Raw genomic sequence first — 57,547 nt, 5'->3', positions numbered from 1 at the left:
CTCCCTAGACAATAGGTGTCTCTGGAATTGCACACACTTTACATGGTAAGAATGGAAGCAGAAGATGATACAAATATGAGGGATTCACCTTTGGACCCCGACTACAAAGATTATCACTTACTGATGCCAAATACTGGCTGAACTAGAGACCGAAGATTTGGAAGATGCCCCACCATCCGAAGCGCAGAAAACAGGTTTTGCAGCGCTCATCCAAGAGTTGGACAAACAAAGCCAATCGATCGGATATGTGACGCTGGGTGAGACGATCGACCGGGCGAGCACACGCATGCATGGGGTTGCTATCTTTTTGATGGCGTTGCCTGAATGCATTCCCCTACCCATACCCAGCTTTGGCGCGATTTTGGGCGTACCTCTCATCGCTGTATCCGCGCATTTAGCGATTTACGGTGAACGGGGCGACCTGCCAGCGAGTGCCCGCAATATCAAAATTCCGCATGAGGTGATCGCAGTGATGTCGCGCTATATGATCCGGCCGCTTCGCTCGGTCGAACGCGTGAGCCGAAACCGCCTGTCAGTACTGGGACGCCGTGAAAGGATCATCGGGGCCTTGTGCCTGTTCATGTCGCTTGTGTTGCTACTGCCGATCCCTTTAATTAATGTTCCGCCCGCTGTTGCTCTCGCCTGCCTGTCATGGGGGCTTGTGCAGCGCGACGGGCTTTTCATCAGTCTGGGGATCGTCTTTTCAGCGGGCGTCGTGCTGATTCTATTTTCCATAGCGGATTTATTCGCATCGCTTTTCACATGACCCTTAAAAACGACTACTTGATAGTCTTTGCGAGGCTGCATGCCTGTCCTTGGCAGGCTCCTTCGGGCGCCGTCATTGAGGCGTAATAGGTTAATGCCTGCCATATGTAATAAAGGTCAAAGGCGGATGGTTTCTTGGTTAGTTTTTAAGTAGCAAAACGAGAGCGTTTTGTCATTATCAAACGCTAATTGGATGCCCTGCCCCGCTCAGGTCGGTTTCCTCTGACAATACCGTTTCATGTTCTTAATTCTTTCAATAAGTTGCACGACCACCGCTCAAGTCGAAGACAGCACCTGTTGTAAATGAATTTTCGGGAGTACAAAGCCATGCAATCATGCTCGCGGCTTCTTCCAAGCGCAGGAACCGACCCCGCGGGATTTTGGAAAGCATAAAATCGATATGCTCTTGGCTCATTTGGTCGAAGATCCGTGTTTTAGCCGCTGCAGGCGTCACGCAATTCACTGAGATATCAAGATCTGCATGTTCCTTTCCAAGTGATTTAGTTAGTGCAATGACACCAGCTTTTGACGAAGAATATGCTGCAGCATTGGGATTGCCTTCTTTGCCAGCGATAGAAGCGATATTGACAATGCGACCGAATTGCCGCGCTTGAAACCCAGCGAGCGCAGCCTTGCAACAATTAAACGTTCCATTGAGATTTATGTCTATAATCGAGCGCCATTCTGCAGGGTCGTAGTCGATGACTTTTGCATTTGAACCCGCGACGCCCGCGGAATTGACAAGGATGGAAACGGGGCCGACTTGTTGCTCGACTTCGGCAAAAACCGATGCAACGCGGTCAGGATCCGTCACATCCACACCAAAGGCGACACAGCCATTGCCAAGGCTATCAGCCGCCTGTTTTGCCAATGCCTGATCTTGATCCCATATCGCAACGGTAGCACCTGACGCTACCAGTCGTTCGGCGACCGCATAGCCGATCCCCTGCGCGCCTCCGGTCACTATGGCGATCTGATTGTTCAAGTCATAGACATTCATCTATTTGATCCTTTTTGACATTATGTGTTTTATCATCGTTATCTCATCTCTCCGTTGATATGATTGTATCCGCGAATTTATCTGCGGTCATATTCGTTGGATTATTTGTACAGGCTCCCCTGAACGTTTACCAATTTTAACTAAGTTCCCTCAGAGTAATAATACTGACCGAATTGATGTCTGACCTTATTTAGCTTCGGATCGATGCATGTGGTACAAAAAGGCCCATCAGTGTTTGATTTATAATAGTCCTGTGTACGCCACCGGTAGGTGGAAAATTATGTGCAGATACAGTAACTGGGCCAAATTTACCCGTACAGTGGCACGCGATGTGGGAGATCACCACATGCAGGTGAATACGATGGGACCCGGCTGGATGATGACATAACGCCAAATCAAATCTGGGCGACGCCGGAAACGCTGGAAATGCATTGTGCACGTTAATGCCTGCCCGGCTTGATCGAATCAGTCCACGTGGCCCGGTAGTAAATTCAATTTCGATTGTAAAAGGTAGCGGTAAACAAAGCCTTCAAGCTCTGATAGTTAAAGAGGTGATAGTCGGAGACTAATAGTTCGGATACCTTTAGCACTATCTCGCAATACCGTAGGAGTTTGCTATGCAACCTGAAGAAAAAATCAACATATTAGGTGGCCCTTTGCAGCTTTGCAGCTCTAAACCAGTGACCGGTTTTTTTAGAGATGGACATTGCAACACGTGCACAGAAGATAGAGGTTCTCACACTGTTTGTGCGGTTATGACGGCAGAGTTTCTCGCATTCTCAAAATATGTCGGCAATGACCTAAGCACATCTCGGCCTGAGTTCGGGTTTGTTGGCCTCAAAGCCGGTGACAGTTGGTGTCTTTGCGCTTCACGTTTTCTTCAAGCTCATGAAGAAGGCTGCGCACCAAAAGTGAACCTAGCTGCGACCCATAGAAACGCGCTTATTATAGTGGCTTTAGACATTTTGAAGCAACATGAACGCACAACACAATAACCCTGCCGGTAATTTCAGGCGAATTTGAACTCGTCTCTACTAGACCTATGAGGCCGCAAATATATTCCGCGTAGATATCGTCGCCACAGTCAAACAGCCAGCTTTTCGCTGTCCGTAGCGAATTCTTTGGACCTAAGTTTCTGGTGAGATAGTCGAGGGTCGCAACGAGTTATTCTTTATGCTTATTGTGGGGTCCAAATTCTGGACTGCTCACTGGGGCCTTTTCTATGACATCGACGATTTAACATATAGTCATTAAACGAAAAAAAGCGGCGCGCGGGCATAATCCATCCGGCACGTCGCCCAGTTGCGAAGAATTTTCACATTTGCCAGATAATTAGTCCTGGCGTGATGGGCCCAGAACGGGTTCGCCGCCATCCCCACCGCCGCAATTGATCCGCCTCACCGTGCGGTGTCTCCTGCGGTCCCCGCGCTTTTGTGGGTCCGGGTCCCCTACCGTGACCTCACCCTATTTGGCGAAACCATTGTGATCAGGAAGTCAGGGCGTCCGACTCCGTTATCTTTCTAAGCTCAGGTAAAAATTCAGCGTGGTGCATTTTCATGTATCGTATGACCCTTGTATTGCTGATAAGTTTTGAAACATAACCGCGCGCCAGAACCAGATCGAGATGGTCAGTACCATAGGAGTCTTCAACAAGTCGAAACTCTCGTTCCAGATTGGTTGACTCCCGCTCCATCAGTTCCAGTTGCTGTTGGGAAATACCCTTTGCAGCTTTAGGTTTTTCCGGATTAACAAGTTGGCTTGCTGGCGTCGCGGCCAAAAGCGAACGTGCATAATTGACTGTATACTTGTTCATGGCCACCATGATTTCTGCAGCTTCAATCTGGCGCAACTGCTTCATCTTTTTGAGAACACGATGACTGACGTCAGCGCCTATGGGACCAAATGGGGTAATTTGATAAGAGAGTGTTCTTGGCTCATCGTAACCACTGAGGAGTGGAAGATGAGACAGACAACTGGAACACGCAAAAGCCCCGGCGAGAAGCTGGTCAAAAATATCAAGCGCGCTACCCGCAAGCATTACTCATCCGAGGAGAAGGTCAGGATCGTCCTGGATGGCCTGCGTGGCGAAGACAGCATTGCTGAGCTGTGTCGTCGTGAGGGCATTTCCCAAGGCATCTATTACAAATGGTCGAAGGGCTTCATGGAAGCTGGCAAGAAGCGGCTGGCTGGCGATACAGCCCGGGCCGCGAACACTGACGAGGTGAAGGATCTGCGCCGTGAAGCGCGCGATCTGAAGGAGGTCGTGGCAGAACAACCCCTCGAACTCCGTTTGCTCAAAAAAACATGCTTGGCCCCTCTCGGTGATGCTTGCATCACCTGCCAGGCAATGGATGGGGGCGACCACGAATGAGGTATCCCCCATCCGAGAAGTTATAGATCATCCGGCTGGTCGAAGGATCGCATCTATCGGCCCGCCTGACATTGGCTAAGCTGGGCATCCCTCGCACCACATTCTATCGCTGGTACGACCGATACCTCCAGCGCGGAGAAGCTGGATTGCAGGACCAATCTCCCAAGCCCAAACACGTCTGGAACCGCATTCCTGATGAGGTGCGGCGCAAGGTCATCAAGCTGGCGTTGAAAGAAACAGAGTTGTCACCCCGCGAGCTTGCGGTGACCTTCACAGACAAGGAAAGTTACTTTGTATCAGAGGCTTCAACATATCGAATCCTGAAAGCACATGATTTAATCACAAGCCCTACCTTTATCGTGATCAAGGCCGCGAGCGAGTTCAAAGACAAAACCACGGCGATCAACCAGCTGTGGCAGACCGACTTCACATATCTCAAGATCATCGGCTGGGGCTGGTTCTATCTCAGCACGATCCTTGACGATTACAGCCGCTATATCATCGCGTGGAAGCTCTGCACCAACATGCGGACACAAGACGTGACTGACACGCTGGACCTCGCTTTAGAAGCGTCGGGTTGCGATCAGGTACATGTCGTTCACAAGCCACGTTTACTCCCTACTCAGCGACAACGTCTCCAGCTACGTGTCCGGCGACTTGGCTGACTGGCTCAAAGGCAAAGGGATGAAGCATTCTCGTGGCGCGCCGTATCATCCACAAACACCAGGCAAGATCCACTCTCATCGATACTTCGTATCGACTGCCGTGCAATGGAACGATGGCACCAAACCCTGAAGAACCGCATTCTGCTGGAACATTAATTCCTGCCGGGTGATCTCGTCGCGCAGATCGAAGCCTTCGTCGATCACTACAACCATCAGCGCTACCCTTTGACCGGCAGGTGATGCGTGCATCACCGAGAAGGGCGAGAGCCTGAACAACGTCACGCCATCTGACGTCTACTTCGGACGAGACAAGGCCATTCTACAGCAACGTGAAAGGATCAAACGAAAGACACTCGAAGCGCGGCGCTTGCATCACAGACAACGCGCCGCATAATGCAATCAACCAGATGAGCCGAACTCTCTCTTAGTTTAAGCCGCAATTGGTTCCAAAAACCCTGACGACGGACAGCAGAACGTAGCGATTGAAGACCGTTCACGCATCCGTTTTCAACTTCTTCAATCAGGATCGCAGCCTAAGGACCAAAGGCAGCACTCTTTTCTTTCTTGCACATATGTTTTCCATTAACTGCCCCAATTCGAGTCGTCGCCATATTCTATCAAAGCTAGTTAATTCACATAGAGATGTGAACTATTGCCAAATTGAGCCTCGCCCATTTTCGCACACCTCCCTCACCTTCAGAAAAATTAGCATTCGTCTCTAATAGGCTCGTGAGGTTTCCAAAACGGTATTTTCAGGATTCCACGTTGCCATCGACTTGATCTTCCTGTTGCACATACTTTCTTGCGATAGTGTTGAAGGCTCCACGCAGTCCTCGCCCGGCGCGTCCCGCTTCTTTTACCCCCCCTGTGGTCTTCGCTTCAATGCGTAGGCGGTTCCTCTGCGTGTGCAGCGCTTGCCCGATGAGGCTCACAATACGGGCGCGCAACCGGTCAACGTTCCAGTCTGGTTCGGTGAGCACAACAGGTATTATGTTGGCTGTAACACTGGGGTCATCAATGTCATGCTTCACAGCCGCCACGACCTCAGTCACACCTTCCATGGCTTCTTCGCTGAGGAAACCTTCGGGCAAGAAACAAGACTTCGGCAATTCATCGACACAAGAGACAACAATAATGAACGGAGGCATTCTCCGAAGCGGATTACTTAAAATGGATTCACGAAGAGCGGCGATTGTCGATCGATCGATTTCACGCCCGGGCCTGTCGGCGCGGACAACCCAGACAATGAGGTCCGCTTGCGATAGTTCCTCGACAATTATTTTGGTTGGCTTGAGCGATCCATCGAGTCCCGGCATATCGAGTAGCATAGAATCCACCCCGTCGAAATCTGTGGGGTAAGTCTTTGCATCAGCAGTGGTTGCAATCACGTCAACTTCGGCGAGGTCATTGCCGACAAGCGCATTTATCAGGCTCGACTTGCCCACGCTGACTTGTCCAGCAACCGCGATGCGGACAGGCATGTTGCTTGCCGCCAGGCGCGCCCGATCGAGATCACTCGCAGCAAGCCCTAAATCGAGCAGTTCAGCGTCGGAGAACCTCAATCTCCCTGAGTATAGTTCCACTGAGGCCGCGGCCACTTCTTCAAGGAGAAGAGCCTGAAGAATGGCCGTCCCTTCGCTTGTTATGAACGACGAGTGACCTTCCGCGATGACGCCCTCGATCTCGCGCAGGAAGGCAGTGGGGGGTGACTTTATAGCACGGAGCACTCGCCATGCGTTCCACCCCAGCTTTTTGGCCTTCCAAGCAACTTCGCGCTGCTCCCACAGCCACAGAAGAGTGCCAACAGAGATGCTGTCCGAGAACGGGACCTTGTCCCGAATGTCAGATCGCAAGCGGACTGTGACGCGATCGATGAGAAGCAACGCCTCGGGCAACGTAAAATTGAGAATTCCCTTGCCGCCCTTGCCAGAGGCCATCGCGATCATTTGAACCACCTCTAAGGCAATCGGCTGAAGGTCTTCCCAGGGCAAAGTGTTAGTCGTTTTTTCTACGATGAAAGTCTGTGCAGCCTTGAATGCTTCAGTTTCGCGGGCACTCCAAGCAGGATCGGTCCGGGCATGCAGTTGATTGGGACGGGGTGTATGCTCGGAATCTTTGGCACGCACCCAAACTCTTGCGAACCGGATGAGAGCGGCCAATCCGCCAAGCGAGATTGAAGCTACGATGAACTCCACAACCCAGCCATGTTCGATCATCCATGCGAAACCCGCGACCATAGCGGCCACGAACGGTAGTAGAAGTACTGCGAATGCGAGAAGCCTGTCCCAGCGCAACAAGGCAGGCCGAAGGCGCTCAATTAGCTTCATCTGAAGACCTATTGAATGCTCGCTGGTAGACTTTACGTAGTTCGTCTTCGCTGGGAAGGCTTCCGTTCGCGTTTCGGAACAGGAAGTAGGACGCGGCGCGACCGAGAGCGTAAGTGGAAGCGAAGCTAATGGCACCGGCGGTCGCTGCTCCTACCGTCTGACCGTAGACCGGTACCAGCTTCGTGATCTCGCGTAGCGCGAAATTGGTTGCGTACCTAGCTCCGATGCCGAGCCCCATGGTGCTTAGGAATGCTACGCCAATCCTACGGTCCCACTTAACACCGTAGCGGCGCCCAAGTTCATGCAGCATCTTCAATTGGGTGGCCGGCACCGCAGCAATGCCAACGACCGGCGCAACACCGGTTGTGAGGGCAACGCTGGCGTAGGACAGAACACATCGTTTATGGTTCTGAAACTCAATCTGTTCAGCATCGCTGGCGCGGTTTTTCTCAAGAAGGAGGCCCGCAGCAGGCAACACGCCTAACAAGTGCCGACTGAGTTCATCGAGCCCCTCGACATCTTTTGCCTCACTCGGTGCCAGTGTCAGGGTGACTACGGGAAGTTCCTGCCTTGCAGCCCGGTTCATCTGTGCGGTGATTGCGCGCCTAGCTCGTTCTTGGGCATCCAAATCGGTGATTAGGTCTTTGCCAGTTAGGACGAGAATGGCACGCATGCTCTTGTCCTGGCGTACGATGTCAGCAAGGGCGTCTGCAACCATGCCTTGCACTGGGTCATTTAGACGGCATACGACGAGCAGGGCATGACTTCTATCGCGGCAAGCTTCAAGGTCTTGGGCTGGGTCATAGCCAGCCTCTCCCAAGCCGCGTGTATCCAGAAAACGAACGAGAGGCAACTCAGGGGGGAAGTCGTAGCTATTTGCATAGCGCGTGCATGACTTGAACCCATTGCCGACCTCTACATCGGATTGATCGGTAAGAGCGCAGACAAGGGATGACTTTCCCGCCCCGGTTTTGCCGAGAAGCCAGACGATAGGAAGGACGACTTCGTCAGTTTGGTCGAATGGTTGGCTCTTGGAGCGCCCTAGTATCTTGTTTAGCATCTAGTGTCCGATCCGCGGTCTAACGCTCCGCATCAGCTTTCTTCTGCGCCCATCGTTTGTCCTGCCGAAATATTGCCTCAAATTTTGAAGCTGGCCAACGGTTATCTGCTAACAAATCATTAAGAAGTTCGGGTGAATCGTATGCATTGAGACCGCTCGCACGTTTCCTACAAGCTCATTGCGAAGGCTGCGCAGCAAACGTTAACCTGGCGGCGACCCGTTAAAACGCGCGTATTTTCTGAGCGTTAGACATTTTGAAGCAACATGAACTCCCTAGACAATAGGTGTACACCGTCGATGGTGGACACTTACAGTGCGGTGCCTCTGGATTTGCAAACACTTTACATGGAAAGAATGGAAGCAGAGGATGATACAAATGTGAGGGTGTCATCTTTGGACTCCGACTACAGCGATGATCACTTCCTGATGCCAAATACTGACCGAACCAGAGACCGAAGATTTGGAAAATGACCCACCATCCGACGCGCAAGAAACAGGTTTTGCAGCGCTTATCCAAGAGTTGGAGAACAAAGCCAATCGATCGGATATGTGACGCTGGGCGAGGCGATCGACCGGGCGAGCACACGCATGCATGGGGTTGCAATCTTTTTGATGGCGCTGCCTGAATGCATTCCTTTGCCCATACCCAGTTTCGGGGCGATTTTGGGCGTACCTCTCATCGCTGTATCCGCGCATTTAGCTATTTACGGTGAACGGGGCGACCTGCCAGCGAGTGCCCGCAATATCAAAATTCCGCATGAGGTGATCGCAGTGATGTCGCGCTATATGATCCGGCCGCTTCGCTCGGTCGAACGCGTGAGCCGAAACCGCCTGTCAGTACTGGGACGCCGTGAAAGGATCATCGGGGCCTTGTGCCTGTGGTGTCAGACTAATTCGAACTCGTCTCAGCTAGGCCAGACCCCCTGCCCTTTTATGCCACACAAAGGCCGCGCCACTCAGTCAGTGCGGCGGTTCGGTTGGCCTTGAAGTGATCGCGTTGGGAGAGGCTTCGGTCTTGATTGAAATGGTTGTGAATGGAAGCGTGGACAGCAACAAATTTCTGCAAAGTTCGCATCCGCCTAAAGCGGATCATTGCCCGTTCCCGTCGTCGAAACGGCAAGTGCGAGTTCTCGGCGCGATTGTTTTTCCAACGACCCATATCCTGTTTCGCCGCGTTGCCAATTACCTTCATCGCGGCGCCGTATGAGCGAAGTTTGTCGGTAACTAGCACTTCGGCTCTGCCATGACATTTCATGGCTTTCTTGAGAAATTTCAACGCGGCCTTACGATCCCCGCGCTTGGTGACATAGCTTTCCAACACTTCTCCTTCATGGTCAACAGCCCGCCATAGATAGTGCAGTTCGCCGTTTATCTTCACAAAAACCTCGTCCAGATGCCATTGCCATTGAGGCCAGGATCGCAATCGTTCCACTCGTTTCTTGCGTATCTCATATGCGAACATCGGACCGAACCTGTTCCACCAAAACCGAACTGTTTCATGGCTGACGTCAATCCCTCGTTCGTGGAGTAAATCCTCTACGTTTCGAAGTGAGAGCGGAAATCGGACGTAGAGCATTACCGCTAAGCGAATAATCTCAAGGCTCGTTTTAAAGTAACTGAAAGGGGAGCATTTTGTCATGGCCAAACGCTAGTTGCTTGCCCTGCCCGCCCCAAGCGAATTTCCTCTGACAGTGCCCAACCCGCAAATGCCTCGGCTGGAAGACACCAGCTGAAGTCTTTCGCGAAAAGATGTTGGAGGAAATGCAATGAGACCCCTACCCTACAGCCTAACAAGAGTCGCACTTCAAACATCGCTCATAGTCAGATTTACTGGGCTACTTCAGTGCGTTTAGTCAAGACACTGTAGCGCAGGGTGATGAAATAGATGGTGCAAACACCCTTTCGCGACAGAATCCAATTAAAACCAGACCAGGAGTTATGTTTGCAGACTAACAAGTTGATATTAAATCAATAACTCGACCAAAGGAATGTCCGCATGAAATTAGCTCGTATTCGTACTCCACTTGGAATTCGCCCCGCGATCATTGACCAAAATGGCACGCCGCGGGATTTGAGTAGGCACACCAATGACATTTCCCCCGCAACAACAAGTGCATCGGCTTTGGCCGCGCTTGCGGGGGTCGAAATTGATAGCCTGCCCAAACTAGAGGGCGACTACGCGCCTTTTTTATCCGATGTGCGCCGCGTGTTTTGCATCGGCCTGAATTATTCAGATCACGCCAAGGAGTCAAACCTTCCGATCCCAGAATTTCCAATCCTCTTTATGAAATCTTGCCCTGTTAGCGGTGCAAATGATCCTATCACGATCCCAAAAGGGTCGGTCAAAACGGACTGGGAGGTCGAGTTGGGCGTAGTGATTGGCGCACAGGCACAGCACGTCAGCGAAGCCGACGCGTTAGATTATGTTGCGGGCTATTTTGTGGCCAACGACGTGTCCGAACGGGCGTTTCAAACGGAATTTGGGGGCCAATGGACGAAGGGGAAATCCTGCGATTCATTTGGCCCAATTGGCCCGTGGTTTGTCACAAAAGACGAAGTGCCTGATCCACAAAACCTCGATATGTATTTGGATGTAAACGGCCTGCGCTGTCAGACCGGCCACACCAGCACCATGATTTTTCCAGTGAAGAAAATCGTATCTTTCCTCTCAGGGTTTATGACATTGCGCGCTGGGGATGTGATCATCACGGGCACACCTCCAGGAGTTGGCATGGGTATGAAACCGCCAAAATACTTGCGCCCTGGGGATGTCGTGACATTGGGAATTTCCGGCTTAGGCGAACAACGCCAAGAAGTGGTGGCGTTTCCCGGTTGATGGACCCCAAATAAGCTTATTTGGTGCGACTTAGGAACCAAAGGGTTCGGCAACTTCAACATGAAATGAAAATGGCCCAACGGCCTGAAGGAGAAAAGTAGAATGACAAAATTTACCGGCGGCTGTCTTTGTGGCAGCGTAAAATACACGTGCGAGGCCGAGCCTGCTCTGGTCATGAATTGCCACTGTAGCGACTGTCAAAAGGCAATGGGCAGCGTATTCGCCACAACCATGTTCGTGCCCGAAAACAAGGTCACCATCAGTGGTTACCCGCGTTCCTTTAATCACGGGGCGGACAGCGGCTCTGGCATGACAAAATTATTCTGTGAGAACTGTGGCACGCAACTCTTTAGCAAAAACACCAACCGTCCGGGCACATTGGGCATTCGTGCTGGCACTGCAGATGATCATAGCATCGTCAAACCGTCGGCCAATATCTACACGGATAGCGCCATACCGACGACAGCGATGGACCCTTCTCTGCCCAAGCACCGTGGTATGCCAGGCTAAGCGTTCAAAAACCAAAAGCCGCCTGCTTCAATTGGGCAGGCGGCTTCCATTTCATTCCCAACTCGGCCCTAATTAAACGCCGCAATCACCCCATTCGCGCGAGTTACGGTCGCGACATCGGACAGGCCGTAATTCACAGAAGCGCGGTGCCAATCGTGGTTTTGCGTCGAACAGCAATCCTCAGGCACAATCATATGAAAGCCCTTATCGGCCCCGGTGCGGGCAGTATGTTCTACGCTCATATTCGTCCAACTACCGGTATTGATGATCGTGTCACGTTGTCCATGATGAAGATACGCTTCAAGGCGCGAGGTCTCCCAAGCTGACATCGACATTTTTTCAACGATCAAATCACCGGGTTGTGGTTCTAGCCCCGCGACCGGTTGCACGCCCCAGGTGCCCCGCACCAGTGCATTGTGTTCTTTCAATCCGCGTTGCAAACCTGCGTGTTGGCATAGGTACGGCGCACCGGGTTCTAAAACCATCCAAACATGCACGATCATCCCGCCACGCGAGCGCACATGATCGGCCAATCGGCGTATGTTGCTGACGACATTTTGCGCGCGTGCGTGATCGGGCGATCCTGTGTGGGCGAAAGCGCCACCGTCCATCATCACGTCGTTTTGCATGTCTTGGATGATCATCGCAGTGCGAGATCCATCAATCCGAAAATCCAGATTTTCTTGCAGGACTAGGTCAGAGTTCACCTTAGAGTCTCCTTGGGTATTTAGGGCGGGCGTCGGTATTGAGGTTACAGCCATGAAGGGTTCCTCCCGTCCCATTGTGCGTGTTTTAAGCGCATAAAGGGAGGTGGTCGCACAAACGTACAGCGTCGACCAATCCGACCCGCCCCAATGCATATTGGCGACAAGTTCGGGGCAGGTAATTTTGCCGATCAGTTCCCCGTGAAAGGAATACACCCAAATTCCACCGGGTGCCGTGACATAGAGGTTGCCGTCTCGGTCAACTTTCATCCCATCGGGCACACCTGCAAGATCATCGTCAATGATGCCCCCTGCGAAGACTCGTCCGTTGGTTAAACTCCCGTCACTCGCGACGTCAAACATACGGATATTCGCCTGTTCAGTGTCATTGACCCACATCCATTTTTCACAGGGCGAAAAGCACAGACCGTTGGGTTGGCCGAACATATTGCGCGGTACAACCAGTTGTGGCTCATCTCCCGGAACGTGATTGGGCGGCAAACGGTAAACCCCTCGGAACGGCAGTTGCAACTCGCGCAGCACGCCAAAACCTTCCATCCGGCCATAGGTTGGATCGGTGAAATAGATGCTACCGTCTCGCGCAACGATAATGTCGTTAGGGCTGTTCAGCTCGCGACCTTCGAAGTGTGTACACAGCGTTTCGCGCGTGCCGTCAGGACGCTGGCGCACAACCGACGATGTCGAATGCTCGCAAATCAAAAGGTTTAGGTCGGCATCGTAGGTCATGCCGTTACCCTTGTTTGAGGGCCGCGCAATTTCCGTAACACCTGCACTCGGGCTATACTTTCGGCGGACATCTCCGGGCATGTCCGAGAAAATAAGCGACTGCTCGCCGGGGTGCCAAAGCGGCCCTTCCGTAAAGATAAAACCTGTGCCCAACCTCTCCATGGCCTCGCTCACATCAACAAGTTTCCGGAAACTATCTGCAATCGCTTGATGAGTCATCTGTTGTCCTTCTCCCTGCCTTAAACCGCGAACCAAGGCCGATTTGGGAGCGTTTCTGTCAGAGGACCGGGCACTTGCATACCAAGGCGGCCCACAACTTTCTGACGCTCAATTTTGGCTGGCTTGTCGTGGATGGGGAGCAGAAAAGTGTACTTGTTCAGCAACTTCTTGATTGCGCCCTTTTCTTCGCGTTTGGACTGGGAATGGTTGCCCGTCACCCGCGGTTCCATCCAGTTATTGGTGTTCACATGGTTCACGATCTGGTCGTTGAAATCGTAGATCACGTCGCCGCAAATACAGGCAAGCCCCTCAAGAGTCTCAACAATTACATTCATTGATCCCTCGGTGTGCGCGCCCGCGTGTTCGCACCAAACGCCCGGCATTATTTCCTCGGCACCCGTGATATCCAGATCAAGGAACCGGATCGCTTCAGGCTCATAAATTCGGTCCACAAGATGCTTGATATCCGGTTTTGGATATTGCGGATACATGATGCCCGACACACTAAATTCCATCTCGCGACGGTTCAATACAACCGTCGTATTCATGGGGAATTTGTCGTCTTGCCCCGCATGATCGATATGCAAATGTGTGTGCAAAATATAGCGAATATCCCCCAACCGCAGGCCATGTCGCGCGAGTTGCTGCTCCATCATATTGTCGTGAAATTGTAGCCCCCGCATCCCAAGGCTCTCCATAATCGCGTTGTCACGATAGCCAGTATCAACCAATACAGGATACTCTCCCCCCGTGATCAAAAAGCCATAAACGGGCACGCGCCGGATGCGGCCACATTCATGCCCAAGCACCAGAAAGCTGGTTTCAAGTTCGATGTCGCCGTAGTCAAGTATATGAATTTCTAACGCCATTATCTATCCTCCTAGATCACAACCGGTAAACGCGTGCTGCCGTATCGTGAAAGATTGCTTGTTGTTTTTCCGAGGTCATGTCCTTGGTTGCGTCCTGAAACGCATGGAATAGGGCGGTGTAGCTGGTCCAAAGCTTTTCGATCGGATAGTTTGACCCAAACAGACACCGATCCGCCCCAAAAAACGCTTCTGTATCCGTGACCATTCGTTTGATAAATGCGGGGTCGTTTCGGTGAATAAACGTGCCAAAACCCGACAATTTGCTGACAACATTAGGACAGTCCGCCAAGCGCTTCATTCCATCCGACCATTTGGCCTGCCCCGCGTCGGATGCGTCCTCATTCATACCGGCGTGTTGCAGGATAAACGTCACTTCAGGACAGGCGCGAGCAAGCTGGGCCGCGCCCTCCATCTGTCCTGCAAAAACTTGTAAATCGAACGACCAACCGTAATCCGCGAGCATCGCCACATTGCGCTGAACATTTGCGTTTTCACACAAGTCAGGGGTTTGCGCGAATTTGTACATCGGGTTTTCATGCCAATGAAATTGCTGACGAATCCCGCGCATCAATGGGTACTTTTTGAGCCGATCAAGCTGTGCACGCGTATCGTCGCCGATGAAGTCGGCATAGCCTACAATGCCTGAAATCGTGCCATGTTCGTCGGCTTGATCTTGAACCCACGCAACTTCATCCTCAAACCGCTCGGTTGCCCAGTTGACCTGAATATAAACCGTCTTTGTGATGCCAGTTCCGGCAATATCCGCCAAAAATTCACGGGTGCCATAGTCGCGCATGATCGAAGCATAGGGGCCAAAAATACGCGGCTGTTCGGGGCCCATCAACCAAGGAAGGTCTTTTTGCAGCCAGATGTGGTGGTGTGCGTCGATCATATGCGCCTCGCCATTGTTAAGATGTGATCTGTAACGGCCGCCGCCGAATTGCCGTCGCCCAAATGGTCTAGAACGGGCAAAATTGCCGCAAGGCCTTGGGTCGCAGGAATATAATCGGGATCGTGGGCCAGTGGCGTCAGCCAATCCAGCCGCCAAGCGCTTCGAGAGAGGCGCCGCACCGAGTCGATCATCACGTCCGGCGTGCCCGTCTCTAAACCATCGGACAAAACCACCACCGCCGCTCCACGGGCAAACCCCGCATAACGCGGGACAGAAAGAAACGCCGCCAAAGCGTCGCCGATACGTGTGCCACCATCAAAGTCGGAAATGCTTTGCGCGACGCGCGCCAATGCCTGCCCTCGGTCGGTGGGGCGCAACGCGGTGGTAATTCGGGTTAAACGGGTGCCCAATGTGAACACTTCGGCATGATCGGCAGTTTGCACAACCGCATGCGCCAAACGCAGCAACTCTTCGGAGCGTTCCTTCATCGAACCTGACACGTCAATCAAAAGCAGCACGCGCCGTTGCCGCGTTTTGCGTTTGCTCTGAAAAAGTTTGAACACTTCGCCTTCGCGTTTTGCTGCATCCCGCAGCGTACGGCGCATATCAATCCGATCCCCAGATTTGGATTGTTGCCGTCGATAGGATGTTCGACGCGGCAAAGCGCCACTCGCTTCTCGGATCAAGCGCTGGACGGCTTCCTCTGAACCACGGCCAAGATAGCGATGCCCTAAACGTTCTACCGTCGTCGCCTCTGCACCCACTTCGCTTTCGTCCTCGGCGGTCTCAATTTCGGTGCTTTGGCTGGTGGGCTCATAGGCCTCTAGATCATCCTCTTCGTCGCCATCGGCCGGTGCTTGGATCACCTGATCTAGAAAAACTGCGCGAAAAATGGCGTCATATTCATTGACGCGTTCAGGCGGAATAGAAAACAGCGCCCTGCCCGACCGATAAATATCCGTCATATCGCGCGGGCCAAGAATTCCGACGCTTGTGATGAAATCTACGGTTTGGTCCGGCGAAATCGCAAACCGTGCACCGCGCAAGGCCTGTGCAAATCCTACAAACGGATCAAGGGCGCGCGGCAGAGTCATGCGGCCTCTCCCGGTAAAATCGTCGCCAATCTATTGGCAAGGTAGGTTAGATCGTCGTGATCCTTAAGGGCAACACCGATTGAGCGTTTAAAGGCTTCCGGCCAACGCGCACCTTGACTGTTAAGGAGGGTCGCAGCCTCGGCCCACTCGACGGTTTCGGCCACACCGGGGGGCTTGGACAGGGGCTCTTGGCGCAGCATGCCGACACTGGCCACAACCGCCTGTGCTGTCGCTTGGGCGACGGTGCTCGCGCGGGCCATAACGATCTGCGCCTCCAGCGCGGCATCAGGATAATCAATCCAGTGATACACGCAGCGCCGGCGCAAAGCTTCATTCAAATCGCGCGTCCGGTTCGATGTGAGAACCACCACTGGCGGTTGTGTCGCCCGCACAGTGCCCGTTTCAGGGATCGATATCGTAAAATCCGATAAAAACTCCAGCAGAAACGCTTCAAACTCATGATCTGCTCGGTCGATTTCATCAATAAGAAGTAACGTTTGCAAAGGGTTACGTAAAACTTCAAGCAAAGGACGTTCCAGTAGAAAATCCTCGCCATACAGGTTCACAAAGTCGTCGCCTGCCTGTCGGATCGCCAACATTTGGCGTGGATAATTCCATTCATAGAGCGCCGCTGCTGCGTCAATGCCCTCGTAGCACTGCAACCGCACAACTTTGCGCCCCAATACACCACCCAGCGCCTTTGCTGCCTCGGTTTTTCCCACGCCAGGAGCACCTTCAAGCAACATCGGTTTACCCAGCGCGAGCGCAAGATAACAGGACGTCGCCAGTGCATCATCCGCTAGATATTGCGCATCCGTCAGCGCTCGTTGAAGCGCGGCAGGATCATTGATACCCGATATGTTCGGTGTGACGACCATTATGCAGGCGCGCCTTTGGGTCGCGCACCACCGTTGGCGCGAATACCTTTCAACACCTTCTCGGGCGTGATCGGCAGAAAGTCACAACGCACCCCCACGGCATTGAAAATCGCGTTTGCAATGCCGGGCAGAACGGGATTGGCGCACATCTCACCGGGGCCTTTGCCGCCATAGGGTGCATCCTCGGCTGGGCGTTCCAAAATAGCCACGTGATGCGGTACAATTTGCCCCGGCCCAGGTTGCAGGTATGTATTAAAATCCTTCGGTCCGTGATCACGGCGCGGGTAATAGGGTTCGGTCGTTTCATAGAGCGCGTGCGACACGCCCATCCACGCCCCACCGATCAACTGCTGCTCGACCAATTTGGGGTTTAAAGCGCGGCCAACTTCATAGGCCGAATTGATCTCTTTGACCTCTACTTCGCCAGTCTCATCGTCAACTTCAACGTCGATCACAAGGGCGGCGTGGGCGAAACACGTTACAGGGGTCATGTCGCCCGTTTCCGGATTTGCCTCACTTGGAGGGATCAAAAAGATACCCCGCCCCGAGAGGGTTCGACCCTGTTTGAACTGGGCTGCAATTGCGGTTTCGGCCACAGTGATGGAGCGGCTTGGAGCACCCTTTACGTGAATGTTGCCCGCACCATCGGTATCCAAATCAGAAGCGTTGACTTCCAACTCCTCGGCGGCGGCTTCCATCATCTGTTTGCGCGCTTCTGCGGCGGCACGGATGACCGCGTTTCCCACACGGTGCGTGCCGCGAGAGGCGAAGGATCCCATGCAATGGGGACCAGTGTCGCTATCAGCTGTATCCACGTAAACATCCTCAACCGGCACGCCCAGCGTTTCTGCGGCGATCTGGCGGGTGACAGATTTCATCCCTTGCCCAAGATCGATAGAGGACAAGGCAACCATGAACTTCCCGTCCGGTGTGGAATGCACCAAAGCTTGGCTAGGGTCGCCGCCAAGGTTCATACCGATGGGATAATTAATGCAGGCAAAACCGCGGCCTTTGTGAATGGTCATGTCAACGTCTCCGATAGCCAGAAGTGAACGTGGAACTGCCCGGCCTTGGGCTGCTAGAATAGGGTTTTGGTTCGTAGGGTTTTTGCTGTCCCGCGGGGGCGGGAGCGGCTGGAGGCGCGGACGGCGGCACATAGGTCGGCGCAATCACGGGCTGGGCTGCGGCAGCTGGCGGTGCAATGGGGAGAGGTGCCCTAGTAGGGGCCGTTGGGGTCGCGGCGATTGGCGGATTTGGAACGGCAACCTCCGTTGCACCCATTTTATGGCCAATCCGCTCTGCATCAATTTGCATGTCGGAATTTTGAACCGGAGCACCGACTTTTGTCTCTCCATGAACACCTGCAGCAACTCGCGACGTTGGATTTTTGCTTGGACTGGTACTTGCCACCCGCCCTTGACGTCGCTCGCCAATTCGGCCTTCTTCGTCGATCAAAGTCTCGGGAATGAGGGCGCGATCCCCGCCACCGCCAACAAGCGACGATTGCGCGGCGGCCTCTGGCGAGATCGCCCAACCTGCTTTTCCCGCTGCAACCTGACAGCACTCAATTAGCGCCGTGTTTTTGGCCTTGCGTCGATGGGCCTTCATGTCGCCGTCCCGATAAGCATTCTTGATCCGCAACTCGATCGGGTTCATGCCTACGGCCTCAGCCACACGATCCATATGGCACTCAATTGAGAAGTCTACCGCCGTAATTCCGAACCCGCGCATCGCCGTCGCGGGCGTACGGTTGGTGATGCAGCAGTACACATTCGACGATACATTTGGGATCGAATACGGACCAGGAATATGCCCTGAACATTTGATGATCGCATAGGGCGACAACCGCATGTAGGCACCACAATCAAAGAAGCCGGTTAGTTCGCGTGCGATGATCGTACCATCGTTCATGACACCATCTTTGATCCGCCAGCGCTCGCCTCCCCTCGGGGCGCCAACCTGCATTTCCTCTTCGCGATCCCATGCGAATTTCACGGGCTTACCGGTGAGCATTGCGCCTAAAACAGCCGTGGGTTCCACAATGGAATCCACCTTACCCCCAAAGCCGCCCCCTGCTGTTCCGCCGATGAAATGCAGCCGTGAAGACGCAATATCAAGTAGCTTCGCCGTTGTACCGAGAGAGAAAAACAGCGCCTGTGTGTTGGTGTAACATACGAAACGATCATTGGTTTCGGGGGCTGCAATCGCGCCACAAGTCTCAATCGGGGCCTGCTCGATCGGTGACATCTGGTACTCGGCCTCAATGACGTGATCCGCCTTGGCAAATGCCGCGTTCACATCGCCAAAGCGAATTTTCTGGTGATCGTATTTTGCGTGATAGTCGAAGGAATTGTTGGGGTAGATATCGTTGACCACCGGCGCTCCGGGGGCAATGGCCTCCTCAACATCCAAAACATGAGGGAGCACATTATAGGTAACTCGGACCTTCGCCACCGCGTCGCGCGCCTGACGTTCGGTGTCGGCAATAACCCACGCCACCGCTTCCCCAACATAGCGCACAAAGTCATGTGCACAGAGGGGTTCGTCATCACGTCCAAAGTTGATCAGCGACAACAAGGTATTCAGATTGCGGGGCACGTCTTTGGCTGTTGCGACCTTGCGCACACCCGGCATTTTTTCCGCCGCCGAAATATCAAGTGAAACGATCTGAGCGTTATGATGTGGGCTGCGGACGGCGCGCATATGCAACAAGCCGTCAAACAAATGATCGTCGTAGTAAGGCGTGCGACCAGTCACATGGCCCAGAATATCTTGCCGAATTGTCGGCTTACCGATCTCTTTCAAATTGTCGTCACGTTCGTCCGCGAACAGATCTTTGCGAAACTCAATAGAAGACATCAGACAACCCTCCGCTGGAGTTGGGTCGAAGCTGTAAGGATCGCGTCGACAATGGGTTCATACCCCGTGCAGCGGCAAAGATTGCCAGAGATCGCCTCAATAACTTCGTCGCGCGATGGATTGGGATTATGATCCAAAAGCGATTTTGCAGACATCAACATTCCCGGCGTGCAATAGCCGCACTGGGCGGCAAAACCTTCCATGAAGGCCTTTTGTAACGGGTGCAATTCTGGACCGTTCGCCAGACTTGCCGTTGTATTAACGCGCTTACCCTCAACGGTTTCCGCCAGCGTAAGGCAGGATAAATGCGGTTCGCCGTCGATCAAAACCGTGCACGCCCCGCAATTCCCCTGAGCACAGCCCTGTTTTGGCGTCAGATCACCTGCCCCGCGGCGCAGCACCTCGATCAACGCGGCACCACCATCCACAAAAAGGGCTGTTTCGGCATCATTCAGAGTAAAAGTAACCGGTGTTTTGGCCATTAGCGCAGCCCTCCGTTTGTCAACAAGCGCCGCAAATGAACTGGGGCGACCTCGGTTCGATACCACGCACTCGCGAGCGCATCTTCAGCGGGCGAAAGCCCTTGGGTGCAGACAGCACAGGCCGCTTCAATTGCGGAGGGGTTTACACCACCCGCGAGCGCCCGTTCTGCAGGTTTTGCGCGCAGGGGCGTTGGGCCCATATTGCCAAATACCACCCGAGGATCGCTTCCGCCCAACAGAACCGAGATTGTCATGATGGCGACGCCTCGGGGCTTCACTCTGCTAATTTTAACATACTTGAAAGCGCCATGCGAAACGCGCGGCACGATCAGTGAGGCCACCAAACCGCGCGCATGTCCACGGTCCAACAAGAATGTCTCGATCGGACTAGCGTGACCATCGGCCATCACCACCTGTGCATTCAAAGCCAGAAGCGCGGCCGCCATATCGCCGTTGGGATTTCTTGCAAAAAGATTGCCACCAATGGTCGCCATGTTGCGGATCGCAGGCCCCCCAATCTGTCTGGCGACAGGATGCAAAAAATCCAGATCGCGATGAGCCAAAATCTCGGCCATGGTCGTACCCGCACCAATCTTGATCCCTTGCGCATCGACTGTGATTCCACGTTCAGGTTGCTGAACACGAACGATGTTATGAAAGCTTTGGTCGCCAAAATTGACCCTGCGCATGACAATCGTGCCACCGGCCATATACATGCTTCCTTCGGCCAGCTTTCCTGCGGCCTCACTCATTGTTTGATATGTGCTGACGGTGACCATTCAGCCCTCCAATTTCATGGCGGAACGGATCGCATTGAACCCCGCCTCATAAATATCATGGCCGACTAAATCGATCATCGCGTCGCGTTTTTCTGGGAGGGTGTCAAAACTGCCTTCCCAATGCCAAAACGTGTGATCCGCGTCCGTGACTGGGATCAAACGCACGTGGCTGACGTAGTTGAACAGGGGAACGGGTGTGTCCAACAGACAATAGGAATAGGCCAAATCTGCATCCGACAACGCCAACAGCTGCTCGCGCAATTCAGACCCGTCTTCCAATTTAAACTTGCGAATACAGCCAACTTTATCACTGGGCAGACCCCGCTCAATCTGGCTGCTTGTAACAATCGGATGCCACGCGCTATGCCCATTGAAATCGCGCAATACGTCCCAAACGGCCTCGACCGGTGCAGGTAGGATTGTGCTGCGGATGACCTTGACCATGCTAGCCCCCGAAATGTCGTTTAAGCGCGTCAAAACCGCCCTGAAAAACATTGGTCGCAATGCCATTCTGAAGATCGGACGCGTTGGACGGGTCGCAATCAAACTCTGCTGACCATTCCGCAAAACAACGGTTGCCGTCCGTAATCGGCGTCAGGCGCAACGTGGCCATATAGTCCCACAGAGGCATCGGCCCCTCAAGCATGGCATAGCTATAAAACAGGTCGTAGTCCGACATCCCAACCAACTGTTCGCGGATCATATCCCCGCTTTGCAAATGGAAGTTGCGGATTGCACCGATCTTATCCGCGGGAAGCGCGTCTTCGATGCGGCTGTCCCGAATCCGAGGGTGCCATTTTGGCATTCCGTTAAAGTCGCGGATCCGGTCCCAAACAGCGGAAGCTTCAGCATTAATGACGGTTGAAACAAAGACGCGGGCCATTATTCGGACTCCTTCTTCTTCGGCGTTTTCGCCGCTTCGGCACGCGATATTTCTGAACTTGCGCGGGTCATATCGGACACATTGCGGAAAATATCGGATTTGGCGATATTGCTTCCGTCGATCCCGATGTCGGCCAAGAGGCTATCAACCATCGGCGCCTGAACGCGGTACCGAAGTGCTGAGTTCATCACTTCATCGGTGGGGCTTGAGCCACCACCACCACCTGAACCGCCCCCAGCGCCACTCCAATCGAGCCCCTGAGTGTTTGACCCACCAAGTTGCATAATTCTGATGTCGTTGATCTTCTCAAGCGGTTTCGCAGAGGCGCTGACAATGCCCTCAACATGCTCAAGCATTTTGCGCTTGAACAGGCTCTGGCGGGCATCATTGGTCAATACATTCTCAGCTTCGTTGATGAGTTTCTGCGCTTCAGCCTCGACTGCCGCACGGATTTTCTCACCTTCTGCATGGATGCGTTGACGTTCGGATTCAAGTTCGGCCGCAGTTATACCGATTGCTTTTGCACGGTTTGCCACTTCGGCATGACCCGCCGTAGTAGCCTTCTCGGCGGCTTCTAGTGCGCGCCCACGGGCATTTTCCGCTTCAATAGCGGCTGCACTTTCATCAAGCGACTTTTGGTAAAGGGCAATAGCCTTTTCCATACTGGCTTCTTCGACCGCTTTTTCGCGCCCTATTTCCAGTTTGCGACGATCGGTTTGATGGCCAATGCGTGCGTCATCAAGACCACGTTCGGAGGCAATCTGTGCGCGTTCTATATCTTCGCGGCTTGCAATTTCTGCTTCTCGCAGCACTTGCACACGCGCGATTTCGAGCTGCTCAAGCGATTTCCTACGTTCAAGTTGTCTGGCTTCCAGCACCTGATCACGGGCAATTTCTGCAGCACGCGTGCGGCCATCTTCCCCGATTTTCGCGGCTTTCACGCTTTCTTGTGCTTCAACATTCGCCACATCAACGGCCTTGTTGCGGGCAATTTCGCGTTCACGCATGTCTTGCTCATAGGCAATCCGATCCGCCGCCAAATGCTTCTCTTTAGCGATGCGTTTGGCTTCAACGGCCTCTGCACGCGCCTCATTGGCAATGGCAATCGCTTGTTCGCGCGCCAAATCCCGTTCCGCCGTACGCTCTTCATTCTCGATGCGTTCAACCGCGATGCGCGCCTGAGTTAAAATACGAGACTTATCAATGGCTTCTTGGCTTGCAATTTGCGCCTGATCGAGGGCTTCGTTGCGCGCAATCTCAAGACTACGGACACGCTCCTCTTGGGCAATCAACTCTTTCGATGTCTCCTCAGAGGACGCGATTTCCAACGTACGCGTCTCTTTTTCGGATTTGATCCGCTCGGCGGCAATTGTTTTATGCCGCGCTATATCCGCCACTTCTATGGCCTTTTCGCGTGTGATCTCACGTTCTCGCGTGACGCGGTCCAAATCAATGCGCGCATGGGTGATTTCGTCCTCTTGTGCAATACGTGCTTTTTCGATGGTTTCACGAGTAGCGATCTCAGCGATATCAATCACTTCCTGACGCTCAATTTCTTGCTTGCGAATGGTCTTCTCAGAGGCAATCCGCGCTTGGGCGATATGCTCGTCATTTGCGATGCGGGCAGTCTCAATGGCTTCGCGATTCAAGAAAGTTGCCTGCTCGCCTTCCCTTTCGCGCTCAGAGCGCTCGCGTGTCAGCTCGGCCCGTTGTTGCGCGCGACGGAATTCAATTTCGCGCTCTTGATCGAGACGTGCGTTTTCACTTTCCCGCTCGATATTTAGGCTTTCTTTTTCCGCTGCCAAATTGCGTGTGCGAATTTGCAGCATAGTGTCTTGCTCAATGTCATTGCGCAGCTTGCGACGGCCTTCGATGGCCTCAATGACACTCGTTAAACCTTCTGCATCAAAGCGGTTGGAGGGGTTGAAATACTCGATGTCAGATTGATCGATATCGAGGATCGCCACGCTCTCAAGATCAAGTCCGTTTTTATCCAAACTCAGCTGGGCAGCTTCGATCACACGTGCCACATAATCGCCGCGCTTTTCGTGCAAGTCTTCCATGGTCATTTCAGCCGCAACTGTGCGCAAGGCAGAAACGAATTTACCGTTCAAAAGCTGGTGAATACGCTCAGGCTCAAGGGTGCGGCGACCAAGCGTTGATGCCGCCAGAGTAACGGCCTCTTTTGTTTGACCCACACGCACATAAAACGACGCTTCGATATCAATCCGCATCCGGTCTTTTGTAATCAGCGCGTCGCCTTTTTCGCGAACAACATGCAGGTCCATCGAATTCATGTTAACCGGCGTAATGTCATGCACGATCGGCCAGACGAAAGCGCCGCTATCGATCACAACCTTTTCGCCGAACAAACCCGTTCGCACGAATGCGATTTCTTTGGTTGACCGGCGGTACAGCCAGTTCATCACCCAATACAGGATGAAAATTACGATCACAGCTGTAATCAGCCATAAGATCAACTGTCCAATTAGTTCGCCGGTCATGTCGGTTCCTCCAACTTGGGTCGCCTTAGCGCCCAATCTCCTTGAATTTCTTAGTTTGCGCAGTCAGTGCAATTTCGGTAGGCAAGCGCTCCATCGAAGAAGCGCCATAGAAGCCGTGGCAGTATTTGGTGTTTTTCAGCACGAACTCTGCGTCCTCTGGCATCGCAACGGGGCCGCCATGGACCAACACGATGACGTCTGGATTTATATCTAGGGCCGCTTTCGCCCAAGCGTCGGTTAGGGCCGGTGCCTGTTCCAGCGTGCAGCCCGTTTCCGCCCCAATTGATCCACCCGTCGTTAGGCCCAAATGAACTACGATGATATCCGCGCCAGCCTTTGCCATGGCACGCGCGTCTTCTTCGCAAAAGACATAGGGCGTTGTGAGCATATCCTTCTTGTGGGCGGCGGCGATCATATCGACCTCAAGCTGGTACGACATGCCGGTTTCTTCCAAATTGGCACGAAAATTACCGTCAATCAGACCCACTGTAGGGAAATTTTGGACGCCACTAAAACCTGCGTCCTTCACCTGATCCAGAAACTTGTCCATCAGACGGAACGGATCAGAGGCGCACACACCCGCCAAAACTGGGGTTTTCTTAACAACGGGTAAAACCTCGCCCGCCATTTCCATGACAACGGCATTCGCGTCACCATAGGGCATCAAACCCGCTAAAGACCCGCGGCCCGCCATTCGGTAACGCCCCGAATTGTAAATTACGATCAGGTCAATCCCGCCCGCCTCTTCACATTTCGCCGACAATCCCGTCCCCGCTCCGCCGCCGATAATCGGCTCTCCACGGTCCCGCATGGCGCGAAAATTCTTCATCAGTGTTGCACGATCAAACATAGTCTAAGCTTTCCTTTGAACTGGGCGGGCGTGGAAAGACTGGAAAGTCTTAACCACAAGGTCCGCAAATTCAGGGTCATTGATATTGTGTGGTACGCGAACCAATTGACGGTTCGCTGTCGGGCGCAGGGTTTCTTCCAAGGCTGTAAACAGCGCTTTGTTTGCCGCCGGATTCCAGAAGGGCTGCCCAGGAGCATCAAGCGCCGAGACACCGCCCTCGGGAAGGAAAAACCGCACAACGCCATTCATTTTGTTGAGTTTCTCGCCAATGAAGCGCCCCATCTCGGCGTTTTCTTCTGGGGTAGTACGCATCAGGGTGATTTGCGGATTATGCTCATAGAACAGACGACCCAGATACTTGGCAGGAACCGTATCTGGGGCGTTGAAATTCACCATATCGAGCGCGCCGCAGGACCCAATATAGGGGCGACCATCGTTGATCATGGCATCAAAACGGGTTTCATTCGCTGCAAAAACACCGCCTGTAACCATGTCGCAAATCTCGGTGGTGGTGAGATCAATAACGGCCTCAAGCATACCCGACGACAGCAGATTTTCCATCGCACGGCCACCCGTCCCCGTGGCATGAAAAACAAGGCAATCATACACACCGTCCAGCTGTGATACGACTTGTTGAACGCATTTGGTTGTTACACCAAACATGGTCAATCCAATGGCTGGTTTGTCCACAACCGGCACGGTTTTTTGGCGGCCTTTTGCCATACCTGCAACCCCGTTGGCGGCATTTGCCAAAACCTCGCGGGTAATCGAGTTGAGCCCCTGAACATCGGCCACCGAATGCATCATCGTGATGTCAGAAGCGCCCACATATTGTTCTGTGTTCCCACTCGCGACAGTTGATACAATAAACTTGGGAACCCCTACGGGAAGCGCGCGAAACCCAGGGGATACAACTGCCGTTCCGCCCGATCCACCCGCCCCAACTACCGCGGCAATATCGCTGCGTTGGCGCACCCAACGCTCAAACGCCAAGGTCATACCTGCAACGGCCGTGCCGCGATCTCCGGTCATAACGCCAGCCACGCCGCGGGGATGAAAACCTGCAACTGCATTTGGCGGCACTTCCGCACCAGAAGGTTTGCCACTGGTCGAGAGATCCACAAGCGCCACGCGCAACCCCTGCCCCTTGATGATGTCACGCATGAACCGAAGTTCGGCCCCTTTGGTGTCCATCGTTCCACAAATATAAACGACACCATTGCGCGCCGTGCCTGCTCCCCGCGGCACCGCAACAACCGCTGCGGGAGCAGCAACAGCCGTTACGGTCCGCGCCGCTTGCGCGATAACATGCGCGGGCACTGGAGGAGACCAGCGCGTCGGCACATTGGGATTGGAGAGGTAAATTTTTGTACTTGCGGGCGCCACTTTATCTGGTTCTGCCTTGCCAGCAGGCGCGACATCAGGGGTTTCATCATGCGCGTGGCGACCTACGCCAAGCAACGCTTGCTGCAAATCGCGATCCGCCGCGAGAAGCCCCGCATCCATCACCCGATTGACCTTGCCGTTGACCATGATGGCCACTTGCTCGGCCACGGAGGTTGCAACGCCAATATTCTGTTCAATCACCAGAACATCCATGTCGCCTTGACGCCCTAGTTGAACCAGCATTTCCGCGACCTGATTGACGATAACCGGTGCCAAACCTTCGGTCGGCTCATCCATCACCAGCAGTTTTGGGTTCAACAACAGCGCTCGGCCAATCGCTAACATCTGTTGCTCGCCACCGGAGAGCTGCGCACCCCCGTTTGATTTACGCTCGGCCAAGCGGGGAAAAACCGAGTAAATTCGCTCTGGAGTCCAGTCACCACCCTTGGTCGCAACCAGTTGCAAGTGCTCGTCCACGGTCAGGGATTTCCAAAGACGTCGCCCCTGCGGGACATAGCCAATGCCAAGCCGTGCAATTTCGGCAGGCCCTAGTCCTGCCAGCGACTGACCTCCAAAAGAGATCGAGCCAGACCGAACCGGCACCAAGCCCATGATCGCCTTGCAAAGGGTGGTTTTACCCATGCCGTTGCGGCCAACAACCGAAAGCACGCCGGAACTCAGCGTCAAGTTCACCCCTTGAAGCGCGTGAGATTGGCCGTAAAAGACGTTGAGGTCGCGAACTTCGAGGGCGTTACTCATCGCCACCACCCCCCAGATACAACGCCTGCACTTCTGGATCATCTTCGATCTCGGCGGGTTTTCCCTCTTTGAAAATGCGACCGTTGTGCATCATCGTCACCATATCGCTGACGCGCAGCGCGACATCCATGTCATGCTCGATGATGATGTAACCAACGTGGCCAGGCAGCCCCAACAGGATATCCACCAGCTCATTACGCTCGGTTGGCGAGAGGCCTGCTGCGGGTTCATCAAACAGAATAAACCGCGGTGCGCCCGACAAGGCCATGGCAATTTCAAGTTGGCGCTGCTGCCCATAAGACAGATCACTCACCATAGTTTTGCCGACATCCGAAAGATGGACGGTGGCGACCAGCTCCTCGGCGGTTTGCATCAGGGCATCCGATTTATTTGGGCGCACAAAGGAGAACCTGCCCCGCGAAACACCGCGACACGCAAGGTAAACATTGTCTAGAACACTTAATCCGTTGAACAGCAGCGAGATTTGATAAGTCCGTCGCAGCCCTCGCCGAATACGTTCTTGCGCGGGAAAAACGGTTACATCCTCACCAAAAAACCGGATCGCCCCAGTCGTTGGCGGGAAGTCCCCTGTGATACAATTAAACAGGGTGGTTTTCCCTGCTCCGTTGGAGCCAAGCACCGCGCGCCGTTCGCCCGGACGCACCAACATATTGATGTCGCTTAACGCTTCGAGGGCGCCGAATTTCTTGGACACACCGCGCAACTCAAGCGCATAGCCCGCCCCCCCCGAAGCCGCAGCCGCCCCATTTGACATGACACTCATAACGCTCATAGCGGACGGCCTCCGTTTTCTTTCTCCGTCAAAGGATCACGGTTGCGGCTGTCTTTGAATTTGGCCCAAAGGCCGAGTATTCCGTCTGGCGAAAAGAAAACAATCGCGAGGAAACCAAGGCCGATCACCAATTGAAACCGCTCGCCCGCCAACCCAAGGCCCACCAGTATATCAACGGCAAAAGTTTTGAGGATCACATAGATGAAAGCACCAATAAACGCGCCAATCGGGTGGCGAAGGCCGCCAATAACGGCAATGATCAGGATGTCGATTGCAGGAGAAATACCGACGGTACCTGGCGAAATCTGGCTCGACTGCCAGGTTAGGAGTATGCCGCCAATTCCAGCGAGGAACCCCGCAAAAGCATAGGCAGCGACGCGGTGCGCTGTGACATTGTAGCCAAGGGCCGCCATGCGGCGCGGGTTGTCGCGCACCCCTTGCAACGCTAAGCCAAAAGGTGCGCGGCTGATGTAAAGAACGAGCGCATAGGACGCAACGGCAAAGAACAGGGACAAGTAGTAAAACGCATAAGGACCGCGCCAATCCACGCCAAACAGCTTTGGCGGTATGACGGAGTTAAAGCCCTGAAATCCGTTGAACAAATCATAATTCTGGCGCGTGAAATAAAAGAACGCAGCCGCAATCGCGAGGGTGATCATAATGGTATAGATGCCCTCTGTCCGCACGGCCAACCAGCCAACGGCGGTGGAAAAAACCATCGTGAGGAACAGAGCCAGCGGGATCACAATCCACCATGGCCACCCTTGGGAAATCGTCTCAATCGCACTATCGCCAAAAATGGCAACCATGTAGCCCGCGAAACCAGCGAAGGCCATTTGCGCCATGCTGATCATGCCACCATATCCGCCAAGAAACATCAAACTTAGGGCAATGATGCCGAGGATGAAGGTCCAGCCCATTAATTGGAACATGAAAAATGGACTGACGAAGGCAGGGATCACGAGGAGGATCAAACCCGCAATCCAATAGGCCGGCGAGATGCTTTCAATCCAAGAAGGCGCGCGTGCTTTACCAGCGCCAATATTCGAAGGGGTCACGTCAACCATTCCGCTATCCCTCCCTGCCCATCAGGCCCTGTGGGCGGAACGCCAACACAACAACCATGATCAAAAACGTCAGAACAACCGCGTAGGTAGGGAAATAAACTGAGCCAAACTGCTCGGCCAAACCGATCAATAGAGCACCAAGGGCTGCACCGGGGATCGAGCCCATTCCGCCCACAATTACGACCACAAGACTGGCCAATAGGAACCTGATGTCCTCCCCAGGTGCGACCGATTGAAAGGTGCCTCCAACCACACCTGCAATGCCGGCCAGTCCAGCACCAAATGCAAAGACCCCAACGAACACAATTTGAATGCGCGCTCCAGTTGCCCGCAGCATGTCGCGGTCGTCAACGCCTGCGCGGATCATCATGCCAATGCGTGTCTTATTCAGAGCGAACCACATCGCAAGCCCCAAGAATACTGCAGCTAAAAAGATCACGATCCGCACCATTGGGTACTTCATAAATACGGCGTCGCCATTGCTCTTTTGCGCCGTGACAATGAAGGTTTCGATCGGGCCGGAAAGCCATTCCGGTGGAGAAATATTGAAGAAATCGCCACCAAAACCCCAGAGCATCAGGTCGGCAAAAACGATTGATAGCCCGATGGTAACAAGCGTTTGGCGCAGGTCTTCGCCTTCCATTCGGCTGAACACCAATACTTGCAGTAGAACACCGCAAAAGCCCACAACCACAAAGGCAACGGGGAAGGCTAAAAGCCAGTACCCGGTGATATCCGCCGTATGAAACCCGACATATCCGCCCAGTAAATACAACGCGCCATGCGCCATATTCACGTTGCGCATCAGGCCAAAAATGAGAGTAAATCCGCTGGCCACGAGGAAGTACAAACCGCCTAAAGTGATGCCGTTAAAGAGCGCAGCTAGGAACACTTTCTTCCTGCCCATGACAGCTTCCAACCCCGGAGGCCAAAGCGCAAAGATGAGCCAGAGCAATACAACAATTGCCAGCGCGATGATGCCGGTCCACACGGGATGAGAATTCGCAAAACGTCTCATGCCACAGTGCCATTTGTTGGTACATATTCCAAGTATTCCTCCCTGCCCCAGTTGCTGGGGTCCTCTTAGGAAGGAGGTTACTCTAGGGGTCGAATTCTGGGCGTACCCAAAAGTCTTCTAGGGTTTCACATCATCGGAAAAGCGCCCTCTGTCACATGTGCGACGCGGCGATATTCACTAGGAGCGATGCCGACGTTGGAAGAGAAGAATCGCGTGAAGCTTGCCTGCGACGAGAACCCCAAATCAAACGCGATGTTGGTCACTGTTTTGTTGGTATTCAACAGCTCCTCAATTGCGCGTTCAGACCGGAGCGTATTCATATAAACGTTTGGGGTGACGCCGAGATATTGTTTGAACAATTTGAAAAAATGCGGGCGAGAAAGGCCAACACTGCGCGCAAGATGTTCCATTTCGATATCCTCGGTCATCTTTTCCTGGATGATCCGCAGAGACTTCCTAACGCGAAAATCGCTCAGACGGTCGTAGGTCTGTTTGCGGTTTTCGGCATTGTTGTTTTTCCAGGTTTCATCAAAACTAGCTTTGGTCAGGACAAATAGAAATTCGTCGAATTGAGACTGGTCTTCAACTTCCAAGAGCAATGCAGTCAGCCGTTTTACATAATGGTTCATCTCGTTTGACATGCGCACAGATGTGCACCCAAACTTGAGGGAATACTCCGCAGAAGGACTGTTTTCCAAGAACCACATCGGCTTGATGTAAAGGACCAAACAAATCGCCGTTCCCCCTTCTTCAATTTCAAAATTATGGGGTTCCCAAGGGCTCACTGCAATTGCATGTGTTGCACTTGCTTCAAAGATTTCATCGCGGACGCGGATATCCGCTTTGCTCCCCTCAAGATAGTAAATGAGATGCCCTTCACGATGAGCATGCGTGATAATGGTTTTGTTTAGACGGTACAAAGCCGCCCGTCCAAATTCCCCATGACTTACTGCGATTGCTTGGCTCATTGACTGACCCTCCCAAGTCAAATTCCGCCCGTTAAAGCGAAAGAACGTCAAATCGTTTCATGATCAAGGCACACACATAGGTTTTCTGGCAAGCCATCCGTTCTAAGAATCAGACCCAACGTTACGCCCAACAACACATTGCCGAGGCAAAAGTTGGCGCCAAAGAGAATATATGGGTAAAATTTTACGGGAACTAACGCTGTCATAACCTCGGCCAAAAAGCGGTTTCGCAATTGAAGGCTGGCGTGGCTACTTTATGACGAATAATGTGCGAGGAATAAGCAGTCTGACAAGTGATTTCCCCATACTTGCGGTTGAAAACACTGAATTATTATAGGAAACCAGTCCAACTAGATAGCTTGGTAGAATTTTCTTATTCTTACAATGAACTGTCCTTCAGCATCACGAAATAAAGCGCGGACGTAAACAAGCATGTCTATTATGCCGCTTCAAATGAACTTCTTTTTACGAGGGGATTCATGTTCCGAACAGACTTCAGGAAATACCCCTCCGTCTCCTGTTTCCAATAAGCCCACTACCGCCCAAATGTTGGAATTATTGCCTTTGGCCCTCCATCCTACACTATTTCGACGCGAATAGTTCCGAATCAACCCAAGCTTTCCTACCCGTTATTGCGAAACCACTTCACGGCCTCAAAAAATGGGATCCAACACTTTATGAATCATTTCATTGGTCAGCCCTGCTTGCCCATCCATTCGATGCGCAACTGAATCGAGGATCTCTGGAGCTACTCCGAGGTCAGATAGGTTTTTGGAAAAGGGCACAGGCGCCATCAAACGTGTCAAGGCAACCTCAAGACTTTGATCTGGCGCGCCCATCAACTTCAACAGGGTCTCAACCTTTTCTCCGTTTAGAGACGCAAATTTGATCGCACTTGGGAAAATGGCATGCGCCAACTCGGGCTCCTCAATTCCCGCACGCGGGTCGGCCAGCGCCGCCGCCAAGGTCAGGGTCGGGCCGACCCCCTTTTCTTGCGACAGCGCCGCGTTCAGGCTTGCCGCCATCAACTCGCGCAAAAGGTTAAGCTCTTGATTTTTATCTATTTTAGGAAAGTTAGAAACGCATCGTATAAGGGCGTCCAAAGCCATCCCGTCGGCTGTTGGATTATAGGCAACAGCCAAATAGGATTCGATACAACGAACAAGGCTTAGAATAATAGATCGCCAAAGTTGAACAGTCTCGACACCCAAAGCGACTGTCGGATCACAAATCAGCACCGACGGCAGGCCAGAACGCCATGTTTCGAGGTTTCGAGTACAGGGCCCGGGAAGCCCGTCCACTCCAGGCACTGCAAAAAGCAGCGGCCGTTTGCCATGAGCTTGCATCAATTTGTACCGGCATTTTCGACCAACTTCTATCGCCCGCGCAGATCCGAATGCGATGATAACGTCTGGAATGTAGGGTTGTTCAATCGCCGTTTTCGCTGCTTGGCGCAAATCGCTATGGTGCGAAAAGGTCAATTGCTGAGGTCGAGAGGAAACAGGTAGGCCCGACAATATCCTGTCGGCGAATTCCGGTTCCAAAAGCGAGGCTTCTGAAACCAAAAGCGGGGCTTTGCACCCTGAACGTTCCAATTCGGAGTGAAGTGCTTCCTGCAAGACATCATCGGCAAAATGGACGCGAGTCGGGTAAGTGATGAGCGTCATGTCGAGGCGATGTCCAATGAATACGTGGAAATGGGGGTCCGGACGAGCGAGTCCGTCCGGACCATTTTTAGATTAGTAAGTCGCCTTACAAACCGGTGTGTCGCGTCCTGGAAGACCGATTGCCGCAAAGGCTTCGGCGTCAAGGCCAAGAGTTTGGTTCACACCTTCAACAACCGACACAACTTCAGTTGCGAGGCTACCGTCGGCTTGCTCGACCACTTCAACAACGAAGTTGGAGCCAACGGCTTGGCGGTTTTCGTCAAGCGTGATGTCGCCATTTGGCGCTTCCAATGTCAGATTGCTCAAACAGCTGCGGAACGCCGCGTGGCCATCGGAAAGATCGCCCCCAACGGCATCCATGCACTGCAACATGGCCGACGACGCGTTGTAGTACCCAAGGGCAAACAGGGACGGTGATGGGAAGCGGTCGCCCTCGGCAAACGTGCCTTGGTACAGATCAACAAAGCTGGTCCAACGCGGATCGGTTGACGTGTCCGCCATCATGCCCGACGAGGGAACGCCAATCAGAGCGTCTTTCGCGGAGCCTTCTGAGTTTAACACAGTACCGTCAACCATGATCGAACCACCAATCAGGTTGGCTTCACCACCTGCCTGTTGGTATTGGTTGAGGAAGTTTACAGCGTCGCCGCCGCCAAGTCCAAGATAGATCGCGTCTACATCATCAGGCAATGCCGCGATGATCGAGCCGAAGTCTTTTGTACCAAGGGGCACCCAGAAGCGCTCTGTGATTTCTCCACCTGCGCTACAGTACTCAACCGCAAAGCCGAAAACCTGTGTGTAGATAAAAGAATAGTCCTCACCAATCGTTGCGACTTTTTTGTAGCCCTTTTCGTTGTACACATAGTTGCCTAGGCCAACAGACCATTGCGCGCCATCCGAATTGAAACGAAAGAAGTTTTCTGACGGTGTGACATAGGTGGTTTCCTGTGCACCAGAAATACCGTTGATAAATGTCGTTCCAGGCTGGGTTTTTGAATAATCCCGTAGAGCAATTCCTTCAGAGCCGGAGAGGGGGCCAAGGATTATGTCCACGCCATCTTGCTCAACCAATTTGCGCGCCGCACGCAACGCACTGTCAGGTGAGCCATCGGTGGAAATCGTGATGACCTCAACGTCGCGACCGCCAGCCATGTTTCCTGCCGCTGTCAAAGCGGTTGTGATTCCGCGGATACCATCTTCACCGAGTTGGGTATACGTGCCTTCCAGCGTTGCCAGAGCACCAATTTTCAGCGTTTCTGCCATGACACCCGTTGCCCCCGTACTGACAAGCGCCAGCATGGACAATGATCCTAAAAGTGTTTTTTTCATGTGTCGTTCCTCCCATCTAGTTATAACCCCCAAACCACCAACACGGGCGCTTGGGGAATGGAATTTACCGTGACTCATTCACAGCCATTCCCTGATCACGACAAGTGCGCCGGTGTAACCAAACGTCTTTTTATCTGAAGATTAGGACCGGTGATTGTTGGAACGCAGGTAAACCTGCGCCGCAATAATCGCCGAAATGGCCAGCATAAGCGTAAGAATAGTCGCAGCAACGGACCATGTGGCAACCTGATACGTCAGGCCGGACATGAGCATAACAAACACCCCAGAAACAGCCACCATCAATGGCCCTAACATCGCTCGCGGTCGTTCTTGGAACATAAATTCTGCGAATCTAAATCCGGCCATAGCAAAGATAAAATTAGCGACGATTTCTAATGTCCCTGTACAGCGGATCAAATTTCCCGTGGATGTGCTTCCTTCAAGACAGCCATCCACCCCGACAACGAGCATGTAAAACTTCAAGATCAATGTGAGGAACAATGCGAGCCCCAACAACATTTGGGCCACCATCATGACAATCCATGCCGGACGTTGGAAGGCAGCAAAGAATGAATTGCTGTTTTCTGAGTTTACCATAAGCGCACTCTTTCTTCTTTGAACAGATGGGACACAATCGTACAGTGGCCGACCAATCCCGCAAAATCCATTCCAATGACGTTGCCTAGATATCTCAGCGTCTGACTTGTTGCTCCATTGAATAAATTTTGGCGCTGTCCGACGATTCCGAAATCGCCTCAGTGAGTTGCTGTCCGACAAATTTGAACTCGTCTCAGCTAGGCCAGTGGCCCTGCCCATTTATGCCGCAAAAAGGCCGCGCCACTCATTCAGTGCGGCGGTGCGGCTGGCCGTAAAGTGATCGCGTTGGGAGAGGCTTCGGTCCTGGTTAAAAAGGTTGTGGATGGAAGCGTGGACGGCAACGAATTTCTGCAAGGTTCTCATGCGCCTGAAGCGGATCATTGCCCACTCCCGTCGTCGAAACGGCAAGTGCGAGTTCTCGGCGCGTTTATTTTTCCAACGACCAGTTTCCTGTTTCGCCGCGTTACCAATCTCCTTCATCGCGGCGCCGTATGAGCTAAGTTAATCGGTAACTAGCACCTCAGCTTTACCATGACGTTTCATGGTAAAGCTGAGGAATTTCAATGTGGCCTTGCGATCCCGGCGCTTGGTGACATAGCTTTCAAGCACTTCACCTTCGTGGTCAACGGCCCGCCAGAGGTAATGGGTTTCACCGTTGATTTTTACGAACACTTCGTCCAAATGCCATTGCCAATTCGAATGAGCACGAAGTTACTGAACCCGTCTCCTCCGGATTTCAGCAGCAAACACCGGGCCAAACCGGTTCCACCAAAAACGGACAGTTTCATGGCGAATATCAATACCGCGCTCATGCAGTAGGTCTTCCACATTACGCAGTGAAAGCGGAAATCGAACGTGCAGCATTACCGCCAAGCGAATTTCCTCTGACAATGCCCGGATCAATCATAGCCTGTCATCTCCAGATATCCCCGTCCTTCATGGCTGCCGACTACCGTGACTGGACCTTCCCAATATGGGATCGACAGGCCCATCCACGCATTTGGGTTTAGGGCAGCGACGCTCACATCGACGCCTTCTTCTGGCAATGTGACACGCCAACGGGTTGGTAGTTTTCGACCTTCGACTCTACTTTCGGCGAGTGGTTCCGCAGTAAACGAGCCGTCGGAATAGGACGTGCTTGCCCCGTCGGGTGCGATCCATGTTGAGGATGAATAGAACGACCCGTCAGTTTGTCGCAATTGAAACCCCATGAGCTTTGACCCTTCCTCAAAGGAGAGCGAAAACCAGTCCCACCCTATTTGGGTGTCAGACAGAGGTTGGGATGACCATTCCCGATCCAACCATGCGGTACCTGTGACAGGCACATCGCCAGACGGCAGCGTCAATACCCCTTCGATATTAAAGAACGGCTGGGAATAGTAATAACTCGCCTGCCCCTCGGCGGACTTTACGGAGTACCCGTCGTCGCCGTGGAAGACCAAAGGTCCTTCTGCATTAAGCGACATTGCGTAGCCAAAATCTGGGCCGTTTGCGGTAAGTGTCATCCTGTTGAAATCCGGGCCTTGCAGCGCCCACTCATCAATCCAAGCATGAAAAGGATTTGCCTGCACACCTGCTTGGCCGATCCCGCCACGGGCAAAGCGTTCGGTGGCAAAATGTTGGTCGGGGGTCGTGATGGCGGCATGGGCAAACCAAATCTGGGGCGACTGCCAGTCGTTCGTATCACCGGGTGAAAGGGCAGACCGAAATAACGTCCATTGCAGACCATAAGGCGTTCCGTCCGGTCCCGTAAGGTTTGCAGTCAGGTACCACCATTCGATACGGTAGTCTGGGTGCGGACCGTGTTCCGTGGGAAAAGAGAAGCTCGGATCAGGTTGCGGAATCGCAAACCCTTCGGCATCCGCGCCTAGGCCTAAAAAACCCTGCGCCATCACGCACATCGGCCATAAGCATATAAAAACCAGCAACTTAACGCTCATTTGCAAAAACTTTCAACAGGGAGGACGGTGCAATTCGCATCAGACGCAGCGCAGGCCAAGTTGCCGCCAAGAGCGCGGCTATCAAAGCATAAACCCCCAGCCGCGCGTATTCCTGCGGGAAAAGGTAGAGCGGCAATTGCCAGCCAAAGGCCTCAACATTGATGATTGTGAGTAGCACCCATGCCAGCGCCAAACCAAGCGGCAATGCGCATAGAAACACTAGCGCCGCAAGGAGAACGATGCGTAACAGTTCCAACTGGCCCAAGCTTCGGCGCGTAAGGCCCATAGCCCAGACGGGCGCCAGTTGAGGCACACGCATATCGGCAAGTGTCAGAAGACTCATCAGTATAGCAAAACTTGCCACGCCAAGTGTCAGGGCGTTCAGAGCGGCCGTCACGGTAAAGGTCCGCTCAAACACTTGCAGTGCCTGAGCCTTGATCGCTTCCTGATCGGTGATCGCGCTGTTGGGGATGTCAAAATTTTGCACGATCTCTTGGCGCAGACCCGCGGCGTCTTGGGTCCGCACCCCAAATTGCGACGCTAGGATATCTGGGTACATCGTTTGAAATACGGTCTCGGACATAACAACCTGCCCTCTTGGATTTCCATAGTCCCCAACAACCGCCGCAATGGGCAGGCTAAAATCCGACGCAATCTGCACCATGTCTCCAACCCACAGATCGGAGCGGCGTGCCAACTGCTCGTTGACGACAACGGCCTCTCCGGCTTTGACCATATCCCAAGGGGTGGGCGCGGCATCCAAAAAAGCCCAGTTTTCGCGATAAGTCGGACCGACCCGCACGCCAAACAAGCGCACAGGCTGCCCCGTAATCTGAATGTTTGTCGAGAGGAGCGGCAGAACTTCGGTCACTTTTCGCAACAAGAACGCCTCCAATTCGGCACTTTGATCGGCGCTATCTGTTTGAACAAACAGCTCTGGTGCAAGCCGTTGATCTAAAAAGGCGACAAAGGTCAACCGGAAGCTCGACACCATTGTCGAGACGCCAATATTGGCAGAAGCCGCCAATAACAGCGCCATTAAAGCAAGGCTCAACCCGGGCAGCTGTTGCCGCGTGTCGGCCCAGAACCAACTCCACACTGGTGAATGTGTCAGGTTTTCGAACAATGTTATGATCCGTTCCAGCAGCACCGGCAGAGCGAGAGCCGAACCAATGAGAAGGCAACCTAGTAGAACAAAGCCTGCAACGAGGCTCGTCGAAAAAATCGCAAGGAGCAATGCTGACAAAAGTAAGACCACCGCGCTTACGATCTGAAGACGAAACCGCGATGCGGAGGCCATCGCCCACGCCCTTGGTTTCACACTTGCCAAAAGCGGCATTTTTGAGATTTGCCAGATTCGGCCCGCCAAGGACATCGCCGTTCCTAGGACAGTGATCAGGAGGCCAGACATCCACCATTCCGCGCGCAACTCAAGCGTACCGGAGATTTCCGCGCCATAAAGCCCGCGCAGTGTGGCGGCCACATCCGGCAGCAACATCGCCGCGATGAAGTAACCCAGCGCAATCCCCAAGGCAGCCCCGAGTGTGGCTAAAGTCAGCATCTCTACCGTGATCAGCGTAACAAGCGTTCGCAGCGGCATTCCCAGTGACCGCAAGGTCCGGATCATGCCGCGTCGTTGTTCAAAGGCCAGCCCAATTGTGCTGTGGACGATGAATAACCCAACAGCAAAACTGAGCAGACCGAAGGCCGTTAGGTTCATATGGAAACTATCGGTCAACTGACCGATGTCGGTTCCTTGCTGAGCGGGTTGAAGACGCAAGTCAGGCGCTACAAGACTCAGTTGAGGTTGCGTGATTGGTTGATCTGGCAGCAGGATAAGGCGCGTCAGATCGGTGCGCCCTAGCAGCCTTTGCACAACCCCAACATCTCCGACGGCGATGCCGGTTGGGATATTCGCGTCGACCGAAACCTCGACCACCCCTTCTAGGCTCCGCGCGGTTTCTGCGTCAGCAAACAGACCTCCTATGCGCATAAACTCAAGTGCGCGCGGCCCATCCGTCCCGTTAGTTGCCCCAAAGCTCAGAGGAGAGGTTACTGGATCAATACCCAAAATTCGCACATCGTCCAATCGCCCCTCAATCACAGGAGAAACAAGCCATCCAGACCGCCTGAGCGAGACAAAAACAGCCTGTGGGATCGCTTCGTCTTGCCGTGGGAGCAACAGGTCAAACAGGCCGTCTTCAAGCGTGGAGGCAGCAGCATCATAACTCGCACGGGCCTCGGAGTTGATCGCCTGCACGCCGGACCACAGCGCCGTCGCCAGCGCAAGGCCCGTGATATAGGCAAATAGCTGGATCGGGTTGCGACGCCAATGCGACAGCAATGCAGCCAAGCAGGTTCGGATCACGCCAGATGACCGCCGCGCAAATGCATTTCAAGGTCCATGCGCTCCGCAATTCTTGGGGAATGGGTAACAATCAGCAACGCCGCACCGGTGTCCGCCACCAGTTGCATCATCTGCTCCAAAACATCCGCAGCAGTTGTTTCGTCGAGGTTTCCGGTAGGTTCATCCGCCAACAACAGCTTGGGCTTGGCGGCAAGGGCGCGAGCGATGGCGACCCGCTGCTGCTGCCCGCCAGACAGTGTCTCTGGGTAATTTTTCAATTGGTCCGCTAGACCCAAAGCCGCAACGAGATGGTCAATATGAGCCTGGTCCTCGCGACCTGACAGCCGTGCCTGAAACGCAATATTTGCAGCAACGGTAAGGGAGGGGATCAGATTAAATTGCTGAAAAACCAACGCGATCTCTGTTCGACGCAAAGCGGCGAGCGCTGCATCATTAAGGTGTGTCAGAGTGTGACCGGATACGCGCACCGCACCAGAATCAGACGGTTCTAATCCACCTGCGATGTGCAAAAGTGTGCTTTTGCCGCTTCCGGAATCCCCCGTTAAGGCCATCGTTTGGCCCCTGGCCAACCCAAAAGTGACACCCCTTAAAATCGGCACCGGTCCATCACTGCTAGGGAAAGACTTTTGGACGGAATCAAATTCAAGTAGCATTCTGTGCCCCTATTCGCTCCCAAGAGATTGCGCGTCATCGGGTGCGGATACCCAAGTTTTACCGAAACAAAGCTAGGTGAACACTTGGTCGCCCACAACCCAAGACTTGGAATGGTCCTGCCTTGCAGGGTGGTTTACGGTTTTTTTGGGTGTATTTGGTTCGTATACGCGCCGCTTTTCGTACCCAGGGAGTGGTGTCAGACGAATTCGAACGCGTCTCAGCTAGGCCAGTAGCCCTGCCCTTTTATTCCGCACAAAGTCCACGCCATTCTGCAAGAGCGGCAGTACGAGCGGCCTTGAAGTGATCCCGTTGGGGGAGGCTTCGGTCTTGATTGAAATGGTTGTGAATGGAAGAGTGGACAGCAACGAATTTCTGCAAGGTTCGCATTCGGCGAAAGCGGTGCATCGCTCGCTCTCGTAGTCGGAACGGCAAGTGTGAATTCTCAGCGCAATTGTTTTTTCAGCGTCCTGTTTCCTGTTTCGCCGCGTTGCCAATGACTGTCATCGCCGCGCAGTAGGAACGCAGTTTGTCGGTAACTTGCACCTCGGTTCTGCCATGACGTTTCATGGTTTTCTTGAGGAATTTGAATGCGGCCTTGGGGTCTAGGCGTTTCGTAACGTAGGATTCCAACACCTCACCCTCGTGATCCACGGCCCGCTAGAGATAGTGCAGTTCGCCGTTTATCCTCACAAAAACCCTCTCAGGCATGCAAGCATGCCTTGCCGGGCAATGCATCGTCCAGGTGCCATTGCCAATTCGAGTAACATCGCATCCGACTGACCCGCCGTCTACGGATCTCAGCTGCAAACATTGGGCCAAATCTGTTCCACCAAAACCGAACCGTTTCGTGGCTCACGTCGATCCCTCGTTCGTGGAGTAAATCTTCCACGTTTCGAAGTGAGAGTGGGAATCTGACGTACAACATCACCGCAAGACGGATGATTTCAGGAGACGTCTTGAAATAGCGAAAAGGAGAGCGTTGGTGGTGTCAGACAAATTCGAACTCGTCTCGGCTAGGCCAGTGAGACTGCCCTTTATGCCGCGCAAAGACCGCGCCACTCAGCCAGAGCAGCGGTGCGGTTATTCTTGAAATGATCTCTTTGTGAAAGGCTGCGCTCCTGATTGAAGTGGTTGAAAACGGATGCATGGACGGAGGTAAATTTCTGCAAACTTCGCATTCGACGAAAGCGGTGCATGGCGCGTTCTCGTCGTCGAAAAGGTAGGTGAGAATTCTCGGCTCGATTATTTTTCCAGCGCCCCGTCTCCTGTTTGCCCGCATTTACGATGACCTTCATCGCTGCGCCATACGAACGTAGTTTGTCCGTGACGATAACTTCAGGTTGGCCGTGCCGTTTCATCCCTCTCTTCATAAATTTGAGGGCTGCGACGCGATCCCGGCGTTTTGTTACATAGCTCTCCAGCACTTCTCCTTCGTGATCAACGGCTCGCCAAAGGTAATGCCGTTCTCCGTCAATCTTCACAAAAGCTTCATCCAAGTGCCATTGCCAGTTTGAATAAGAGCGCAGTTGTTGGACGCGTCGACGGCGGATTTCAGCGGCAAACATGGGACCAAATCTGTTCCACCAAAATCGAATGGTTTCATGGCTTACATCGATGCCTCGTTCATGCAGAAGATCTTCAACATTCCGAAGCGACAGTGGAAATCTACGTAAAGCATCACCGCCAGGCGGATTATCTCGGGGATCGTTTTGAAGTAACGGAAAGGGAAACGTTTTATCATGACACAACGCTAGATCGCCACCCTGCATTCTCAAGTCAGTTTCCTCTGACAGTGCCTGCTAGGATGCTAGAGGACAAGGCTCTCAAATAGGAACCCTGTGTTTCGGGTGCGTTCAGATGGGGCTCGAAAACCTCCAAAAACTCTCTCCCATATTGCTAACATCGATTAGCACAGCCGCCTGAGCGACCTTTTACACTTGTTGAGAATGCAGAATCCCACGACCGAAAGACCGATTTTTCATGCGAAAGCACGACGCGAAGCCGAAGCCGCCAACCCTACCCGAGGGTATTGTACATGCCGTAAGAGGCGCTGTTGTTGATGTGGTTTTTGCGGGGACCGAGCTGCCGCCGATCAATACTGCCCTCACCGTTGAGTGGGATGTGCCAACGCCCCTTATCCTCGAAGTCCACAGCCATTTAGACCTCACAACCGTGCGCGCCGTTGCGTTTCAATCCACGGCGGGACTTGCGCGCGGGGTGACCGTGCGATCCATGTACGGCCCTGTCGCAGTGCCCGTTGGCGAGACTATCCTCGGGCGACTTTTAGACGTCGTAGGCAATCCACAAGACAACGGGCCTGCCCTGCCTGAGGATACACCGCGCCGATCTATCCATGCCCAACCGCCGCCTTTAAGCGCCCAAACCCGCACCACCGATGTGTTCGAAACCGGCATCAAAATCATCGACCTCCTGACTCCATTGGCGCAGGGTGGCAAGGCGGCGATGTTTGGCGGCGCGGGGGTTGGCAAGACGGTGCTGGTCATGGAATTGATCCGCGCCATGGTCGAGAAATACGAAGGAATTTCGGTTTTCGCAGGCATTGGCGAGCGGTCTCGCGAGGGTCATGAACTTCTCACAGAAATGCGCGACTCCGGCGTTCTTGAACGCACCGTGCTGGTCTATGGTCAAATGAACGAACCTCCCGGGGCGCGGTGGCGCGCGGCGCTCACGGCCCTCACTGTTTCGGAGTATTTCCGCGACCAGAAACACCAAAACGTGCTGCTCTTGATGGACAATGTTTTTCGCTTTGTCCAGGCTGGCGCGGAGGTGTCGAGCCTTTTGGGCCGCCTGCCCTCTCGCGTGGGTTATCAGCCGACATTGGCAACCGAAGTTGCGGGGCTACAGGAACGAATTGCCTCGGTTGCGGGGTCTGCTGTGACAGCGATTCAGGCCGTCTATGTCCCTGCCGACGATTTCACCGACCCCGCCGTCACCACAATTTCCAGCCATATGGACTGCGTCATTGTCCTGTCCCGCGCGCAAGCGGCCGAAGGTTTTTATCCCGCAATTGATCCGCTAGCCTCCTCCTCGATGTTGCTCGATCCCCTTGTCGTGGGCGAGGCACATTACCAGACCGCCGAAGCCGTCCGTCAAGCGCTGGCGCGTTTCCGAGAGTTGACCGATATTATCTCCCTGCTTGGCGTTGAGGAACTCGGGGCTGCTGACCGTTTGGTCGTTAAGCGCGCACGGCGTTTGCAACGGTTTCTGACCCAACCCTTCATGGTGACCGAGGCCTTTACCGGCATATCGGGCGCGAGTGTTCCCCTTGCTGACACCCTCGCGGGATGCCGCGCCATTCTCGACGGGACCACCGATGATTGGTCCGAAAGCTCGCTTTATATGGTCGGCACCCTAGAGGATGCCCGCAAAAAAGAAGCCGCCGCAAAGAAATCTGATTCTTCGGATCCAGAGGCCGTCGCATGAAACTCAGGATTGTGACGCCATTGTCGGTCATCGTGGACGAGGACATTGACAGCCTGCGCGCCGAAGACCCCAGCGGCAGTTTTGGTATAATGACGGGCCACGCGCCATTCCTGACGGCGCTCACCATCTCAATCGTCAGTTGGCGACGGGCAAAACAGGAGCATTTCTGCGCGGTGCGCGGCGGCGTGCTGACTGTGACCGACGGCACCACGGTCGCCATTGCCACCCGCGAGGCCGTGGCGGGAAATGACCTTGCAACCCTCGACCGGGAGATTTTGGCGCGATTTCAATCCGACGCAGAAGCCGAACGTGTCGAGCGAACCGAAACGGTCGCGCTTCAGTTAAACGCGATCCGGCGCATGGTTAGTCGGCTTCACTCTGGCGCAGATAAGGGAGCGTTCCGGTGAAACCTGAGCCAGAAGATGACCCGCTCATAACCCAAGCCCGTCTGCGGCGCGAACGGCGCGACCGTTGGTTGCGCGAAGGCGACCTTTCTGTGGGGCGCCGCCTCGCCCAAATCGGGGTGCTGGGGTGGATATTTGTGGTGCCAACGCTTGGCGGAATGTTCTTTGGGCGGTGGCTTGATGCGCGCCTTGAGAGCGGTATTTTCTGGACAGCCCCGTTTATGGTGCTGGGAATTTGCCTTGGCGGCTGGACCGCATGGAAATGGATGAATGCACGATGATCTACCTCGCGAACTTGCCCCTTCCCCTCCTCCTTCCTGCCAGTTTTCTGGGCGGTCTGGTGCTCGGATATGCGTATTTTTACGCTCTGCGCGTGACCGCAGATCTCATTATCGGGCACGGCCATCCATTGCTTGCCCTGCTCTTGACTTTTGGACGGTTGGCGGGCCTTGGCGTGGGCTTTTATATCGCGGTGCGCGCGGATGGTTTTGCGCTGATTGCGGCCCTTGCTGGGGTTTTATGCGCCAAGGCGTTGATGCTCCGCTGGGCGCGAAAGGTTGACGCATGAATTCGCCGCTATCTTCCGTCGTCCTGTTTTATATCGGCCCCGTGCCAATTACGCAGGCGGTTCTGACCACATGGGCGATCATGGCGGTGCTGGTGCTGGGAGCTGTGCTGTTGACGAGAAATCTCACCCTCGTTCCAAGCAAACGGCAGGCCGCGCTGGAACTGATTGTCGACACAATCGATACCCAAATCCGCGAAACAACCGGCGCAAAACCGGCCCCGTATCGCGCCTTTATCGGCTCGTTGTTCCTGTTCATCCTCGTCGCCAACTGGACCTCCCTTGTGCCCGGATTAGACCCTCCAACCGCACAGCTTGAAACCGATGCCGCACTTGCGGTTCTCGTGTTCCTTTCGGTGATCTGGTTTGGAATGCGCAGCAACGGGTTGGGGGGCTATCTCAAATCCTTCGCAGCGCCCAATCCCGTTATGATTCCGCTGAACATGCTGGAAAGCGTTACCCGCGTCTTCTCAATGTTCGTCCGCCTTTTTGGCAACGTGATGAGCGGCGTGTTTATCGTTGGCATTGTTGCTTCGCTGGCGGGGCTTCTTGTGCCGATCCCCCTGATGGCGCTCGATCTGCTGACGGGGCTGGTACAGGCCTATATATTTGCCGTTCTCGCATTGGTTTTCATCACCGCAACGATCGAGGACGGCCAAAGCTCAGAGCCTGACACCAAGCAGGCCCTTCCCCCAAAACAAAAGGACATATGATGGATTATCTCAGCCTAGCAAGCATCGTCTGCGCAGCTTTTGCCGTATCGTTTGGCGCCATTGGACCCGCGCTGGCCGAAGGGCGCGCTGTCGCCGCGGCCATGGACGCTATTGCGCGCCAACCAGAGGCCGCGAATACGATTTCTCGCACCCTTTTTGTCGGTCTCGCGATGATCGAGACCACGGCGATTTATTGCTTGGTTATCGCGCTTTTATTGTTATTCGCCAACCCGTTGCTAGGATAAACCCATGACAATCGACTTCTGGGGCCTTGGCTTGCAGGCGGTAAACGTCCTGATCCTTATTTGGCTGCTCTCGCGCCTTTTTTGGCGTCCGGTGGCGGGTGCAATTGCCCGACGTCAGGACGAAAGCCAAGCGATAATGGATACGGCTCATGCTGCGCAGGACAAAGCGGATACCGCTCTAGAAGAGGTGACGCGGGCGCGGGCCGATATCGACGCCGAACGAGATGCCGTCCTCGCCAAAGCCTCTGTCGAAGCAGAAACCGCCGCGAAGGCCGCCCGCGGTGCTGCGCGCACCAAGGCCGAGGAGACGTTAGCCGCCGCACAGGCCACCATCGAACGAAACACCGAAGCTGCCCGCAAAGCCAACGCAACACAGGCCACTGATCTTTCTCTAGACATCGCGGCCAAACTGTTGGAGCGGTTGAACAGCCCCACGGTACAGACCGCGTTTCTGACGCTGCTGATTGAAGCTATCGAAAAGATATCTGCCACCGATCGCGCCGCACTGATTGCCAATCCATCGGGCATAGAAATCATCACTGCAACCGATCTTGGCACGGAGCGCGAAGCACTCGAAACGGCGATATGCGACGCCCTTGGCGGCACGCCGTCGCTGCGTTTTGTCACCGATCCCGATCTGATTGCAGGGCTGGAACTGCGCAGCGCACATTTTGTGCTGCACAACAGTTGGCAAGCAGATTTGGCACGTATTCGAAAGGCGGTGAAGGATGCCGCATGACACATCTAAGTGGTTCACCACCGCGCAGAATGCGGTGCAAAGCGCCCCTTTGGGGCCGCGCGCCGAACACCGTGGACGGGTCGAAGAAATAAGCGACGGCGTGGCGATGATCTCGGGTTTACGCGATGTGCGGCTTGACGAAGTGTTACGATTTGAAGGCGGTCAGGTGGGGTTTGCGCGGGTGCTCGACCCCGACTTGATCGGCTGTGTCCTGCTTGACAGTGCCACAAATGTTGAGGCCGGTGATGCCGTTTTTGGCACGGGCGAAGTGGTCAATGTGCCTGTGGGCGAGGCGCTTTTGGGGCGTATCGTTGATCCCCTTGGTCGCCCCCTTGATGGCAAAGGCGCTATCGAGGCCGATGCGGTTCTGCCGATTGAGCGCCCTGCGCCGTCGATCATTGAGCGCGATCTTGTGACCGAACCGGTGCAGACTGGAATTGTCGTGGTGGACACGCTTTTCGCCCTTGGCCGAGGTCAGCGCGAGTTGATCGTCGGCGACCATTCTACCGGCAAAACGACACTCGCGGTTGACGCTCTTATCGCCCAAGCGCAGAGCGATATGATCTGTATCTATGTCGCCGTGGGGCAAAAAACATCCAGCGTGCGCCGCGCCATTGATGCGCTACAGGCGCGGGGCGCATTCGAGCGCTGTATCGTATTGGTTGCCGGATCGGCCTCCCCTCCCGGCTTGCAATGGATCGCGCCCTACGCCGGGATGACCATGGCTGAGCATTTCCGCGACAAAGGGCAACATGCGCTGATTGTGATTGATGATCTGTCGAAACATGCCGCCACACACCGCGAGATCGCGCTGCTGACTCGCCAATCACCAGGGCGCGAGGCCTATCCAGGGGACGTGTTTTATATCCATGCGCGGCTCCTCGAACGAGCGGCCAAACTGTCGCCAGAGCGCGGTGGCGGATCGCTGACGGCCTTGCCCATTGCCGAAACGGATTCAGGCAACTTATCGGCCTATATTCCAACGAACCTGATTTCGATCACCGATGGGCAGATCGTGCTGGATGCGGCCTTGTTCCATCAGGGCCAGAAACCCGCCGTGGATGTGGGGCTGAGCGTCAGTCGCGTCGGCGGCAAGACGCAAGCCCCGATCCTGCGCACGGCTGCAGGCACGCTTCGGCTGGACTATGCGCAGTTCTTGGAACTGGAGGTCTTTACCCGTTTTGGTGGAATGCCCGATGACCGCGTGCGCCAACAACTGACACGAGGAGCGCGCATTCGCGAAGCGCTGCGCCAAGCACAACATGAACCGTTCCGACTGGCCGACGAGGTCGCCCTGATGCTGGCCGTGCAATCGGGATTGCTCGACAGTTTGCCGCTGGAGGCAGTGACGGCGTTTCGCGCAGGTTTGCCCGCCGCGTTAGACAATACTGCCGCAAATGCCCTCAGTACCCTTGCCGAGACGGGAAAACTTGACCCGAAATCGCGCGAGAGTTTGATGACGGCGCTGTCCCACTTTGCCGCGTCGCTGGCCAAAGACAAGACCGAGGCGAGCAAAGACCCTGCAAGTCCATGACCGAACGTCTGGCCGATATCAGCGCCCGCATCACGGGTATTCGCCAACTCGGTGCCGTGGTGAATGCCATGAAGGGCATCGCCGCCGCCCGCGCCCATATGGCGCGCAGCCAAGTTGATGTCGTCGATAGCTATGCAGCGACAATTGCGGCGGCAATGGCAAACGCCATCGGCCCCCGCACCGATCCGCGCGAAAATTTGGACACGGATTCAGACAGGACTGGCCTGCTCGTATTTTGCGCCGAGCAAGGGTTCGCGGGGGCCTTTAGCGAACGTGTGCTTGACAGTTTGCCCAAAGACCTCACCCCAGAAACCCTGTTCCTGATCGGCACCCGCGGCCTTTCGATTATAGCCGCCCGTGGGATCACACCGCATTGGGCGGGGCCACTGCCGTCGCATACGAATGGCATCCCGAAACTGGCCGATGACGCAACGAAAGCGATCTATCACGCGGTGGAATCGGGGCGGATTACCCAACTCGACGTTGTCTATACGGGGTGGACCTCTGGGCGACCCGCGCTCCTGCGACAACGGCTGTTTCCGCTTGATCTCTCTGATCTTCCCGCATCCAAAACCGACCGTCCCCTAACCCAGATTTCCGAAACAGCCCTGCTAGACAGCCTCGGACAGGATTACTTTCATGCACAGGTTTGCAAGGCCGCGCTGCACGCCTTTGCCGCCGAAAATGAAGCGCGTATGGAGGCCATGTCCTCTGCGGGCAGCCAAATCGGGCGTGAGTTGGAAGCGTTTCAAGCCAAATTACGCCGTGTACGACAAGAAGCAATTACCGCTGAAATCATAGAACTGGGCACTGGGGCAGCCCAAGCCCGAAAGTAGGCTTGGTGACGGCACATCCGGTTGCTCAGAATGATAAGACGCACCACAGGACCGGCCGCTGACCCACATCAAGGTTGCGCCGCAGATAATGCCCTAGGTTTACGATAGCGACGGGCCTTATCCTGCCGCTAAGGGTTCCACGGCCTGCCCTATGAGGATATCGCCAGCACCCTGCACCAACATCTTGGCAGCGGTGCAAGCATGTGCGTCCTCAAACACCGGCGCAGTGTTGCAAGCAGCATGAGATTCGCCGCGCTGGACAGTCTGATTATGGGCCGCCGCTGTGGGGCGCTCGCCCCCGGAGTGATGCTATATCTGCCGCAGGAAAAATTCATATCCGCCACAGACATTGCGTTTAACAGAGGAAGCAACGCTCCCAGATGCACCCTAATGGCCGCATACTGATTTGAGTCAGCCCAAGGCCGAACTTCCTCTCTTAGGATACGCATAAACACGGAGGTGAATGCCGCGTGTTCCGACTCACGGGACATATCGGATTCCCCCTCGACACAAGCAAGGAATTTCACAAATGGCATGTACAACCGAAACGCTAGAGCGAGACCCATCCTTCGCGGCGTTTCTCAGCACCCCTGTCGGCCAAGACAATAAAGGGGCGCATGTCTCCCTCCTGTCGATGCTGGCGCGGCTTGACGTCGATCCATGGGCCGAAGCCTCGGATTTAGCCACATTGCCCGTGGGCGCGGCGCGAAAACGTCTTGAGACGCTGATTGCAACCTTCACAGACGTACCCGCAGGCGCACCGAATTACGACAAAACCCTCGCAACGTTGCTGGCTCGCATGCCCCAACCGGTCGCCTCCGCACCGACGGACTCCACCGGAACTATGATGCCACCCTTTGGAGCACCTATTTACAAGATCATCGCGACGGTCCTGTTGTTTGGTTGGATTGCACTACTGGCGCAGGGATATTGAGATGAACACCACCACAACGCCCGCGACCCCGATCAAGACCGAGATCACCCTTTGGGACCTCGAAGAACGGTTTTGGACACAGGGTGCAGAAAGTGCGCGTCAAATGACGGCCAAGAATGCGATCTTTGTCTATCCATATCCTGCCGGATTTTTACAGGGAGACGCGATTGGACAATCCTCGGACGTGTCGCAGCGCTGGCGCTCGGTTGTGATGAGCGAGCGCTATATTACGCGCAAAGGCGGTATCGCGGTTGTGGCCTATCGTGTCTCTGCTGAGCGAGAGGGCGTGCCGCTCTACACAGCACTCTGCACTTCGACCTACATGAAAGACGACGCCACGTGGCTGCGACTGTCACACCAGCAAACTCCCTTACCATGAGGGGCCGAGCCACGGCCGCTCCGTAACCTCAAACCACGTCTCTAAATTCTCCTCACCAAGATTTTCCACATGCGCCAACGTCCATTTATGGCTGGCTTGCAAAGGACACATCCATGGCTTCCCCCAACTCCAAACAATCCGAAAACCCATCCCGATTCAGCTTTCCGTCGGCCTATACCATCCTCTTTTTGCTGATCGTGATTATCGCGGCGCTGACTTGGGTGATCCCAGCCGGTGAATACATGCGGGAAGCCTCGGAGGTGCTGGGCAAAGACGTCCCCGTCGCGGGCTCCTACGCCCTCACAGAGGCGAACCCTCAGGGCATTTTTGACATCCTCCTCGCCCCGATTGCCGGTTTTTACGACCCTGTTAGCTATACCGCAAACGCAATTGACGTGGCTCTGTTCGTTCTGATGATCGGCGGGTTTATTGGTGTTGTTACGGCCACGGGTTCCATTGACGCGGGGATCAAACAGGCCATGACGCGTATGAAGGGGCGGGAAAAATGGATGATCCCGATTTTAATGGGGTTGTTTGCATTAGGCGGCACAACCGAGGGCATGGCCGAAGAAACGCTGGCCTTTTACGTGCTACTAACGCCCATCATGATCGCGGCGGGCTATGACTCACTGACGGCTGTGGCGGTAATTATGCTTGGCGCAGGGGTTGGCGTCCTTGGCTCGACTGTCAACGCGTTTTCCACCGTAATTGCCTCCGATGCTGCGGGGGTTCCCTTTACGGACGGGTTAACGCTGCGACTTGGCATTCTGGCGGTCACTTTTGTGGCAACCGTCGCCTATGTCATGCGCTATGCGGCGCGGGTCAAGGCCGACCCGTCACGCTCGCTGGTCTTTGATCGCAAAGCCGAAAACGAGGCGCACTTTCGCAGCGAAGCAGGCGTCACCACCGAATTCACCCCTCTGCACAAAATCGTTTTGCTGCTGTTCGGGGCGACTTTTGCTGTGATGATCTGGGGCGTTTCCCTCAGCGAATGGTGGATGGCCGAAATGAGCGGGCTATTCCTTTTTGCGGGCATCGGTATCGGCATCGTTGGGCGGTTGGGCGAAAAAGGCTTGGTTGAGGCCTTCGTCGGCGGCGCGCGCGATCTACTTGGCGTGGCCCTGATCATCGGCCTTGCGCGGGGCATTGTCGTTGTCATGGACGCAGGTCACATCACCGACACCATCCTGCATTGGGCCGAAGGCGCCGTCACTGGCCTGAACCGGATTGTCTTTATCAATGTCATGTACTGGATCGAAGTCGCACTGTCGTTCTTCGTGCCGTCAACGTCGGGACTTGCGGTGCTGTCGATGCCGATCCTTGCCCCCGTCGCCGATTTTGCGGGCGTCGCGCGCAGCCTCGTTGTCACTGCGTTCCAATCGGCTGAGGGCGTCGTTAACCTCGTCACCCCGACATCCGCTGTCGTCATGGGCGGTCTCGCTATCGCCCGTGTCCCCTATGAACGTTGGCTCCGTTTCGTCTGGCCTGTGCTTCTCGGGCTCTCAATTATCATCATGGTCGCTCTCAGTCTTGGCGTCCTCCTACAAGGAACAACCGCATGACCCTGACCTATGGCGTTCACTCTGAGGCCGGCAAACTGCGCCGCGTCCTTGTTCACAAACCCGGTGCTGCGATGGCACGTCTGACGCCTTCAAACTGCGCAGAACTGCTGTTTGACGATGTGATTTGGGTCAAACAGGCCCGTATCGAGCATATGACTTTTGTCGATGCGATGCGCAACCGCGGGGTTGAGGTGGTGTATTTGCGGCAACTGCTGACCGAGACCCTTGCCGATATGGAGGCCCGCCGCTGGCTGCTGGAGGCGCGGATCAACGACAATACCGTCGGCGTGGGCCTTGCTGATGATCTGCTGGCGCATCTGATGGAGGTCGATGCAAATCTGTTGTCCACCATCCTGATCGGTGGCATGAGTCGCGGCGAACTTCCCATCAAGTCCAACGGTGTTCTCGCACCGATGCTGGACCCCGCCGACTTCATTTTACCGCCGCTGCCCAATCATATTTTCACCCGTGACACCACGTGCTGGATTTATGGCGGCGTCACCCTGAACCCCATGCATTGGCCCGCACGCCGCCTTGAAACGCTGAACCTTGCCGCGATCTATCGGTTCCATCCAGATTTCAAGGATGCAGGTTTTCCGATCTGGTGGGGCGACCCAAAGCAGGATCATGGCCCCGCGACCGTCGAAGGCGGCGATGTCATGCCAATCGGCAACGGCACAGTCCTGATTGGCATGGGCGAACGCACCACGCCACAGGCCGTCAGCCAGATCGCGCGCAACCTCTTTGCGAGTGGCGGCGCAACCCGCGTTATCGCCTGCCAATTCCCCAAATCTCGCGGCGCGATGCACCTCGATACTGTATTTACCTTCTGTGACCGCGATCTTGTTACGGTCTTTTCCGAGGTCACAGACGCTATCCGCTGTACCAGCCTGCGCCCCGGCGACGGCAACACCATCGCCGTTGAAGTGGAGGCAAAACCCTTTCTTGAGGTCGTGGCCGATGCGCTTGGGATCAAAGCCCTTCGGACCATTCCAACGGGGGGAGATGCGTATGAATCCGCCCGCGAGCAATGGGATGATGCCAACAATCTTCTGTGTTTGGAGCCCGGTGTGGTCGTCGGATACGAGCGCAATGTCTATTCCAACACCTTGCTGCGCAAAGCAGGCGTGGAGGTCATCACCATCCCCGGATCTGAACTTGGGCGCGGGCGCGGTGGTTCGCACTGTATGACCTGCCCCCTCATTCGCGACGAAATTTAAGGATACTATTATGCCACAAAACCTGCACGGCAGAAGCTTTTTAACCCTTCTCGACTTCACCCCTGATGAAATCAGACACCTGCTGCAACTGGCATCGAGCCTTAAAACCGCTAAGAATGGTGGCTTTGAGGTGCAAAAACTGCAGGGCAAAAACATCGCCCTGATTTTTGAAAAAGACAGCACCCGTACACGCAGCGGTTTTGAAGTGGCTGCCTTTGATCAGGGGGCGCATGTAACCTATTTAGGCCCCACGGGAAGTCATATCGGCCATAAGGAATCGATGAAAGACACCGCTCGCGTGTTGGGGCGATTTTATGACGGGATCGAATATCGTGGTTTTGGCCAGAAGGATGCTGAAGTTTTGGCTGAATTCTCAGGTGTACCCGTGTTCAACGGGCTAACTGACGATTTTCACCCCACACAAATCCTCGCGGATTTAATGACCATGCGCGAATTCACGCACAAACATCTGTCCGATACCGCCTTTTGCTTTATGGGCGACGCGGGCAATAATATGGGCTCCTCGCTTATGATTGGAGCTGCCCTGATAGGTATGGATATTCGCCTCTGCGGACCGAAAAGCTGTTGGCCGAATCCTGACCTCGTCGCCCAATGCAGAACAATTGCCGAAACCTCCGGTGCGCGGATTACCCTGACGGAAAAACACGCTGAGGGGCTAAAAGGCGTCGATTTTGTTTACACCGACGTTTGGGTTTCGATGGGGGAACCAGAGGAGGTTTGGGAAGAGCGGATCGCCCTTCTATCGCCTTACCGCGTCACGGCCGACGTCATGGAAAAGACCGGAAACCCCTACGCGAAGTTCCTGCATTGCCTACCTGCCTTCCACAATCGCGACACAGAAGTTGGCGCCGCGACCTTTGAAAAATACGGCATCGATTGCATGGAAGTAACGGACGAGGTGTTTGAATCCGCTGCCTCGGTTGTGTTTGATCAGGCCGAAAACCGGATGCACACAATCAAGGCGGTTCTCGTCGCCACGATGGGGGCATAGGATGCGCATAGTTGTTGCCCTTGGCGGGAATGCGTTGTTGCAACGGGGTCAGCCGATGACGGCGGCGGCGCAACTTGCGAATGTGCGAATTGCGGCCACGGCCCTTGCGGATCTAGCTCGCGATCATCAGATCATTGTCGCCCATGGAAACGGCCCACAAGTTGGCCTACTCGCGCTTCAGGCGGCCGCCTATGATCCCGAAAAGCTTTGGCCGTTGGATGTGCTAGGGGCGGAAACCGATGGTATGATCGGCTATTTGATCGAACAAGAATTGATGAACGCCCTGCCTGCGGGCTCCCGCTGTGCCACATTGTTAAGCCGCGTTGAAATCGACGCAAAAGACCCCGCTTTTGAGAAGCCAAGCAAGCCCATCGGGCCTGTTTATACCGCGTCCGAGGCAAGGCGCGCGACGACGGATCATGGTTGGACCATGGTAACCGAGGCCACAGGCGGGCAGCGCCGCGTGGTGCCCTCGCCCCTGCCCCTGCGGATTCTGGGCATCGAGGCAATCAATGCTTTGCTCAACGCGGGCCACTGCGTGATTTGTGCGGGTGGTGGTGGCATTCCCGTCCTGCGCAATGCGGACGGTGCGATGGAGGGAGTTGAAGCCGTGATCGACAAGGATCGAACGGCGGCGCTTCTTGCGACGGAGCTTAAGGCGGACGCGCTTTTGCTGCTTACAGATGTAGAGGCCGTCTTTGAGAATTTTGGCCAAGCCAACCAGCACGTGATCGGAATGACCACCCCCAAGGCCTTGGCCAAACTCGATCTTGCCCCCGGCTCAATGGGACCCAAGGTCAGTGCCGCGGTGGCCTTTGTGCAAGGTGGCGGCGCATTTGCCGGAATCGGCCAATTGTCGGACGCCCGCGCAATTCTGGAGCAGCGCGCCGGAACCAACGTCCTTTCGGACGCAGCCAAACCGCTTAAAGTCTGGGACAACGAAGGCGGAGCGCTGGATTAAAGGCTGCACTAAAAATTGCGGTACAACCTTTAGCTCAACAACGGCCCAATCTGATCCAGATAGGTTGGGTCAAACTCCGCGAATTCGGTCAGGCGGTCATAGGCATCGAAGGTCACGTACCCATCCCGAAACGTGACTAAACCGCTTTCGCGCAACTGTCGTAGGACGCGATTGACGTGAATTGCGGTCAAGCCAAGGGCATCCGCCAGAAGGTATTGCGTGAGGGGGCAAGCATAGCCTTTTTTGCTACCCAACCCGACCAACGCAAGTCTGGCACCGAGTTCCAGCAGAAAATGCGCCATCCGTTCCGCCGCGCTCCGCCGTCCGATATCCGCCAGATGTTCAACCACCATCGCTTCATCACGGGACGCGGCCCAGAGGATCGCCATGGCCAAGCGGGGCGTTTGGGTGAAGGCCTCCATTAAATCCGAGACCAAAAATTCGGAGACTTCAATGTCGGTGATCGGCTCAATGCTGTGATCCGACATATGTAGTAAAACGCTGCGCAGACCCAAAAAATCACCCGGAATCTGAAAGTCGATAATCTGGCGTTGGCCATCGTGCAGAATTTTATACGAGCAAGCCCAGCCCGACGCTAGAACATAGGCCGTATGCTCCGATTGCCCTTGGTGCACCAGATCGCGCCCGACGGTAAAAACCCGTCGCCGCTTGTGCAGGGCTTCAAGGGATGCAAGTTCGGTTTCGGATAGGGCGACAAAGGCCCCCAACTTACGAACCAAATAGGCATTATTCATCAATGTCGTCCTCATTTCGAGTCACAGCGAACTCTTCCGAAAAAAGGGCACTATTTGCTGATGTGGATCAGTGCAACTTAGGGATTATCTGTATACCTGTTCAGAGAGCAATTCAAACACCCTGAATATCGGGTACCTTCTTTATCAGAGGCAGTAAAACATGCCTGACCATGAAGCCTATTCAGGAATCGCGGCTTTGTCGATCTGCGAAGCACTACTTCTTGCGCTAAACGACGCAAAAGTCCTGCCCGAAAGCGAAATTTTAGGGGTTCTCAAGGACGCGTCTGCTACACATGAAAATGCTGACGGCTCAGAGGCTGACCTTGAAACGCACAAGGCTGTGGCAAGCCTAATTAATCGCATCCTCTCTGGTGGCGATTTTTCTCGCAAATCGTAGAATCTCACCTTGGAATAGGCCGTACGCGCCTAGGTGCTGTCAGACCAATTCGAACTCGTCTCTGCAAGGACAGAGAAACTGCCCTTTATGCCGCGCAAAGACCGCGCCACTCAGCCAGAGCGGCGGTGCGGTTTGCTTTGAAATGAACTCTTTGGAAAAGGCTGCGATCTTTGTTGAAGTGGTTGAAAACGGAGGCGTGAACAGAAACAAATTTCTGCAATGTTCGCATTCGGCGAAAGCGCTGCATCGCTCGTTCTCGTCGTCGGAACGGCAAGTGTGAATTCTCAGCCCGATTGTTTTTCCAACGCCCCGTTTCCTGTCTGGCCAAATTCCCGATGACCTTCATCGCCGCGCTATAGGAACGTAACTTGTCAGTGACTATTACCTCAGGTTGGCCGTACCGTTTCATTGCTTTCTTCATGAATTTAAGGACCGCGGCCCGATCTCGACGCCTGGTCACGTAGCTTTCTAACACCTCGCCTTCGCTATCAACCGCACGCCAAAGATAGTGCCTCTCACCGTTTATCCTTACAAAAACCTCATCTAGGTGCCACTGCCATTGAGGCCAGGACCTCAATCGTTCCACTCGTTTCCTCCGTATCTCTGAAGCAAGCATTGGCCCGAACCTGTTCCACCAAAATCGCACCGTTTGGTGGCTCACCTCAATACCTCTCTCGTGGAGTAAATCCTCTACGTTTCGAAGTGAGAGCGGAAATCGGACGTAAAGCATCGCCGCTAAGCAAATAAGCTTAGGGCTCGTTTTGAAATAGCGAAAAGGAGAGCGTTTTGTTATAATCAAACGCTAGTTGGTTGCCCCGCACCGCTCAAGGCAGTTTCTTCTGACAATGACATAATGAAACATATTGCTCAAAATTTCAATTCGTGCTGTCAATGTGAGGTTTTAATCACTCTCTTTCGCATAGTTGCCTAAAATTTTCTCTGCCTACAAATAAAGAGCACAGCCATGACACTAGACCAAGAACCAACACCACCCCAAACACAACTACGGCTAAATGATGCCGTCGATATGCGTTACCTTTTAAGGGAATACTATGATCTTTACCGGAAGATCGCGTCCGGTGGGAGCACCAAGATACGGAGCCACCAGCGCGCTGTTCGAGAAGCAATTGGGCGCGTCATCAAGGCAAATCCTCCCGTTGTTTTGCGCACCCCAGACCGATTGCCAGTAACGGATCATTTGCGTCGCTCCATTGACCTTGGTCGGAAGGATCAAATGGTGTCGATGGTCCGAGCACTTGACGCTGTACGTGACGATCTTTCTTGGGAATACGGTTACGAGAAAATTCCCAAGGGCTTAGCTCAAAAGTACGGTTATGCCGAGATTGCGGGCCCCAAGGGGCCGATCCGCACGACCGAGGTGATTCTTGGAGTAGTCCTTTTTGCACCAGGATGCACCTATCCCGCTCATGCACACAATGGCATTACAGAGAGTTATGTCTGCCTTTCTGGTGCCGTCAGCGAGAACCATCAGGGCGTTTACACCCCTGGATCTATGATATTCAACCCGCCCGAACAACTACACCGGATAACCGTTTCCGATATCGATCCGGCACTGCTCGCATATGCTTGGATCGCACCGCCCGAGATTCTAACTTCAAATACCATGAATTTTCGGAGATCAAAGTAGTGGCAGAGTGGTGCTATCATGTGTGGACATTTATGGACCCCTCCTTTTTGCAACACCTTAGTTAGATCTGGATAGGTTTCACGGTTTCTGACGTATATCCGGCTTCTGAATGCGGCCCGAAGTATCGTCGCCGCGAGCCCCCCTTTCGGCAGATTGCTTTACAATCGCCTGCCGGGCAATGGATGAATTTCCTCTCGCTTCTTCCTCATTGGCTCCAAGGGTGGTGCCATGTATGGACGGTGGTGTCATGTGTTGACGGCCCCTGTTTTGCAAGGATTTATTTGAGCTGATTTTGATCGTTGCAGGTTGCGGTCATGTGTCCGGCCTGTTGACGCGGTGCATGTGACCGCTGGCCTTTC

At 54.2% G+C, this 57,547-nt stretch carries 54 protein-coding genes and 4 pseudogenes; 24 read left to right on the top strand and 34 right to left on the bottom strand.

Annotated elements, in window-relative coordinates; translation table 11 throughout:
• The first annotated feature begins 157 nt into the window (after positions 1-157).
• Positions 158-766: an exopolysaccharide biosynthesis protein gene (locus tag AB9F26_RS20020; RefSeq protein WP_369768898.1), complete on the top strand. Its 609-nt coding sequence runs from the start codon at positions 158-160 to the stop codon at positions 764-766.
• Positions 767-1,018: 252 nt separating this feature from the next.
• On the opposite strand, the gene AB9F26_RS20015 is transcribed toward AB9F26_RS20020, so the two are convergent.
• Positions 1,019-1,765 (bottom strand): SDR family NAD(P)-dependent oxidoreductase, encoded by a 747-nt coding sequence (locus AB9F26_RS20015; protein WP_369768897.1) that lies wholly within the window; start codon positions 1,763-1,765, stop codon positions 1,019-1,021.
• 617 nt (positions 1,766-2,382) lie between these two features.
• Here AB9F26_RS20015 and AB9F26_RS20010 point away from each other — a divergent pair.
• Entirely contained in the window at positions 2,383-2,760 is a 378-nt protein-coding gene (locus tag AB9F26_RS20010; protein ID WP_369768896.1) for a DUF2237 family protein, read from the top strand.
• Positions 2,761-3,251: 491 nt separating this feature from the next.
• Here the strand turns inward: AB9F26_RS20010 and AB9F26_RS20005 are convergent, their stop codons facing one another.
• On the bottom strand, positions 3,252-3,623 hold the full coding sequence (locus tag AB9F26_RS20005) for a plasmid partitioning protein RepB C-terminal domain-containing protein (RefSeq protein WP_369768895.1): 372 nt from the start codon (positions 3,621-3,623) through the stop codon (positions 3,252-3,254).
• 102 nt (positions 3,624-3,725) lie between these two features.
• Here AB9F26_RS20005 and AB9F26_RS20000 point away from each other — a divergent pair.
• A pseudogene (locus tag AB9F26_RS20000) lies at positions 3,726-5,195 on the top strand (IS3 family transposase).
• 358 nt (positions 5,196-5,553) lie between these two features.
• Here AB9F26_RS20000 and AB9F26_RS19995 read toward each other — a convergent pair.
• Both AB9F26_RS19995 and AB9F26_RS19990 read right to left on the bottom strand, forming a co-directional pair.
• Positions 5,554-7,128, bottom strand: coding sequence for a GTPase family protein (locus AB9F26_RS19995; RefSeq protein WP_369768894.1), 1,575 nt, complete (start codon positions 7,126-7,128; stop codon positions 5,554-5,556).
• Entirely contained in the window at positions 7,115-8,188 is a 1,074-nt protein-coding gene (locus AB9F26_RS19990) for a YcjF family protein (protein WP_369768893.1), read from the bottom strand. The genes AB9F26_RS19995 and AB9F26_RS19990 overlap by 14 nt, the downstream gene beginning before the upstream one ends.
• Before the next feature lie 477 nt (positions 8,189-8,665).
• On the opposite strand from AB9F26_RS19990, the gene AB9F26_RS19985 reads away from it, so the two are divergent.
• On the top strand, positions 8,666-9,175 hold the full coding sequence (locus tag AB9F26_RS19985; RefSeq protein WP_369768899.1) for an exopolysaccharide biosynthesis protein: 510 nt from the start codon (positions 8,666-8,668) through the stop codon (positions 9,173-9,175).
• Here the strand turns inward: AB9F26_RS19985 and AB9F26_RS19980 are convergent.
• Complete coding sequence (locus AB9F26_RS19980) at positions 9,120-9,827, bottom strand: IS6 family transposase (protein WP_369768892.1); 708 nt, start codon at positions 9,825-9,827, stop codon at positions 9,120-9,122. The two genes, AB9F26_RS19985 and AB9F26_RS19980, sit on opposite strands and share 56 nt — an antisense overlap.
• A gap of 357 nt (positions 9,828-10,184) precedes the next feature.
• Between AB9F26_RS19980 and AB9F26_RS19975 the strand changes: the two genes are divergently transcribed.
• Positions 10,185-11,024 (top strand): fumarylacetoacetate hydrolase family protein, encoded by an 840-nt coding sequence (locus AB9F26_RS19975; RefSeq protein ID WP_369768891.1) that lies wholly within the window; start codon positions 10,185-10,187, stop codon positions 11,022-11,024.
• 102 nt (positions 11,025-11,126) lie between these two features.
• Positions 11,127-11,534 carry a GFA family protein gene (locus AB9F26_RS19970; RefSeq protein WP_369768890.1) on the top strand — a complete coding sequence of 136 codons (408 nt, stop codon included), beginning with the start codon at positions 11,127-11,129 and terminating at the stop codon, positions 11,532-11,534.
• 68 nt (positions 11,535-11,602) lie between these two features.
• Here AB9F26_RS19970 and AB9F26_RS19965 read toward each other — a convergent pair whose 3' ends face one another.
• The 27 genes and pseudogenes from AB9F26_RS19965 to AB9F26_RS19835 all read right to left on the bottom strand — a co-directional run bounded on the left by AB9F26_RS19965 (position 11,603) and on the right by AB9F26_RS19835 (position 41,581).
• Complete coding sequence (locus AB9F26_RS19965; RefSeq protein ID WP_369768889.1) at positions 11,603-13,204, bottom strand: isochorismatase family protein; 1,602 nt, start codon at positions 13,202-13,204, stop codon at positions 11,603-11,605.
• A gap of 20 nt (positions 13,205-13,224) precedes the next feature.
• Positions 13,225-14,073, bottom strand: a complete 849-nt coding sequence (locus AB9F26_RS19960; protein WP_369756801.1) for an N-acyl homoserine lactonase family protein — start codon at positions 14,071-14,073, stop codon at positions 13,225-13,227.
• A gap of 16 nt (positions 14,074-14,089) precedes the next feature.
• Entirely contained in the window at positions 14,090-14,965 is an 876-nt protein-coding gene (locus AB9F26_RS19955) for an amidohydrolase (protein WP_369768888.1), read from the bottom strand.
• Positions 14,962-16,059, bottom strand: coding sequence for a VWA domain-containing protein (locus tag AB9F26_RS19950; protein ID WP_369768887.1), 1,098 nt, complete (start codon positions 16,057-16,059; stop codon positions 14,962-14,964). Before AB9F26_RS19950 ends, AB9F26_RS19955 begins: the two co-directional genes overlap by 4 nt.
• Positions 16,056-16,937 (bottom strand): AAA family ATPase, encoded by an 882-nt coding sequence (locus tag AB9F26_RS19945; RefSeq protein WP_369768886.1) that lies wholly within the window; start codon positions 16,935-16,937, stop codon positions 16,056-16,058. Before AB9F26_RS19945 ends, AB9F26_RS19950 begins: the two co-directional genes overlap by 4 nt.
• Positions 16,937-17,962: a xanthine dehydrogenase family protein molybdopterin-binding subunit gene (locus tag AB9F26_RS19940; protein ID WP_369768885.1), complete on the bottom strand. Its 1,026-nt coding sequence runs from the start codon at positions 17,960-17,962 to the stop codon at positions 16,937-16,939. The genes AB9F26_RS19945 and AB9F26_RS19940 overlap by 1 nt, the downstream gene beginning before the upstream one ends.
• Before the next feature lies 1 nt (position 17,963).
• Complete coding sequence (locus AB9F26_RS19935) at positions 17,964-19,796, bottom strand: xanthine dehydrogenase family protein molybdopterin-binding subunit (protein WP_369768884.1); 1,833 nt, start codon at positions 19,794-19,796, stop codon at positions 17,964-17,966.
• Complete coding sequence (locus tag AB9F26_RS19930; protein WP_369768883.1) at positions 19,796-20,278, bottom strand: (2Fe-2S)-binding protein; 483 nt, start codon at positions 20,276-20,278, stop codon at positions 19,796-19,798. Before AB9F26_RS19930 ends, AB9F26_RS19935 begins: the two co-directional genes overlap by 1 nt.
• A complete protein-coding gene (locus AB9F26_RS19925) occupies positions 20,278-21,057 on the bottom strand; it encodes a xanthine dehydrogenase family protein subunit M (RefSeq protein ID WP_369768882.1) in 780 nt (259 codons plus the stop codon). Before AB9F26_RS19925 ends, AB9F26_RS19930 begins: the two co-directional genes overlap by 1 nt.
• The gene (locus tag AB9F26_RS19920; protein ID WP_369768881.1) at positions 21,058-21,501 is read right to left on the bottom strand and encodes an SRPBCC family protein; all 444 of its coding nucleotides are present in this window, start codon (positions 21,499-21,501) and stop codon (positions 21,058-21,060) included. It abuts the gene before it with no gap.
• A gap of 1 nt (position 21,502) precedes the next feature.
• Entirely contained in the window at positions 21,503-21,940 is a 438-nt protein-coding gene (locus AB9F26_RS19915; RefSeq protein ID WP_369756810.1) for an SRPBCC family protein, read from the bottom strand.
• Positions 21,940-24,444, bottom strand: a complete 2,505-nt coding sequence (locus tag AB9F26_RS19910) for a flotillin domain-containing protein (protein WP_369768880.1) — start codon at positions 24,442-24,444, stop codon at positions 21,940-21,942. Before AB9F26_RS19910 ends, AB9F26_RS19915 begins: the two co-directional genes overlap by 1 nt.
• A gap of 25 nt (positions 24,445-24,469) precedes the next feature.
• Positions 24,470-25,294, bottom strand: coding sequence for a phosphoenolpyruvate hydrolase family protein (locus AB9F26_RS19905; RefSeq protein ID WP_369768879.1), 825 nt, complete (start codon positions 25,292-25,294; stop codon positions 24,470-24,472).
• 3 nt (positions 25,295-25,297) lie between these two features.
• Positions 25,298-27,439, bottom strand: coding sequence for an ABC transporter permease (locus AB9F26_RS19900; RefSeq protein WP_369768878.1), 2,142 nt, complete (start codon positions 27,437-27,439; stop codon positions 25,298-25,300).
• Positions 27,432-28,232 carry an ABC transporter ATP-binding protein gene (locus AB9F26_RS19895; RefSeq protein ID WP_369756814.1) on the bottom strand — a complete coding sequence of 267 codons (801 nt, stop codon included), beginning with the start codon at positions 28,230-28,232 and terminating at the stop codon, positions 27,432-27,434. The genes AB9F26_RS19900 and AB9F26_RS19895 overlap by 8 nt, the downstream gene beginning before the upstream one ends.
• Positions 28,229-29,299 (bottom strand): branched-chain amino acid ABC transporter permease, encoded by a 1,071-nt coding sequence (locus tag AB9F26_RS19890; RefSeq protein WP_369756815.1) that lies wholly within the window; start codon positions 29,297-29,299, stop codon positions 28,229-28,231. The genes AB9F26_RS19895 and AB9F26_RS19890 overlap by 4 nt, the downstream gene beginning before the upstream one ends.
• Positions 29,300-29,303: 4 nt before the next feature.
• Positions 29,304-30,317, bottom strand: a complete 1,014-nt coding sequence (locus AB9F26_RS19885) for a branched-chain amino acid ABC transporter permease (RefSeq protein WP_369756816.1) — start codon at positions 30,315-30,317, stop codon at positions 29,304-29,306.
• 125 nt (positions 30,318-30,442) lie between these two features.
• Positions 30,443-31,285, bottom strand: coding sequence for a helix-turn-helix domain-containing protein (locus tag AB9F26_RS19880; RefSeq protein ID WP_369768877.1), 843 nt, complete (start codon positions 31,283-31,285; stop codon positions 30,443-30,445).
• A gap of 653 nt (positions 31,286-31,938) precedes the next feature.
• On the bottom strand, positions 31,939-32,952 hold the full coding sequence (locus tag AB9F26_RS19875; RefSeq protein ID WP_369768876.1) for an iron-containing alcohol dehydrogenase: 1,014 nt from the start codon (positions 32,950-32,952) through the stop codon (positions 31,939-31,941).
• Between the two features lie 72 nt (positions 32,953-33,024).
• A complete protein-coding gene (locus tag AB9F26_RS19870) occupies positions 33,025-34,281 on the bottom strand; it encodes an ABC transporter substrate-binding protein (RefSeq protein WP_369757987.1) in 1,257 nt (418 codons plus the stop codon).
• A 141-nt stretch (positions 34,282-34,422) separates the two neighbouring features.
• Positions 34,423-34,878, bottom strand: coding sequence for a hypothetical protein (locus AB9F26_RS19865; RefSeq protein ID WP_369757988.1), 456 nt, complete (start codon positions 34,876-34,878; stop codon positions 34,423-34,425).
• 219 nt (positions 34,879-35,097) lie between these two features.
• Positions 35,098-35,742, bottom strand: a pseudogene (locus tag AB9F26_RS19860) (IS6 family transposase).
• Positions 35,743-35,777: 35 nt separating this feature from the next.
• Entirely contained in the window at positions 35,778-36,818 is a 1,041-nt protein-coding gene (locus tag AB9F26_RS19855) for a lipocalin-like domain-containing protein (RefSeq protein WP_369768875.1), read from the bottom strand.
• Positions 36,808-39,186, bottom strand: coding sequence for an FtsX-like permease family protein (locus AB9F26_RS19850; protein ID WP_369768874.1), 2,379 nt, complete (start codon positions 39,184-39,186; stop codon positions 36,808-36,810). Before AB9F26_RS19850 ends, AB9F26_RS19855 begins: the two co-directional genes overlap by 11 nt.
• Positions 39,183-39,839 (bottom strand): ABC transporter ATP-binding protein, encoded by a 657-nt coding sequence (locus AB9F26_RS19845; RefSeq protein WP_335586609.1) that lies wholly within the window; start codon positions 39,837-39,839, stop codon positions 39,183-39,185. Before AB9F26_RS19845 ends, AB9F26_RS19850 begins: the two co-directional genes overlap by 4 nt.
• A gap of 244 nt (positions 39,840-40,083) precedes the next feature.
• A pseudogene (locus tag AB9F26_RS19840) lies at positions 40,084-40,765 on the bottom strand (IS6 family transposase).
• 109 nt (positions 40,766-40,874) lie between these two features.
• Positions 40,875-41,581 (bottom strand): annotated as a pseudogene (locus AB9F26_RS19835) (IS6 family transposase).
• Between the two features lie 239 nt (positions 41,582-41,820).
• On the opposite strand from AB9F26_RS19835, the gene atpD reads away from it, so the two are divergent.
• The 16 genes from atpD (at position 41,821) to AB9F26_RS19755 (ending at position 54,388) form a co-directional block, all read left to right on the top strand.
• Complete coding sequence (atpD, locus tag AB9F26_RS19830; protein WP_369768873.1) at positions 41,821-43,284, top strand: F0F1 ATP synthase subunit beta; 1,464 nt, start codon at positions 41,821-41,823, stop codon at positions 43,282-43,284.
• Entirely contained in the window at positions 43,281-43,691 is a 411-nt protein-coding gene (locus AB9F26_RS19825; RefSeq protein ID WP_335586607.1) for a F0F1 ATP synthase subunit epsilon, read from the top strand. The genes atpD and AB9F26_RS19825 overlap by 4 nt, the downstream gene beginning before the upstream one ends.
• Positions 43,688-43,969 carry an AtpZ/AtpI family protein gene (locus AB9F26_RS19820; protein ID WP_082802260.1) on the top strand — a complete coding sequence of 94 codons (282 nt, stop codon included), beginning with the start codon at positions 43,688-43,690 and terminating at the stop codon, positions 43,967-43,969. The genes AB9F26_RS19825 and AB9F26_RS19820 overlap by 4 nt, the downstream gene beginning before the upstream one ends.
• Positions 43,945-44,256, top strand: a complete 312-nt coding sequence (locus AB9F26_RS19815; protein ID WP_369757989.1) for an ATP synthase subunit I — start codon at positions 43,945-43,947, stop codon at positions 44,254-44,256. Before AB9F26_RS19820 ends, AB9F26_RS19815 begins: the two co-directional genes overlap by 25 nt.
• Positions 44,253-44,966, top strand: coding sequence for a F0F1 ATP synthase subunit A (locus AB9F26_RS19810; protein ID WP_369768872.1), 714 nt, complete (start codon positions 44,253-44,255; stop codon positions 44,964-44,966). Before AB9F26_RS19815 ends, AB9F26_RS19810 begins: the two co-directional genes overlap by 4 nt.
• Positions 44,966-45,211, top strand: a complete 246-nt coding sequence (locus tag AB9F26_RS19805) for a F0F1 ATP synthase subunit C (protein WP_039001729.1) — start codon at positions 44,966-44,968, stop codon at positions 45,209-45,211. The genes AB9F26_RS19810 and AB9F26_RS19805 overlap by 1 nt, the downstream gene beginning before the upstream one ends.
• 4 nt (positions 45,212-45,215) lie before the next feature.
• Positions 45,216-45,950, top strand: coding sequence for a hypothetical protein (locus tag AB9F26_RS19800; RefSeq protein WP_369768871.1), 735 nt, complete (start codon positions 45,216-45,218; stop codon positions 45,948-45,950).
• Complete coding sequence (locus AB9F26_RS19795; protein WP_369768870.1) at positions 45,940-47,484, top strand: F0F1 ATP synthase subunit alpha; 1,545 nt, start codon at positions 45,940-45,942, stop codon at positions 47,482-47,484. The genes AB9F26_RS19800 and AB9F26_RS19795 overlap by 11 nt, the downstream gene beginning before the upstream one ends.
• Positions 47,481-48,320 (top strand): FoF1 ATP synthase subunit gamma, encoded by an 840-nt coding sequence (locus AB9F26_RS19790; protein WP_335586603.1) that lies wholly within the window; start codon positions 47,481-47,483, stop codon positions 48,318-48,320. Before AB9F26_RS19795 ends, AB9F26_RS19790 begins: the two co-directional genes overlap by 4 nt.
• A 144-nt stretch (positions 48,321-48,464) precedes the next feature.
• Positions 48,465-48,725: a hypothetical protein gene (locus AB9F26_RS19785; RefSeq protein ID WP_335586613.1), complete on the top strand. Its 261-nt coding sequence runs from the start codon at positions 48,465-48,467 to the stop codon at positions 48,723-48,725.
• 124 nt (positions 48,726-48,849) lie between these two features.
• The gene (locus tag AB9F26_RS19780; RefSeq protein WP_369768869.1) at positions 48,850-49,254 is read left to right on the top strand and encodes a hypothetical protein; all 405 of its coding nucleotides are present in this window, start codon (positions 48,850-48,852) and stop codon (positions 49,252-49,254) included.
• A 1-nt stretch (position 49,255) separates the two neighbouring features.
• Positions 49,256-49,633: a hypothetical protein gene (locus AB9F26_RS19775; protein WP_335586601.1), complete on the top strand. Its 378-nt coding sequence runs from the start codon at positions 49,256-49,258 to the stop codon at positions 49,631-49,633.
• A 113-nt stretch (positions 49,634-49,746) separates the two neighbouring features.
• Positions 49,747-51,195: a YfcC family protein gene (locus tag AB9F26_RS19770; RefSeq protein ID WP_335586600.1), complete on the top strand. Its 1,449-nt coding sequence runs from the start codon at positions 49,747-49,749 to the stop codon at positions 51,193-51,195.
• A complete protein-coding gene (gene arcA / locus AB9F26_RS19765; RefSeq protein WP_335586599.1) occupies positions 51,192-52,415 on the top strand; it encodes an arginine deiminase in 1,224 nt (407 codons plus the stop codon). The genes AB9F26_RS19770 and arcA overlap by 4 nt, the downstream gene beginning before the upstream one ends.
• 10 nt (positions 52,416-52,425) lie before the next feature.
• Positions 52,426-53,427 carry an ornithine carbamoyltransferase gene (gene argF / locus AB9F26_RS19760; RefSeq protein WP_369768868.1) on the top strand — a complete coding sequence of 334 codons (1,002 nt, stop codon included), beginning with the start codon at positions 52,426-52,428 and terminating at the stop codon, positions 53,425-53,427.
• A 1-nt stretch (position 53,428) separates the two neighbouring features.
• Positions 53,429-54,388, top strand: a complete 960-nt coding sequence (locus AB9F26_RS19755; RefSeq protein WP_335586597.1) for a carbamate kinase — start codon at positions 53,429-53,431, stop codon at positions 54,386-54,388.
• Positions 54,389-54,417: 29 nt separating this feature from the next.
• Here the strand turns inward: AB9F26_RS19755 and AB9F26_RS19750 are convergent, their stop codons facing one another.
• The gene (locus tag AB9F26_RS19750) at positions 54,418-55,143 is read right to left on the bottom strand and encodes a Crp/Fnr family transcriptional regulator (protein ID WP_335586596.1); all 726 of its coding nucleotides are present in this window, start codon (positions 55,141-55,143) and stop codon (positions 54,418-54,420) included.
• Between the two features lie 160 nt (positions 55,144-55,303).
• Here AB9F26_RS19750 and AB9F26_RS19745 point away from each other — a divergent pair, with 160 nt between their 5' ends.
• Complete coding sequence (locus tag AB9F26_RS19745; RefSeq protein WP_335586595.1) at positions 55,304-55,540, top strand: hypothetical protein; 237 nt, start codon at positions 55,304-55,306, stop codon at positions 55,538-55,540.
• 85 nt (positions 55,541-55,625) lie between these two features.
• Here the strand turns inward: AB9F26_RS19745 and AB9F26_RS19740 are convergent, their stop codons facing one another.
• Positions 55,626-56,333: an IS6 family transposase gene (locus AB9F26_RS19740; RefSeq protein WP_335586612.1), complete on the bottom strand. Its 708-nt coding sequence runs from the start codon at positions 56,331-56,333 to the stop codon at positions 55,626-55,628.
• Between the two features lie 171 nt (positions 56,334-56,504).
• Between AB9F26_RS19740 and AB9F26_RS19735 the strand changes: the two genes are divergently transcribed.
• Positions 56,505-57,188 (top strand): dimethylsulfonioproprionate lyase family protein, encoded by a 684-nt coding sequence (locus AB9F26_RS19735; protein ID WP_369768867.1) that lies wholly within the window; start codon positions 56,505-56,507, stop codon positions 57,186-57,188.
• Positions 57,189-57,547 lie beyond the last annotated feature (359 nt).

This window comes from Falsihalocynthiibacter sp. BN13B15 (assembly GCF_041205415.1).
GTDB lineage: Bacteria > Pseudomonadota > Alphaproteobacteria > Rhodobacterales > Rhodobacteraceae > Falsihalocynthiibacter > Falsihalocynthiibacter arcticus.
The sequence above is the reverse complement of the archived record's forward strand: the minus strand, read 5'-3'. Positions and strand labels throughout refer to the sequence as shown.

Coding starts and splice junctions, on each gene's coding strand:
- AB9F26_RS20005 (WP_369768895.1), bottom strand. CDS start 3,623: ATGAAGCAGTTGCGCCAGATTGAAGCTGCAGAAATCATGGTGGCCATG.
- AB9F26_RS19990 (WP_369768893.1), bottom strand. CDS start 8,188: ATGCTAAACAAGATACTAGGGCGCTCCAAGAGCCAACCATTCGACCAA.
- arcA (WP_335586599.1), top strand. CDS start 51,192: ATGACCCTGACCTATGGCGTTCACTCTGAGGCCGGCAAACTGCGCCGC.
- AB9F26_RS19965 (WP_369768889.1), bottom strand. CDS start 13,204: ATGACTCATCAAGCGATTGCAGATAGTTTCCGGAAACTTGTTGATGTG.
- AB9F26_RS19970 (WP_369768890.1), top strand. CDS start 11,127: ATGACAAAATTTACCGGCGGCTGTCTTTGTGGCAGCGTAAAATACACG.
- AB9F26_RS19745 (WP_335586595.1), top strand. CDS start 55,304: ATGCCTGACCATGAAGCCTATTCAGGAATCGCGGCTTTGTCGATCTGC.
- AB9F26_RS19940 (WP_369768885.1), bottom strand. CDS start 17,962: ATGACCATTCACAAAGGCCGCGGTTTTGCCTGCATTAATTATCCCATC.
- AB9F26_RS19770 (WP_335586600.1), top strand. CDS start 49,747: ATGGCTTCCCCCAACTCCAAACAATCCGAAAACCCATCCCGATTCAGC.
- AB9F26_RS19950 (WP_369768887.1), bottom strand. CDS start 16,059: ATGACTCTGCCGCGCGCCCTTGATCCGTTTGTAGGATTTGCACAGGCC.
- AB9F26_RS19825 (WP_335586607.1), top strand. CDS start 43,281: ATGAAACTCAGGATTGTGACGCCATTGTCGGTCATCGTGGACGAGGAC.
- AB9F26_RS19885 (WP_369756816.1), bottom strand. CDS start 30,317: ATGAGACGTTTTGCGAATTCTCATCCCGTGTGGACCGGCATCATCGCG.
- AB9F26_RS19775 (WP_335586601.1), top strand. CDS start 49,256: ATGAACACCACCACAACGCCCGCGACCCCGATCAAGACCGAGATCACC.
- AB9F26_RS19865 (WP_369757988.1), bottom strand. CDS start 34,878: ATGGTAAACTCAGAAAACAGCAATTCATTCTTTGCTGCCTTCCAACGT.
- AB9F26_RS19905 (WP_369768879.1), bottom strand. CDS start 25,294: ATGTTTGATCGTGCAACACTGATGAAGAATTTTCGCGCCATGCGGGAC.
- AB9F26_RS19915 (WP_369756810.1), bottom strand. CDS start 21,940: ATGGCCCGCGTCTTTGTTTCAACCGTCATTAATGCTGAAGCTTCCGCT.
- atpD (WP_369768873.1), top strand. CDS start 41,821: ATGCGAAAGCACGACGCGAAGCCGAAGCCGCCAACCCTACCCGAGGGT.
- AB9F26_RS19875 (WP_369768876.1), bottom strand. CDS start 32,952: ATGACGCTCATCACTTACCCGACTCGCGTCCATTTTGCCGATGATGTC.
- AB9F26_RS19810 (WP_369768872.1), top strand. CDS start 44,253: ATGAATTCGCCGCTATCTTCCGTCGTCCTGTTTTATATCGGCCCCGTG.
- AB9F26_RS19845 (WP_335586609.1), bottom strand. CDS start 39,839: ATGCTACTTGAATTTGATTCCGTCCAAAAGTCTTTCCCTAGCAGTGAT.
- AB9F26_RS19815 (WP_369757989.1), top strand. CDS start 43,945: ATGGAAATGGATGAATGCACGATGATCTACCTCGCGAACTTGCCCCTT.
- AB9F26_RS19870 (WP_369757987.1), bottom strand. CDS start 34,281: ATGAAAAAAACACTTTTAGGATCATTGTCCATGCTGGCGCTTGTCAGT.
- AB9F26_RS20010 (WP_369768896.1), top strand. CDS start 2,383: ATGCAACCTGAAGAAAAAATCAACATATTAGGTGGCCCTTTGCAGCTT.
- AB9F26_RS19910 (WP_369768880.1), bottom strand. CDS start 24,444: ATGACCGGCGAACTAATTGGACAGTTGATCTTATGGCTGATTACAGCT.
- AB9F26_RS19855 (WP_369768875.1), bottom strand. CDS start 36,818: ATGAGCGTTAAGTTGCTGGTTTTTATATGCTTATGGCCGATGTGCGTG.
- AB9F26_RS19920 (WP_369768881.1), bottom strand. CDS start 21,501: ATGGTCAAGGTCATCCGCAGCACAATCCTACCTGCACCGGTCGAGGCC.
- AB9F26_RS19895 (WP_369756814.1), bottom strand. CDS start 28,232: ATGAGCGTTATGAGTGTCATGTCAAATGGGGCGGCTGCGGCTTCGGGG.
- AB9F26_RS19735 (WP_369768867.1), top strand. CDS start 56,505: ATGACACTAGACCAAGAACCAACACCACCCCAAACACAACTACGGCTA.
- AB9F26_RS19995 (WP_369768894.1), bottom strand. CDS start 7,128: ATGAAGCTAATTGAGCGCCTTCGGCCTGCCTTGTTGCGCTGGGACAGG.
- AB9F26_RS19880 (WP_369768877.1), bottom strand. CDS start 31,285: ATGAGCCAAGCAATCGCAGTAAGTCATGGGGAATTTGGACGGGCGGCT.
- AB9F26_RS19955 (WP_369768888.1), bottom strand. CDS start 14,965: ATGATCGACGCACACCACCACATCTGGCTGCAAAAAGACCTTCCTTGG.
- argF (WP_369768868.1), top strand. CDS start 52,426: ATGCCACAAAACCTGCACGGCAGAAGCTTTTTAACCCTTCTCGACTTC.
- AB9F26_RS19980 (WP_369768892.1), bottom strand. CDS start 9,827: ATGACAAAATGCTCCCCTTTCAGTTACTTTAAAACGAGCCTTGAGATT.
- AB9F26_RS19945 (WP_369768886.1), bottom strand. CDS start 16,937: ATGGTCGTCACACCGAACATATCGGGTATCAATGATCCTGCCGCGCTT.
- AB9F26_RS19805 (WP_039001729.1), top strand. CDS start 44,966: ATGGATTATCTCAGCCTAGCAAGCATCGTCTGCGCAGCTTTTGCCGTA.
- AB9F26_RS19790 (WP_335586603.1), top strand. CDS start 47,481: ATGACCGAACGTCTGGCCGATATCAGCGCCCGCATCACGGGTATTCGC.
- AB9F26_RS19780 (WP_369768869.1), top strand. CDS start 48,850: ATGGCATGTACAACCGAAACGCTAGAGCGAGACCCATCCTTCGCGGCG.
- AB9F26_RS19930 (WP_369768883.1), bottom strand. CDS start 20,278: ATGGCCAAAACACCGGTTACTTTTACTCTGAATGATGCCGAAACAGCC.
- AB9F26_RS19900 (WP_369768878.1), bottom strand. CDS start 27,439: ATGAGTAACGCCCTCGAAGTTCGCGACCTCAACGTCTTTTACGGCCAA.
- AB9F26_RS19935 (WP_369768884.1), bottom strand. CDS start 19,796: ATGTCTTCTATTGAGTTTCGCAAAGATCTGTTCGCGGACGAACGTGAC.
- AB9F26_RS19975 (WP_369768891.1), top strand. CDS start 10,185: ATGAAATTAGCTCGTATTCGTACTCCACTTGGAATTCGCCCCGCGATC.
- AB9F26_RS19755 (WP_335586597.1), top strand. CDS start 53,429: ATGCGCATAGTTGTTGCCCTTGGCGGGAATGCGTTGTTGCAACGGGGT.
- AB9F26_RS19925 (WP_369768882.1), bottom strand. CDS start 21,057: ATGGTCACCGTCAGCACATATCAAACAATGAGTGAGGCCGCAGGAAAG.
- AB9F26_RS19960 (WP_369756801.1), bottom strand. CDS start 14,073: ATGGCGTTAGAAATTCATATACTTGACTACGGCGACATCGAACTTGAA.
- AB9F26_RS20015 (WP_369768897.1), bottom strand. CDS start 1,765: ATGAATGTCTATGACTTGAACAATCAGATCGCCATAGTGACCGGAGGC.
- AB9F26_RS19890 (WP_369756815.1), bottom strand. CDS start 29,299: ATGGTTGACGTGACCCCTTCGAATATTGGCGCTGGTAAAGCACGCGCG.
- AB9F26_RS19800 (WP_369768871.1), top strand. CDS start 45,216: ATGACAATCGACTTCTGGGGCCTTGGCTTGCAGGCGGTAAACGTCCTG.
- AB9F26_RS19795 (WP_369768870.1), top strand. CDS start 45,940: ATGCCGCATGACACATCTAAGTGGTTCACCACCGCGCAGAATGCGGTG.
- AB9F26_RS19750 (WP_335586596.1), bottom strand. CDS start 55,143: ATGAATAATGCCTATTTGGTTCGTAAGTTGGGGGCCTTTGTCGCCCTA.